Origin of the sequence: Streptomyces sp. PH10-H1, from assembly GCF_030063355.1 — a bacterium.
GTDB lineage: Bacteria > Actinomycetota > Actinomycetes > Streptomycetales > Streptomycetaceae > Actinacidiphila.
Map to the genome: position 1 here is coordinate 175,270 of NZ_JASISZ010000002.1, position 57,671 is coordinate 232,940.

At 69.4% G+C, this 57,671-nt stretch carries 49 protein-coding genes, 1 tRNA gene and 3 pseudogenes (2 of these 53 only partly in view); 32 read left to right on the forward strand and 21 right to left on the reverse strand.

All coding sequences use genetic code 11. From position 1 onward, the window contains the following. The 4 genes in view from QMK24_RS02065 to QMK24_RS02080 are tightly spaced (each overlapping or abutting the next) and all read right to left on the reverse strand, a layout consistent with a single transcriptional unit that may run on beyond the window. A protein-coding gene (locus QMK24_RS02065; protein WP_283463273.1) for a lipid II flippase MurJ crosses the window boundary here: on the reverse strand, window positions 1-1,711 show its 5' portion. The gene continues 35 nt to the left of window position 1, outside the view; only the first 1,711 of its 1,746 coding nucleotides appear in the window; it begins with the start codon at window positions 1,709-1,711; the stop codon falls past the left edge of the window. Then, on the reverse strand, window positions 1,708-3,177 hold the full coding sequence (locus QMK24_RS02070; RefSeq protein WP_502962438.1) for an O-antigen ligase family protein: 1,470 nt from the start codon (window positions 3,175-3,177) through the stop codon (window positions 1,708-1,710). Before QMK24_RS02070 ends, QMK24_RS02065 begins: the two co-directional genes overlap by 4 nt. Next, window positions 3,174-4,667 (reverse strand): sugar transferase, encoded by a 1,494-nt coding sequence (locus tag QMK24_RS02075; RefSeq protein ID WP_283463275.1) that lies wholly within the window; start codon window positions 4,665-4,667, stop codon window positions 3,174-3,176. Before QMK24_RS02075 ends, QMK24_RS02070 begins: the two co-directional genes overlap by 4 nt. After that, the gene (locus QMK24_RS02080) at window positions 4,664-5,848 is read right to left on the reverse strand and encodes a glycosyltransferase family 4 protein (RefSeq protein ID WP_283463276.1); all 1,185 of its coding nucleotides are present in this window, start codon (window positions 5,846-5,848) and stop codon (window positions 4,664-4,666) included. Before QMK24_RS02080 ends, QMK24_RS02075 begins: the two co-directional genes overlap by 4 nt. A gap of 469 nt (window positions 5,849-6,317) precedes the next feature. Between QMK24_RS02080 and QMK24_RS02085 the strand changes: the two genes are divergently transcribed. From QMK24_RS02085 to QMK24_RS02105, 5 genes are all read left to right on the forward strand, one after another. After that, window positions 6,318-6,728, forward strand: coding sequence for a rodlin (locus tag QMK24_RS02085; RefSeq protein WP_283463277.1), 411 nt, complete (start codon window positions 6,318-6,320; stop codon window positions 6,726-6,728). Window positions 6,729-7,072: 344 nt separating this feature from the next. Then, window positions 7,073-7,306 carry a chaplin gene (locus QMK24_RS02090; RefSeq protein WP_283463278.1) on the forward strand — a complete coding sequence of 78 codons (234 nt, stop codon included), beginning with the start codon at window positions 7,073-7,075 and terminating at the stop codon, window positions 7,304-7,306. Between the two features lie 147 nt (window positions 7,307-7,453). After that, window positions 7,454-8,371, forward strand: a complete 918-nt coding sequence (locus tag QMK24_RS02095; protein ID WP_349361983.1) for a chaplin — start codon at window positions 7,454-7,456, stop codon at window positions 8,369-8,371. Between the two features lie 504 nt (window positions 8,372-8,875). Further along, entirely contained in the window at window positions 8,876-9,214 is a 339-nt protein-coding gene (locus QMK24_RS02100; RefSeq protein WP_283463280.1) for a hypothetical protein, read from the forward strand. 234 nt (window positions 9,215-9,448) lie between these two features. Continuing rightward, complete coding sequence (locus QMK24_RS02105) at window positions 9,449-9,862, forward strand: rodlin (protein ID WP_283463281.1); 414 nt, start codon at window positions 9,449-9,451, stop codon at window positions 9,860-9,862. Window positions 9,863-9,931: 69 nt separating this feature from the next. Here the strand turns inward: QMK24_RS02105 and QMK24_RS02110 are convergent, their stop codons facing one another. The 7 genes and pseudogenes from QMK24_RS02110 to QMK24_RS02140 all read right to left on the reverse strand — a co-directional run. Continuing rightward, a complete protein-coding gene (locus QMK24_RS02110; RefSeq protein ID WP_283463282.1) occupies window positions 9,932-10,537 on the reverse strand; it encodes a TetR/AcrR family transcriptional regulator in 606 nt (201 codons plus the stop codon). Window positions 10,538-10,673: 136 nt separating this feature from the next. After that, window positions 10,674-12,140: a tannase/feruloyl esterase family alpha/beta hydrolase gene (locus QMK24_RS02115; protein WP_283463397.1), complete on the reverse strand. Its 1,467-nt coding sequence runs from the start codon at window positions 12,138-12,140 to the stop codon at window positions 10,674-10,676. Window positions 12,141-12,504: 364 nt separating this feature from the next. Further along, the gene (locus QMK24_RS02120; RefSeq protein WP_283463398.1) at window positions 12,505-12,777 is read right to left on the reverse strand and encodes an SUKH-3 domain-containing protein; all 273 of its coding nucleotides are present in this window, start codon (window positions 12,775-12,777) and stop codon (window positions 12,505-12,507) included. After that, entirely contained in the window at window positions 12,672-12,995 is a 324-nt protein-coding gene (locus QMK24_RS02125; protein ID WP_283463283.1) for a hypothetical protein, read from the reverse strand. The genes QMK24_RS02120 and QMK24_RS02125 overlap by 106 nt, the downstream gene beginning before the upstream one ends. Window positions 12,996-13,149: 154 nt before the next feature. After that, window positions 13,150-13,368, reverse strand: a pseudogene (locus tag QMK24_RS41645) (hypothetical protein); the annotation flags it as partial. A gap of 146 nt (window positions 13,369-13,514) precedes the next feature. Beyond that, window positions 13,515-14,174, reverse strand: a pseudogene (locus QMK24_RS02135) (helix-turn-helix transcriptional regulator); the annotation flags it as partial. A 24-nt stretch (window positions 14,175-14,198) separates the two neighbouring features. Further along, window positions 14,199-14,572, reverse strand: a pseudogene (locus QMK24_RS02140) (transposase); the annotation flags it as partial. Window positions 14,573-14,873: 301 nt separating this feature from the next. On the opposite strand from QMK24_RS02140, the gene QMK24_RS02145 reads away from it, so the two are divergent. Beyond that, window positions 14,874-16,106 carry an MFS transporter gene (locus QMK24_RS02145; RefSeq protein ID WP_283463285.1) on the forward strand — a complete coding sequence of 411 codons (1,233 nt, stop codon included), beginning with the start codon at window positions 14,874-14,876 and terminating at the stop codon, window positions 16,104-16,106. Window positions 16,107-16,747: 641 nt separating this feature from the next. Here the strand turns inward: QMK24_RS02145 and QMK24_RS02150 are convergent. The 3 genes from QMK24_RS02150 to QMK24_RS02160 all read right to left on the reverse strand — a co-directional run bounded on the left by QMK24_RS02150 (window position 16,748) and on the right by QMK24_RS02160 (window position 22,971). After that, window positions 16,748-17,707: an SUKH-3 domain-containing protein gene (locus tag QMK24_RS02150; RefSeq protein ID WP_283463286.1), complete on the reverse strand. Its 960-nt coding sequence runs from the start codon at window positions 17,705-17,707 to the stop codon at window positions 16,748-16,750. Window positions 17,708-17,709: 2 nt separating this feature from the next. After that, complete coding sequence (locus QMK24_RS02155; RefSeq protein ID WP_283463287.1) at window positions 17,710-22,317, reverse strand: DUF6531 domain-containing protein; 4,608 nt, start codon at window positions 22,315-22,317, stop codon at window positions 17,710-17,712. A 580-nt stretch (window positions 22,318-22,897) separates the two neighbouring features. Then, window positions 22,898-22,971: transfer RNA gene (locus QMK24_RS02160), tRNA-Gly, on the reverse strand. Between the two features lie 450 nt (window positions 22,972-23,421). On the opposite strand from QMK24_RS02160, the gene dcd reads away from it, so the two are divergent. Both dcd and QMK24_RS02170 read left to right on the forward strand, forming a co-directional pair. Beyond that, a complete protein-coding gene (dcd, locus tag QMK24_RS02165) occupies window positions 23,422-23,997 on the forward strand; it encodes a dCTP deaminase (RefSeq protein ID WP_283463288.1) in 576 nt (191 codons plus the stop codon). Between the two features lies 1 nt (window position 23,998). Beyond that, window positions 23,999-24,508 (forward strand): phosphoribosyltransferase, encoded by a 510-nt coding sequence (locus QMK24_RS02170; RefSeq protein WP_283463289.1) that lies wholly within the window; start codon window positions 23,999-24,001, stop codon window positions 24,506-24,508. A 1,133-nt stretch (window positions 24,509-25,641) separates the two neighbouring features. Here QMK24_RS02170 and QMK24_RS02175 read toward each other — a convergent pair. Beyond that, complete coding sequence (locus tag QMK24_RS02175; RefSeq protein WP_283463290.1) at window positions 25,642-26,379, reverse strand: GntR family transcriptional regulator; 738 nt, start codon at window positions 26,377-26,379, stop codon at window positions 25,642-25,644. A gap of 177 nt (window positions 26,380-26,556) precedes the next feature. Between QMK24_RS02175 and QMK24_RS02180 the strand changes: the two genes are divergently transcribed. Genes QMK24_RS02180 through repSA form a run of 3 tightly spaced genes read left to right on the forward strand, consistent with a single transcriptional unit; the run spans window position 26,557 to window position 28,639 of the window. Further along, window positions 26,557-26,934, forward strand: a complete 378-nt coding sequence (locus tag QMK24_RS02180) for a hypothetical protein (RefSeq protein WP_283463291.1) — start codon at window positions 26,557-26,559, stop codon at window positions 26,932-26,934. Next, the gene (locus QMK24_RS02185) at window positions 26,931-27,224 is read left to right on the forward strand and encodes a hypothetical protein (RefSeq protein ID WP_283463292.1); all 294 of its coding nucleotides are present in this window, start codon (window positions 26,931-26,933) and stop codon (window positions 27,222-27,224) included. Before QMK24_RS02180 ends, QMK24_RS02185 begins: the two co-directional genes overlap by 4 nt. A gap of 47 nt (window positions 27,225-27,271) precedes the next feature. After that, window positions 27,272-28,639: a replication initiator protein RepSA gene (repSA, locus tag QMK24_RS02190; RefSeq protein ID WP_283463400.1), complete on the forward strand. Its 1,368-nt coding sequence runs from the start codon at window positions 27,272-27,274 to the stop codon at window positions 28,637-28,639. Window positions 28,640-28,778: 139 nt separating this feature from the next. On the opposite strand, the gene QMK24_RS02195 is transcribed toward repSA, so the two are convergent. After that, the gene (locus QMK24_RS02195; RefSeq protein ID WP_283463293.1) at window positions 28,779-30,215 is read right to left on the reverse strand and encodes a recombinase family protein; all 1,437 of its coding nucleotides are present in this window, start codon (window positions 30,213-30,215) and stop codon (window positions 28,779-28,781) included. Between the two features lie 175 nt (window positions 30,216-30,390). Further along, a complete protein-coding gene (locus QMK24_RS02200) occupies window positions 30,391-31,401 on the reverse strand; it encodes a YIP1 family protein (RefSeq protein ID WP_283463294.1) in 1,011 nt (336 codons plus the stop codon). A 173-nt stretch (window positions 31,402-31,574) separates the two neighbouring features. Here QMK24_RS02200 and QMK24_RS02205 point away from each other — a divergent pair, with 173 nt between their 5' ends. Next, window positions 31,575-32,360 (forward strand): DsbA family protein, encoded by a 786-nt coding sequence (locus tag QMK24_RS02205; RefSeq protein ID WP_283463295.1) that lies wholly within the window; start codon window positions 31,575-31,577, stop codon window positions 32,358-32,360. 77 nt (window positions 32,361-32,437) lie between these two features. Here the strand turns inward: QMK24_RS02205 and QMK24_RS02210 are convergent, their stop codons facing one another. Further along, the gene (locus QMK24_RS02210; protein WP_283463296.1) at window positions 32,438-34,717 is read right to left on the reverse strand and encodes a (Fe-S)-binding protein; all 2,280 of its coding nucleotides are present in this window, start codon (window positions 34,715-34,717) and stop codon (window positions 32,438-32,440) included. A 276-nt stretch (window positions 34,718-34,993) separates the two neighbouring features. Between QMK24_RS02210 and QMK24_RS41650 the strand changes: the two genes are divergently transcribed. The 6 genes from QMK24_RS41650 to QMK24_RS02240 all read left to right on the forward strand — a co-directional run bounded on the left by QMK24_RS41650 (window position 34,994) and on the right by QMK24_RS02240 (window position 40,419). Next, the gene (locus QMK24_RS41650) at window positions 34,994-35,314 is read left to right on the forward strand and encodes an LCP family glycopolymer transferase (RefSeq protein WP_502962425.1); all 321 of its coding nucleotides are present in this window, start codon (window positions 34,994-34,996) and stop codon (window positions 35,312-35,314) included. A 240-nt stretch (window positions 35,315-35,554) separates the two neighbouring features. Then, complete coding sequence (gene dnaK, locus QMK24_RS02220; protein WP_283463297.1) at window positions 35,555-37,411, forward strand: molecular chaperone DnaK; 1,857 nt, start codon at window positions 35,555-35,557, stop codon at window positions 37,409-37,411. Then, on the forward strand, window positions 37,408-38,058 hold the full coding sequence (gene grpE, locus QMK24_RS02225; RefSeq protein ID WP_283463298.1) for a nucleotide exchange factor GrpE: 651 nt from the start codon (window positions 37,408-37,410) through the stop codon (window positions 38,056-38,058). The genes dnaK and grpE overlap by 4 nt, the downstream gene beginning before the upstream one ends. Window positions 38,059-38,088: 30 nt before the next feature. Further along, on the forward strand, window positions 38,089-39,288 hold the full coding sequence (dnaJ, locus tag QMK24_RS02230) for a molecular chaperone DnaJ (protein WP_283463299.1): 1,200 nt from the start codon (window positions 38,089-38,091) through the stop codon (window positions 39,286-39,288). 1 nt (window position 39,289) lies between these two features. Beyond that, window positions 39,290-39,760, forward strand: coding sequence for a heat shock protein transcriptional repressor HspR (locus tag QMK24_RS02235; protein ID WP_283463300.1), 471 nt, complete (start codon window positions 39,290-39,292; stop codon window positions 39,758-39,760). 131 nt (window positions 39,761-39,891) lie between these two features. Then, window positions 39,892-40,419: an FBP domain-containing protein gene (locus tag QMK24_RS02240; RefSeq protein WP_283463301.1), complete on the forward strand. Its 528-nt coding sequence runs from the start codon at window positions 39,892-39,894 to the stop codon at window positions 40,417-40,419. A 9-nt stretch (window positions 40,420-40,428) separates the two neighbouring features. On the opposite strand, the gene QMK24_RS02245 is transcribed toward QMK24_RS02240, so the two are convergent. Then, window positions 40,429-40,848, reverse strand: coding sequence for an ATP-binding protein (locus QMK24_RS02245; RefSeq protein ID WP_283463302.1), 420 nt, complete (start codon window positions 40,846-40,848; stop codon window positions 40,429-40,431). Window positions 40,849-41,085: 237 nt separating this feature from the next. Between QMK24_RS02245 and QMK24_RS02250 the strand changes: the two genes are divergently transcribed. Then, window positions 41,086-41,967, forward strand: a complete 882-nt coding sequence (locus QMK24_RS02250; RefSeq protein WP_283463303.1) for a helix-turn-helix domain-containing protein — start codon at window positions 41,086-41,088, stop codon at window positions 41,965-41,967. 11 nt (window positions 41,968-41,978) lie between these two features. Further along, complete coding sequence (locus QMK24_RS02255) at window positions 41,979-42,179, forward strand: DUF397 domain-containing protein (RefSeq protein WP_283463304.1); 201 nt, start codon at window positions 41,979-41,981, stop codon at window positions 42,177-42,179. A gap of 11 nt (window positions 42,180-42,190) precedes the next feature. Here the strand turns inward: QMK24_RS02255 and QMK24_RS02260 are convergent, their stop codons facing one another. Continuing rightward, a complete protein-coding gene (locus tag QMK24_RS02260; protein ID WP_283463305.1) occupies window positions 42,191-42,595 on the reverse strand; it encodes a pyridoxamine 5'-phosphate oxidase family protein in 405 nt (134 codons plus the stop codon). 80 nt (window positions 42,596-42,675) lie between these two features. On the opposite strand from QMK24_RS02260, the gene clpB reads away from it, so the two are divergent. Beyond that, on the forward strand, window positions 42,676-45,327 hold the full coding sequence (gene clpB, locus QMK24_RS02265; RefSeq protein WP_283463401.1) for an ATP-dependent chaperone ClpB: 2,652 nt from the start codon (window positions 42,676-42,678) through the stop codon (window positions 45,325-45,327). A gap of 128 nt (window positions 45,328-45,455) precedes the next feature. Then, a complete protein-coding gene (locus QMK24_RS02270) occupies window positions 45,456-46,025 on the forward strand; it encodes a type III secretion system chaperone family protein (RefSeq protein ID WP_283463306.1) in 570 nt (189 codons plus the stop codon). 28 nt (window positions 46,026-46,053) lie between these two features. On the opposite strand, the gene QMK24_RS02275 is transcribed toward QMK24_RS02270, so the two are convergent. Further along, window positions 46,054-47,265, reverse strand: a complete 1,212-nt coding sequence (locus QMK24_RS02275; protein WP_283463307.1) for a glycosyltransferase family 39 protein — start codon at window positions 47,263-47,265, stop codon at window positions 46,054-46,056. A gap of 306 nt (window positions 47,266-47,571) precedes the next feature. Here QMK24_RS02275 and QMK24_RS02280 point away from each other — a divergent pair, with 306 nt between their 5' ends. The 10 genes from QMK24_RS02280 to QMK24_RS02325 form a co-directional block, all read left to right on the forward strand. Next, window positions 47,572-49,149 (forward strand): ANTAR domain-containing protein, encoded by a 1,578-nt coding sequence (locus QMK24_RS02280; protein WP_283463308.1) that lies wholly within the window; start codon window positions 47,572-47,574, stop codon window positions 49,147-49,149. Window positions 49,150-49,293: 144 nt separating this feature from the next. Continuing rightward, a complete protein-coding gene (locus QMK24_RS02285) occupies window positions 49,294-50,460 on the forward strand; it encodes an aminotransferase class I/II-fold pyridoxal phosphate-dependent enzyme (RefSeq protein ID WP_283463309.1) in 1,167 nt (388 codons plus the stop codon). Between the two features lie 120 nt (window positions 50,461-50,580). Continuing rightward, window positions 50,581-50,853 carry a hypothetical protein gene (locus tag QMK24_RS02290; RefSeq protein WP_283463310.1) on the forward strand — a complete coding sequence of 91 codons (273 nt, stop codon included), beginning with the start codon at window positions 50,581-50,583 and terminating at the stop codon, window positions 50,851-50,853. Between the two features lie 271 nt (window positions 50,854-51,124). After that, window positions 51,125-51,646, forward strand: coding sequence for a DUF2617 family protein (locus QMK24_RS02295; protein ID WP_283463311.1), 522 nt, complete (start codon window positions 51,125-51,127; stop codon window positions 51,644-51,646). A 195-nt stretch (window positions 51,647-51,841) separates the two neighbouring features. Further along, window positions 51,842-53,431: a polyamine aminopropyltransferase gene (locus tag QMK24_RS02300; RefSeq protein WP_283463312.1), complete on the forward strand. Its 1,590-nt coding sequence runs from the start codon at window positions 51,842-51,844 to the stop codon at window positions 53,429-53,431. Window positions 53,432-53,717: 286 nt separating this feature from the next. Continuing rightward, the gene (locus tag QMK24_RS02305) at window positions 53,718-54,512 is read left to right on the forward strand and encodes an SRPBCC domain-containing protein (RefSeq protein WP_283463313.1); all 795 of its coding nucleotides are present in this window, start codon (window positions 53,718-53,720) and stop codon (window positions 54,510-54,512) included. Between the two features lie 298 nt (window positions 54,513-54,810). Next, window positions 54,811-55,608 carry an aldose epimerase family protein gene (locus QMK24_RS02310; protein WP_283463314.1) on the forward strand — a complete coding sequence of 266 codons (798 nt, stop codon included), beginning with the start codon at window positions 54,811-54,813 and terminating at the stop codon, window positions 55,606-55,608. A gap of 72 nt (window positions 55,609-55,680) precedes the next feature. Further along, the gene (gene pyrE, locus QMK24_RS02315; RefSeq protein WP_283463315.1) at window positions 55,681-56,220 is read left to right on the forward strand and encodes an orotate phosphoribosyltransferase; all 540 of its coding nucleotides are present in this window, start codon (window positions 55,681-55,683) and stop codon (window positions 56,218-56,220) included. 194 nt (window positions 56,221-56,414) lie between these two features. Beyond that, entirely contained in the window at window positions 56,415-57,437 is a 1,023-nt protein-coding gene (gene fbaA / locus QMK24_RS02320) for a class II fructose-bisphosphate aldolase (RefSeq protein WP_283463316.1), read from the forward strand. Between the two features lie 165 nt (window positions 57,438-57,602). Continuing rightward, window positions 57,603-57,671: the beginning of a DUF3151 domain-containing protein gene (locus QMK24_RS02325; protein ID WP_283463317.1), read on the forward strand. The gene runs 345 nt beyond the window's last position; 69 of the gene's 414 nt are visible here — the first part of the coding sequence; its start codon is at window positions 57,603-57,605; its stop codon lies beyond the right edge, outside the window.

The window sequence follows — 57,671 nt, forward strand, 5'->3', positions numbered from 1 at the left end:
CGAGCAGGTGCGGGACTTCCGGCACCTGTACGGCGGCGGCCGCCGCGGTGAAGGCGGCCGGTACGACGAGGCAGCAGACAGCGGTGCTCAGGAGCGGGTCGGGTAAGGCGGATGCGGTCGCCCAGCCGGCCGCGGTGGCGGCCGCGGCGGCCACGATGAGCCGGCCGATACCCGCCGCGACCTGGCGGGGCCTGATGGCGATCGGCTGGGCGCCGAGGCCGCGCAGCAGCAGCACGGCGGTGGTGGTGATACCGGCGGCGTTGGCGCCGGCGATGCCGTAGATGCCCCAGTACCCGACGGTGGCGGCCCCCGCGGTGATGGTGATCAGCAGTCCGACGGCCATGGCGGCGGCCGGGTACCAAGTGGGCCGGGCGGCCGAGAAGAACGGCCGGACCAGGGCTCCCACCAGGCTCTGGCCGAGCAGGCCCAGTGCGTAGACCCGCATGACGGACGCCGTCGCCGCGGTGTCCGCCGCGTCGAAGACCCCGCGCTGGAAGAGCAGTTCGATGATCTGCGGAGCGCAGGCGATGACGAAGGCGGTGCCCAGGAGCACCACGATGCCGGCCAGCGTCAGATCGCGTTCCACCCGGCGCCTGGCCTTCTCGGGTTCGCCGGCGGCCAGGGCCTGGGCCACGACCGGGAAGGTGACGGTGCAGATCATCAGCGAGAGCACCATCGGCAACTGGGCCACCTTCTGCGCGTAGTTCAGATGCGAGATGGCGCCGGCCGGAAGCGAGGCGGCGAAGAATCGCTCGATCAGGACCTGGGTCTGGCGGCTCAGGCTGAAGATGATCACGGGAGCCAGCAGCGCGAACCTCAGGGGCGCGGGGCCCGCCGCCTCGGTGACCGGCGAGATGGCGGCCGGCGAGACGGCGTGCGGCGTGACGGTATGCGGCGTGACGGCGTCCGGGGTGATGGCAGCCGGAACGACGGCTCGCGCGCTGTGCCGTCCGCGCGAGGTGCGCGGTGGCAGTTGGCGCAGGAACGAGGGCAGCTGGACGAGGACCATCAGCAGGCCGCCCATCGCGACGCCCGCGGCGGCGGCACGTACCCCCCAGCGGGCGTGGAGCAGCAGCAGGGTGGCGATGATGCCGACGTTGTAGGCGACGTAGATGGCCGCCGGGGGGATGAACCGGCGGTGGGCGCGCAGCGCGGCGCTGAAGTATCCGGTGAGGCCGAACGTCAGGACGGTGGCGGCGGTCAGCCGGGTGCAGTCCACCGCGAGCTGAGGCGCGGTCAGGCCGGGCGCCATGATGTGGACCAGAGCGGGCGCGCCCAGTTCGATCAGCGCCATCGCCGCGGCCAGGGCCAGCAGCAGCCGGGGCAGCGTGGTCGCCAGCAGCACCCGGACCGGGTCGGGTCGCCGCCCGGCGGCGCGCCGGGCCAGCGCCAGGCTGAAGGCCGGGATCAGCAGGAGGGCCATCCCGTCCTCGATGAGAACGGTCGAGGACAGTTCCGGCACCGTCCACGCCACCAGGAAGGCGTCGGTGGCGGGACCGGCGCCGAACAGATGGGCGATCGTCTGGTCGCGGATCAGGCCCAGGAGGGAGCCGGCGGCGGTGAGCGCGGCGGTGAGGGCCGCGGCCCGGGCCAGCACCCGGCCCAGGCCCGAGGGACGGGGCGACTCCGTACCCGGGCCGGCGACGACGGCCGGTTCGCCGAGGGGGGCAGGCCCGGCCTGCGGCTCGGCCTGCGCCGCGGTGTCCGTCATCGGGCGGCCACCGGGTCGCCCGCGTCGCCCGAGGTGACTGAGGTGACCGAGGTGCCCTCGTCGTCCGCCGCGGGCTGCAGTGCCCAGGCGGCGGCCAGGCCGAACAGCAGGGCGGTCAGGACGGTGGAGGGGCCGCCGATGTCGGAGTACAGGAAGTCGACGCACTGCCAGAGCAGGAGTGCGGTCGCGATCAGCCCGCGGTCGGTACCGTGGCCGGTGCGGTGGGCGGCCGTCAGCCGGCGCACTCCGCCGACCAGCAGGGCCGCCCAGCTGCCGACGATCAGGGTGACGCCGACCAGCCCCTGCTCGCTGAGGATGAGCAGATACATGTTGTGCGGCGACAGCAGGGGTTCGAGCTTGAACTGCTGGCCAGCACCCGCGGTGTCACTGCCGGACGACAGATTGAGCGCGGCATGCCCGTCGCGGTGGGCGGGGAAGCCCTTCAGACCGACGCCGGTGAACGGCTGCTCGCGCCACATGCCGGTGGCGGCGGCCCACAGGCTGTACCGGTCGGTCACCGACGCGTCGGGAGCGTCGGTCACCCGCGTGATGCTGGCGACCCGGTCGGTGATCAGCTGGGACCCCACGCCCGCGCCCCCGACCAGAACCACGCCCGCGGCGGCCGTCACCGCGAAGATCCGTACCGCCCGGCGCCATCCGGCCAGCACGGTCATCACGGTGCACGCCAGCACGGTGGCGATCCACGTGCCGCGGCTGAAGGACACCACCAGCGGGACGACGAGCGCGGCGGCGCAGCCCAGCGCGGCCGGCCGGAGCCAGCGCGGCGCGCCGGCCGTGGCCGGGGCGAGGGCCAGGCCGACGGCGATCATCAGCCCGTAGGCGACCACCGTGGCCATGCCCATCACGTCCGAAGGACCGAAGGTCCCCACAGCGCGGATGTTCTCGCCCACGTACGAGGCACCCGTACCCGTCGCGTACTGGTAGACGCCGATCGCGCCCTGCACCAGGGCGAGCAGGACGACGGAGCCGGCCACCACCAGGAAGTCACGGCGGTCGCGCAGCAGGAGCACCAGCGCGGTGGGCACGAGGACGAAGACCTGCAGGTACCGCACGAATCCGTCGAGGCTCGCCGCCGGGTCACCGGAGGTGATGGTGGCGATGGCGACCGCGACGACGGGTGCGCCAAGGATGACGGCGGCCGCGCGTGTCAGGGGCCGGGCCCGGTCGCGAAGGGCCCGGACGGCGCAGAAGGCCACCAGCACCGCCGAGGCCGCGTCGGCGGGGGTGATCTTGCCCGACGCGGTCACGTCCCCCGTCTCGATGGGGGCCGCGAGCAGCAGCACGGTCGCCAGCGCGGGCAACAGCGGCCCCAGCCATGCCCATTGACGCCATACACATTGACGCCGAGCCCATTGACGAAGGACATGGCCGATCGCGAGGCTGACCGCGCGCGGGCGCCGGCCGGGGTGGGAGAGGGTGCCCGGGATACCGGCGGCCATGCTCAGCTCCCCCCGAATCGGAAGAGCGCCGTCGCGGTGAGCAACAGGATCCGGATGTCCTGCCACAGCGACCAGCTCTCGATGTAGTGGTTGTCGAAGCGGGCCCGGTCCTCGATGGAGGTGTCGCCGCGCAGACCGTGGATCTGCGCGAGCCCGGTGATGCCCACGGGCATCCGGTGCCGGTCCTGGTATCCGGGATACGACCGGCTGAACTGGCGGACGAAATACGGGCGTTCCGGTCGCGGCCCGACCAGGCTCATGTCGCCCCGCAGGACGTTCCACAGCTGCGGCAGCTCGTCGAGGGAGGTGCGGCGCAGAATGTGGCCGACCGTGCTCATCCGCCGGTCGTCGGAGACGTTCCACCGGGTGGCTGATTCGCGTTCGTCGCTCGGTCGCAGGGTGCGGAACTTCAGGAGGGTGAACGGCCGTCCGGCCAGGCCGATCCGTTCCTGGCGGAAGAGGACCCCCGGGCCGTCGGACAGCCGGACGGCGAGGGCACAGGCCGCCAGGATCGGCGCGGCGGGGACCAGGGCCACGGAGGCGAGGACGGCGTCCAGGACGCGCTTGGACATCAAGGCGGCACCGGGGCGCGGATAGGGGTCGAGCCGGGAGCAGGCGAAACCCCACAGATGACCGGACGAGGAACGCACGCCGGTGCTGGACCCGGGCCCCGACCTGACCTGCCACAGACAACAGCCACGGGCGGCGAGCAGCCGGACCAGTCCGGGGGTGTCACGGTCGCCCGCAGCGGCTCCGGTGAACACGGCGTAGCGCACCGAGTTCTGGATGATCGCCCGGTTCACACCCCCCGCGGACGTGAGCACGGGCAGCGACGATTCGGTGGTGGTGCCGGTGTCGGCGTGCACCACGCCGACCGCCCGCATGCCGTACTCGGGGTGCGCGAACAGCGCGTCGGCGATCTGGTGGACGGCCGGCCCCGTCCCCACGATCAGGGTCGAGCGCGGATGACGGCACGCCGACCAGCGCTGGACGCGGTAGATCACCGCGCGGGCGGCGCAGGCCAGCAGGCTGGTCGCGGCTACGGCGGCGAGCAGCACACCCCAGCCGGGGGACCGCTCCGGGCGGACGGCGGTGAGGGCGGTGGCCGCGGCGCACCAGGCCAGGGCCGCGCACCCCGCCAGCGCGGGCAGTTCGTCGAGGGCCGCCGGGTCGAGACCCGTGCGGTACAGCCCGGCGTGGGTGTGCAGCAGCGTCAGGAACATCAGGAGCGGGCCGAGCAGCAGTACCGGAGTGGCCGGGTGGCAGGCCAGGACGCAGGCGGCGGCCGCACAGTCGGTGGCGATGAGCGGGCCGGTCGCACGGTGGCGGAAGGGGATCGGCTGGTGAAGTGGCGGGGTGGAGAGGTCGGTCGGCCGTCGCGGTGGCGAGATCGGGGCGGTCTGGGGTGGCGGGATCGGGGCGGTCGTGGCGGGCGCGACCGGGGGCTGCGTCACGTGCCGGGCCGGGTGGTGGGTGCTTGCGCTCTCCGTCGTCATCGCGTGATGCGTTCCCTGCACTCGGGGTGCGACAGATCGAGCACGTCGCGGTAGAGGTCGGCGACCGACGTCGTCGTCCGCCGCACGTCGTAGGTCGTGCGCACATGGGTGAGGGCCCGGCCGGCAACCGTGGTGCGCAGGCCGGGGTCGGTCAGCAGACCGAGCAGCGCCTGGACGAGGGCGCCCCGATCGCCGGGCGGCACGAGGCAGTGGCGTTCCTGACCGGGCGGCAGGCTCTCCCGGGCGCCGTTGACATCCGTCATCACCACGGGCCGGCCGCAGGCCATCGCCTCCAGCGGGGACAGCGCCATCCCCTCCCACCGGGACGGCTGGACCACCACATCGGCGGCCCGGTACCAGGGGACGGAGTCCCGCGTGGCCCCGGCGAACAACACCCCTTCGGGCGCGGTCCGGTGCAGCCGGTCCCGGTCGGGACCGTCGCCGACCAGCACCAGCCGCGCGTCGGGAAGCCGGGCGGTGATCTCCGGCCAGGCCCGCAGGAGCAGATCCTGGCCCTTCTGCGGACACAGCCGGCCCACACAGACCACCAGGGGGGCGGCCGGGGGCAGACCGGAGAGGGCGGGGAGCGACGTGCGGAGATCGCGGGCCCGGTCCTCCGTTCCGCTCCGGGGAGTGAACCGGTCGAGGTCGACGCCGTTGGGGATGACCGCCCAGCGGGCGCGTACCCCGGCGCTCTCCCCCGTCCGCCGTTCGCTCTCGCTCACACAGAGCACCCTGGTGGCCCAGCCCGCGGCCCATCGCTCCCAGCGCAGGGCCGCGTGCGCGGTCGCTCCGCCGACCGCCTCGAAGGACCAGGCGTGGGGCTGGAACACCGTAGGAAGGCGGCCGCGTACCGCCAGCCGTCCCGCCAGGCCCGCCTTGGCACTGTGGGCGTGGACCAGGTCCGGCCGGATCTGGCGGATCAGCCGGCCGGCGTGCCGGATCTCCTGGGGAAGCCGGGGACCGGGAGAACGGCCGGCCGCCCAGGGCACGACCTCGGCGCCCACGGCGGCCGCGTCGGCGGCCAGACCGCCGACGGGAGGGCAGGCCACGACCGCGCGGACCCCGTCACGTACCTGGGCACGCACCAGGTCGGTGACGACGCGCGCGACCCCGCCGTCGACAGGCTGAACCAGGTGGAGCACCGTCAGCCGACCGGGGTCCTGCTGGTGTTGCGGCATCGCGCGCCGTTCCCTCTCTCCGCGACATGAAGAATCGGTTGTGTGCTGCCTGTCCCGGCCGCGAAAACAGCGGCCTGTCGCGGTATCAACGAAGGGGATGCCAGACAGGTAATCCTTGTCCGAGCGCCGGCGCGAATTGGGGCTCGGAGCTGCAGGAATGCACGGTGACAGACTGCGGGCTGAAAATCACGTGAGACGCGCCGACCTTGCGTTCCAGCACATTGTTATGACCAACTGATCAACCTCTGTTCCCTGTTGGGGACGCGTTCGCCTTTCGAATGAGTTCGCGAAGAAACGGCAGGAAACGGTGAGATGCGGCGAGATACGGCGGAATACCGAACACGCGGCACGCTCGTCCCCCGATCGGGTGCCCGTCACCATTTGGGTGAAGGGCCATAACCAAACCTGCGATGGACGGTTGATCAGTCCGACCCGGTACCAGGGCAATCTCGCATAAGAAGGACTAATCGTGATCAAGAAGTTCCTCGCCACGGCTGCGGTGGCTGTCTCCGTCGTGGGCGTCTCGGCAGCGGTGGCCTCGCCGGCGATGGCCATCGGCAACGACGGCGGCACCAGCACCACCAACGGCAACGGTTCCGAGCAGAACTACGGCAACACCTACACCAGCGGCTACATGAGCCCGTCGTTCGCGCTCGTCCAGGGCTCCCTGAACAAGCCGTGCCTCGCGGTGCCGCTGAAGGGCAATGTCGGCTCGCTCGTCGGCGTGGTTCCGATCACGGTCCAGGACATCAACGTCCTGTCGTCGCCGCAGAACCAGCAGTGCACCGAGAACTCCTCCCAGATCAAGGGCGACGAGCCGCTGTCGCACATCCTGGACCAGATCCCGGTGCTGTCCGGCAACGGCGTCGGCAACAAGTGATCCGCACCGTCTGAAGGCCCTGGCCGCCGGTGACCACCGGCGGCCAGGGCTTTTTTGCGTTGTGCGGGATGCTGTGCGGATGCTGTGCGGGAGCGGCGCGCGGGCTGTTTTCTTCACGCCTTTTTCGATTTCGCGAGAAGATATCAGCGACGACAATTCGTGAACCTTGACAGCGCAGTTACGTCATTAGAGTGGATGATCACCGGAGCGCAGTGCGAAGGGTTTCTCCTGTCATCGGCAGTCGTTACCCCGGAAGGTAGCGGTGTCACGGGTGGCATGAAATTCGCCCGGGCAGCACGACGGTCGTGACTGCGATGGACGCCCCTATGGAAAGGGAGCTCAACGTGAAGTACTCGAAGGTTGCTGCGATCGCCGCCGGAACGCTGATGGCCCTGGGAGCCGCTGCACCCGCGTTCGCCGACGCCGAGGCCAACGGTGTGGCCAAGGACTCCCCGGGCGTGCTGTCCGGCAACGTCGTCCAGGTCCCGGTCCACGTGCCGATCAACGTCTGCGGCAACACGGTCAGCGTCATCGGCCTGCTCAACCCCGCCTTCGGCAACAGCTGCACCAACAAGTGACGTTGGTCATCAGCCCGTGAGGGCGACCCGTAGCGGCCCCGGAGCGCTGGCTTGTGCTCCGGGGCCGCTGCGGCTCCGGCGCGCGGGAGAGCTTCCCGCGCGCATTCCGAACAACCCAAGGCAGGAAGAGAGTCGATGCGACAGGCCTTGAGCAGGAGCTTGATCACCGTCGCGGCCGCGAGCAGCGTGCTCGCCGTGACCGGCGGCTACGCACATGCCGACAGCGAATCCCACTCGACCACGTCGAACTCGCCGGGTGTGGTGGCCGGCAACAGCGTCGCGGCCCCGGTGGACGTATCGGTGAACCTGTGCGGCAACTCGGTGGACGGCGCCGCGATGCTGAACCCGGCATTCGGCAACAACTGCGCCAACGAGTCGGCCCAGGCGCACGATCACCGCGGGGGATCATCCGGCACGGACGACAACCGGGGCGGCGGCCATGCCGACAGCCACGCCGGTGACCAGTACGGAGGGCAGCACGGAGACCAGTACGGCGAGCAGTACTGGGAGCATTACGGAGACCAGGGCGGAGACGAATACGGAGACCAGCGCGGCACGCGGCACGGCGGTCACGACAGCACTGCGGACTCACCCGGTGTTGCCTCGGGGAACAATGCCCGGGTTCCGGTCGAGGCCCCGGTCAACCTGTGCGGCAATTCGGCCGACGTCGTCGCGCTGCTGAACCCGGCATTCGGCAACAACTGCGCGAGCGAGGAGACCGGCGGGAACGAAAGGACGTCTCCCCCCGGCAATGGATGGACGCCTCCACCCGTTGTCAACCACCCGCCCGGGAAAGCCGGTTGGCAGACGCCGCCGGCGCACCAGACCCCGCCGTTGTCCTCGGGGCACCACACCCCGCCGCCCCTGGCAGAGCACCACATCCCGCCGCCCCGGGCAGAGCACCATGCCGCGCCCGGGCCCGTCGTCCCGGTGCACCAGGAGCTGAGGCGCGCGCAGCTCGCCCACACGGGTGCGGAGGACCTCGGCACGGCAGGAGCCGTCAGTGCCGGACTGCTGCTGAGTGGAGCAATGCTGTACCGCCGGTCGCGCGCCCTGCGGGCCTGACCCTGCGGGCCTGACCCTTCGGTCGGTAAACCGGCAGCCGCGTCGACGCGGTGGGGAACGGCCTGCCCCGGTGCCTCGCGACAGGAGATTCGCGAGGTGCCCGAACGGCGAATTCGCCGGCGGCTGGGGGCCCACCGCGGGCAGGCCGTGCGCAGGAATCTGCGGACTCCTCGTGCGTCTCCGATAGTACGGGCCGGGGGCTGCGGTCTCCTCGGCAGAACCGCGACTTCACGCGAACGAGAATATGTCATTTCGCTTGTTGCAAATGCGTTCGCCTGTATCCGGCGCAGCGTCCGCAACGTCCTGAAAATCAGGAACGGTAACTGATACTAGAATTGCATGAGTTCCTCACTTTCGAGTGATTGCCAAGAATGATGATTCTTCATGGTTGCTGTTGCGAAGCGCGATCGTTAGCCATGGCGACTACGGCGTCGTGAGCCACTCGTCGCTCACGCGGCACAACGTCTGTGACCGTTGCCGGCGCCGCTACTGAAAGGGTTGAACGTGAAGTACTCCAAGGTTGCTGTGGTCGTCGCTGGTTCCGTGATGGCCATGGGTGCCGCCGCGCCGGCGTTCGCTGATGACGCGGCCCCGATGCCGATGAGCATCAACGGCGGCCTCGACCAGGCCTTCGCGGCGCAGCCGGTCCAGAAGGCGGCCGACCGTGCCCACGTCGACTCCACGGTGGGCTCGGTCACCTCCACCACCGACAAGCTGAGGTCGGACACTTCCACCGACGCCCTCCTGGGCCAGGCGACCGAGGCCGCGCAGGGCGCGACGTCGTCGCTGGGCACCACCACCAAGGCCACCTCCCTGCTCGGCGGCCTGCCCCTCGGCGGCTGATCCACCTCCCTTCCGCGCGAAGCGCGGTGCGGTGCGGTGCGGTGCGGTGTGGAACGATCGCGGGTCCGGCCAATGGCATGTCCAGGTCCTGACCGGCCCATGGGCAGGCGATTGGCCCGTTTTCGGGGCCCTTTCCGCCATTGGGGTGACGCGCCGGAACCAATCCCCTCGGGATCGGTTGATCTCTTCGCCCCAACCACGGGCATTTTCGGATAAAAAGGACTAAGACCAACCATGATCAAGAAGCTTCTCGCGGGCGCTGCCCTGGCCGCCTCCGTCGTGGCCGCCGGTGCCGCCTCTGCCCCGCAGGCGATGGCCATCGGCAACGACGGCGGCACCAGCACCGTCAACGGCAACGGATCCGAGCAGAACTACGGCAACACCCACACCGGCGGCAAGATGAGCCCGCAGATGGGTCTCGCGCAGGGCTCGCTCAACAAGCTGTGTGTCGGCCTCCCGGCCAAGGCCAACGTCGGCTCGCTCGTCGGTATCCTCGTGCCGATCACCGCCCAGGACATCAACGTGCTGTCCTCGCCGCAGAACCAGCAGTGCGCCGAGAACTCCTCCCAGATCAAGGGCGACGAGGCCGCCTCGCACATCCTGGACCAGATCCCGGTCCTGTCCGGCAACGGCGCCCAGAACGGCTGACTCCCACTGCACGGCCCCCGGGTCGCCGGCCACCCCCCGGCGACCCGGCCCCTCGTGCCTCCGATGTGCTCAGCGGCCGAGGCCGAGGCCGTTCCAGAGGGCGTGTACGCCGTCGAGGTAGACGCCTTCCCAGTCCGACGCGATCGACCAGCCGGGCAGCTCGGTGCGGTCCCGGTGGGTCAGCTCGATGCTGACCATGCCGTGCATGGCCGCCCACATCAGATACGCGTTCCGGTCGGCGGCATCCGGATCGGCGGCCGGATCGGCGGCCCGTGCGACCGCTGCGGCCAGCACCCCGAAGGTGCTCTCCAGGGCTCGCGCGCGAAGGTCGGGGCCGGGATCGAAGGTGGGCACCGCCCGTTCGAACATGAACGCGTAGCGAGTGGGGCTCCGGAGCGCGAAGAGCCGGTACGCCTGCGCCAGGCCACGCACGTCCGTCAGGGCTTCTCCGGTGGCCGGCACCGTGGCGAAGGCGTCCCGCAGCATGACGAACGCCCGCTCGTAGAGGGCTTCGAGCATGCCCGTACGGCTTCCGAAGCGGCTGTAGACGCCCATGGTGGACGAGCCGGCCGCCTCGGCGACCCGCCGCACCGTGAGGCCGGCCGGACCGTGCTCGGCGATCACCCGCAACGCGGCCTCGATGAACTGGTCGCGCAGGTCTTCGCCGTCCGCCACCGCACCTGTCCCCTCTGAAAAAGTCCTTCCGAAGCATCGCAGACCTGGCGGCCTGTTCCTCGCCGTCGGTCGGCGGGGAACAGGCCGCCAGCGTTCATCGGAGTCGGCCGGGCGGAGTCGGATTACCGGAGTCGGTTCAGTGGAAGTGGCCGATCCAGCGGTATCCGTTGTTGTAGCCGTGTCCGCCGACGGTGAGGTACGGGTTGTACGGCTGCACGGTGAGGGCCGCAGGCTGTCCGGCCGTGGGCTTGAAAGTCGGGAAGGTCTCGGCCCCGGGGGCCTGGCCGCCCTGCACCCACGACATCAGCGGAGTGAGCAGGTCGCCGGTCGCCTGCGGGTTTCCCCCGGCCAGGCAGTGGTACTGACCGGGAATCATGTAGAGCCGGGAGAAGGCGGTGTAGTCCTTCGTGGTGTCGGCGAGCGCCCGGTAGTAGGCGGCAGTGCCGAACGGCGGGATGGCCTGGTCTGCCCAGCCGTGGTAGAGGATGATCTTCCCGCCGTGCCGGCTGAAGGCGGTGAGATCGGGGTTGGTGGCGTTGTAGAGCTTGGCGCCCTGCTGAAGCCTGGCGTAGGACTCGTCGGTGAAGCGGAAGTCCCGCAGGGTGGAGGAGTCCGCCGGGCTCTTGGTGTAGTCCAGGTACTTGAGGTAGTTGAGGGCCAGCTGCGCGGCATTGGTCGCCGACGCGTCGCCCGCCGGGTTGATGTTCCAGCCGGCCCAGGCGAGCTCGGATCCGTAGGGCAGTCCGCCCGGGTAGAGGTTGCGCCCCCGCTGGTCGGCCGGGCCGCTGTAGAACGCGCGGGCCACGCCGGCCTCGGCGGGAGTGAGGCAGGACGCGGAGTCGGTCCCCGCCGGGCACTGGAGGCTCGCCGGCTCGAAGCCGCAAGTGCGCGGGTCGTCGATCAGTCCGTCAGGTCCGGCGCAGGCCTTCAGCACGGCCGCGTGCAGGGCCGGCAGCTTGCTCGTTCCCAGGATCTGGCGTCCGGTGCCGTCGGTGTTGGATCGGTGGATCCAGGTTTCGAGGATCCCCGAGAAGTCGGTGGCGTCGAGGGCGGGAGCTCCGGCCAGGATGCCGTCGAAGTCGGCCGGGTAGCGCTGGGCCTCCATCAGCGCCTCACGTCCGCCGTCGGAGCAGCCGTCGAAGAAGGAGTGGGCCGCGGGCTGTCCGTAGTAGCGGGCGATGACCGCCTTGGAGACCTGGGCGAGGCTGTGCTCGGAGCTGTAGCCGAAGACGGCGCGCAGCTGGGGGTCGTCCTTCCCCCACAGGCCGTCGAACCGGTTGCTGCCGACATGGCCCTCGTTGTCGGAAGCGATGGCCAGCTCCCCGTTGTTGACGGGGGCGCACCCCGAGGAGAGCTGCGGCGCGATGTTGGCGTCGGCGGTGGGTACGGCGCCGCAGTAGCCGCCGCAGCCGACCTGTACGTACTGCCCGCGCCAGGTCGCGACGGGCAGTTTGAGGTCGAACTGGGTCTGCGGGGCGATATAGCCCTTGACGTCGCAGTAGGCGATCCCGCCGAGCGTGACCGGCGCCGCGGACAGCACCCGGCTGGGGGCGTCGGGTACGGCGGTGAGGTCGAGCGTGCTCAGCGTCGCGCAGTCCAGCATGGGTGTCACCGCGTCAGCCGCGCCTGAACGGACTGACGTTGTCGTGGTCCCGGACGCCGACCACGCGGTCGGCGCCGCCGGTACCAGGGCGAGCCCGCCCACCAGTGCCGCGCCCGCCAACAGCGGCGCGAGCCGCCGAGGCCGCCGGAGCTGCCACCGGCGCCCGGGGCTATGAGGGATGGCGGATTGGTTCGGGTTCATCGAGGAGTCCCTCCCGTATAACGAATGTTATATCTCTTGTTATAGGGGAGCGGGAGGTTGTCGCGGTAGGACTCGGGTTGGCGCGTAAGACGTCCGTAAGGAGTCGTCGGCCCGATGGCTCGACCTGGACAGACTTCGAGTCTGAACCCGGATGCCTTCCCGGCTACCGGAGTCCGACGATGAGCTTCTCCAGTGCCTCGTCGGCGGTGTCCGCCAGCAGGTTGACGTAGTCCATGCCGACGTACACCGCGCCGTTCGGGGCCATGCCCAGGTACTGGTTGCGGCGGTCGGCCATACCGATGGGATAGACGTATGCCCTGGCTCCCTCGCTCAGCTCTTCGAAGATCTCGTGGTCCCGGCCGCGTCGTAGGCGAAGGTGACGGTTCTGCCCGCCGTCCGTAGCAGCACCGGCCGGTCGCGGCCGTCGTACTCCCAGACACTCTCGGCGTCCGACGGCGTTACCCGGTGGGTGCGTCTGCCGAGCACGTCGTACGTGGAGCGCACGGTGGCGCCGTTGCACGTCTCGGCGAGGATCCGGCCGAGAGCGTCGCGCTCGTAGCTCAGCTCGGCGTGGCTGCCGCGCACGTGGCGGACGTTGCCGACCAGGTCGTAGACGTAGGCCGTGACCTCCTCGGAGGTCCGCTGCTCCACCACCTTGCTGACCTGCGGTGTCCATGTGCTCGACGCGGTTGCCGTCGCCGTCGTAGACCCGTCGCTCGGTGGTGCCGTCGGGCAGGGTGCGCCGGCTCAGCCTGCCCTCGGTCGTCCAGCCGAACCGGGTGCGCGCTCCGTCCGGAGCGATTTGCGCGATGAGCCGGCCGAAGGCGTCGCGCTCGTACTGCGTCGTCGAGCCCTCGGCGTCGGTGGTCGCGACGGGCATGCCCGTCGGGTCGGTCTCGATCAGGACCGTGCGGCCGGCGGCGTCGGTGATCGCGGTGACTGCGCCGATGTCGTTGTACCGGTAGGAGACTTGGGCGCCGGTGGGGTCGGTTTCGGCGGTCAGGGCGCCGTAGGAGTCGTACTCCATGCGCCAGACATGCCCGTCGGGCTGGGTGACGGCCACGGGCCAGCCGTGCTCGCCGTTCTCCGCTACGGTCCGGCTGCCGTCCGGCCGGATGACACTTCATGACGAAGGCATCCACGGTCGTCTCGGTCGGCCAGGGAGGTGTCGGTCTAGCCGTCCGCCGCCCGAGCCGAACCGTTCCTCCGCCCGGCAGGTCCCGCTCGTAGGGCCCGGTAACGACCGGGGGAGAGTGCGTATTCGCGCTTGAAGGCCTTGGCGAAAGCGAACTCGCTGACATAGCCGGCCTGTCCGGCGACCACGCGCAGCGGAGCGTCCGACTCCCGCAGTAGGCGGCCGGCCGTGGTCATTCGCCACCAGGTGAGGTAGGCGAGTGGCGGCTGGCCGACCAGGGTGGTGAAGCGGCGGGCGAAGGCGGCGCGGGAGAGGCCGGCCCGGGCGCCGAGTTCCTCGACCGTCCAGGGGTGGGCGGGGCCGGTGTGGATGACGCTCAGGGCCGCGCCGATCGCCTGGTCCTGGAGGGCGGCGGCCCAACCGCCCTTGGTGCGGGTGCACTGGTCCTCGAACCAGGCGCGCAGCAGGTAGAGCAGCAGCGTGTCGAGGAGGGCGGGAACCACCGCGTCGGCGCCGGGGTGACAGTTCGTCACTTCGCTGTCGAGCAGGTCGATGACGGCACGCAGGGCGTGGTGGCGTCCGTCCCGGGTGGACAGCTGGAGCACTGGCGGCAGGTCGGCGAGCAACGGGTGCAGGCGGGCCTGGTTGAGCAGGTAGGCGCAGCAGGCTTGACTGCAACCAGGAGACGGCGAAGGTCCCGACCGCAGTGCGATCGGGACCGTCTTTGCCCTGGCGCGAATCTTGGTGCCCTTGTGCGCGGACAGGTTGTCCGTGATCACGTAGATGGAGGCGCCGTCCGGGCGGGGGCCGCGCGGATCGACTTCAGCGCGGCCAGGGACTGTGCGGCACCCTTGTGGCGGTGGTTGATGCCTCACAACATGTCGTCGCCGAGCGAGTAACAGCCGTGGAAGTACGTCACGCCGTGGGTGCGGTGATACATCGCCGGATTCCGGTTGGGCTTGCCCTGTGCGGCCCAGCAGGATCCTGCGGTGGGACGGATGCCGAGCGGGCCGAACTCGTCGAAGGCGAAAACCCGGTCGGGTAAGTGCTCCAGGACGTATTCGATGCGGTCGAGCTTGGCGTCCCGCTGGGGGTCGCAGCAGGGTCAGGGCCGGTCAACAACGCCGGTCCTGACCCTGCGGCGTCGCGCAGCGTCGGGAGCGCGTCGCGAGCGGGAGACGCATGGTGGTCACGCCATGGCGGTAAGCCTTCGACCCGGCTCCAAGGTCAAGGGAGGATGAACGCCTTCACTGATGACGTCCGCTACAGCCTGGGCAGGATCACCGAAGACCCAGGGCCCTCTTACGGGAGCCCGTAGAAAGCACCGGTTCGCCGCCCATGTGGTCGTCTGATCATCCACTGCCGTACGGTACGGCTGCTCGGGCAGACTGCCCTGCATGCCCGAAACCGCACCGCCCGCAGACCAGCCCACCGCCGCAGCTGAACGGTGGCTGACCCCGGGCGTCCGCGGGATCGGCACCGCGAGCTTCATGGCCGACGTCGGCCACGAGATCCCCACCGCGCTCCTGCCGTCCCTGCTGACGTTCACCCTCGGCGCCCCGGCCGCCGCCCTCGGCGTGATCGAGGGCATCTCCGATGCCGTCGCCGGGGCCGCCCGCTTTGGCGGCGGCGTTCTGGCTGACGACCCGGCCCGGCGACGGAAGGTCGCGGTCGGCGGCTACGCGACCACCGCAGTCCTCGGCGCAGCGACCGCCGGCGCGACCGCTGTGTGGCAAGTCGGCCTGCTGCGGGCGGCTGCCTGGACTGCCCGCGGTCTACGCGTCCCGGCGCGCAACGCACTGCTGGCCGACATCGTCCCCGCGAACGCGTACGGCCGCGCGTACGGCTTCGAGCGGATGATGGACAACCTGGGCGCCGTCTTCGGCCCGCTTCTCGCGCTGGGCCTGGTGGCCTGGCTCGGTGTCACCTGGGCGATCGGCCTGTCGGTGATCCCGGGCTTGCTGGCCGCCGTCGCGATCGTCTACGCGATCCGCCACACCCCGAAATCCACGAGCCGGGACAAGGTGCCGCTGAAAATCCGCATCCGTCCGGTGCTGAGTGGCGACCTCGGCCGACTGATGGGCGCGGTCGCGGCATTCGAGGTCGGCAACGTCGCCGCGACGCTGCTGATCCTGCGGGCCTCCGATCTGCTCACCCCCGAGCACGGCACGAAGACCGCAACGACGATCGCGTTGGGGCTCTACGCCGCTTACAACGTCGCGGCCACCATCGCCTCGGTTCCCGCCGGACGGCTCGCCGACCGCCTCGGTGCCCGTGGGCCGATCCTGGTCCTGGCGGGCGGCGTCGCCGCGTTCGCCGCCGCGTACGGAATTTTCGCGGTCACCGGAGCGGCCGTCGCAGTCCTCGCGGTTCCCTTCGTTCTGGCCGGCGTCGGCATCGGCGCGGTCGAGACCGCCCAGCACTCCGCCGTCGCGACCCTGGCACCGAAGGACCTGCGCGGCTCCGCCTTCGGGATGCTCGCTACCGTTCAGTCGCTCGGCAACCTCGCTGCCTCGGCCGTCGCGGGCATCCTGTGGACTGTCGTCTCCCCGACGGCCGCCTTCACCTACCTGACGGCCTGGATGGTCCTTGCTCTGGCCGGACTTCTCGTCGCCGGACGCCGCCGTTGACCCGGCCGCGGGCGGCGGCCGGGCCCTCGCGCGCCCCCGAGGCAGGATGCGCTTTGCACCCGCAATCTCGCCGCCCCACACTTGTATGACCCAGCTCACGGAAATTACGTCTCGCCACTCGAGACAGTCGATCCCCAAGTCCATTGAATTGGCGCGGGAGTTCGCCCAACGCGCACGTGTTCGAGCAGATAGGGCTGGCGGAGGGCTGGCCGTCCCGAAAGTGGTCTAGACAACAAGGAAGGCCCCGGTCGCTGACCTGGGCCTTTTGTGTGGAGCGAGTGACGGGAATCGAACCCGCGCTCTGAGCTTGGAATCCACGGCGCCTCGGGGTTTCGCGTGGCCCTTGACCTGGTCTTATGTCAGCGTGGATGGAGTGATTGAGGGCGTGAGTTGAGCCGCCATACCGCCCCGAAGGGCTGGCCTGGGGCCGGCCTGCGTCGAAGCATGGGAAGGGGGTGCCGCGCCTGGCGTGAGTGGGGCTGATGAGGGGTCGGCGGGCAACCATCGGCCCCGCGTCGGACCAGCCAAGCCGAGGTCGCCTCGCCGTCCGTGCTGGTTGCGGGCGTTCGCTTGTCCAGCCGACACAGAGCACTCCTGCGATCACCAACGTCCCGTCCGAACGCCGGATAGCGCCGTCCTGGTTACCGGATTCCCACGATGAGCTTCTCCAGCGCTTCGTCGGCGGTGTCCGCCAGCAGGTTGACGTAGTCCAGGCCCATGTAGACGGCCCCGTTCGCGGCCATGGTCAGGTAGAAGTTGCCGTTGCTGCTGTCACCGAGGGGGTAGAGGTAGGTCCCGACCTCTTCGCTTTGGAGGTCGATGAGCTCGAAATCCCACTTGGCCACGAGGGGATCGAGGCGAAACGGCGAGCGGTGCATCGTCCTGCCCGGCCCCTTCTGGTTGATCTCCAGACCGCCGAACTCGGTGAGGAATCGCCGTGCTGCCTCGTGGATCGTGAAGTCCTCGTCGCTCTCGTGCAGAACGCGCTCCCACTCCTCGGTGGACACCGAACGGCCGGGGCGCCAGCCGGCCATCCGCAGCACACGGTCGGTCTCTGCGGACCACCGGGTCCCGATCTCCGCGCTCAGCTCGTGGTCGGGGCTATGAGGCAGCACCAGGTGGTCACCTGCCGGCACGAACGGCAGAGGAGCGTCGGTTCGCCGTTCCATGACGAGCTTTTCCATCGCCTCGTAGGCGGTGTCCGCCAGCAGTTCTACGCTCTCCTTGCCGATGTAGACCGCCCCGTTCGCAGCCATGCCCAGGTAACTGTCACCGCTGTCGGCCTGGCCAATGGGGTACAGGTAGGTACCGGCCTCCGCGCTGAGCCGGGCGAACGTCTCGCTCTCGCCCGCGGCTGTGCTGGGATCGAAACGGAACGGCGACTGCGGCATCATCGGACCCGGCGTCCACTCGTCGGTCCTCAACCCTCCGAACTCGGCAAGGAACCGACGTGCGGCCTCGTGCATCTCGAAGCCGCCCCGCGCGCGCAGAAGGTCCTCCCACTTCGCAACGGGCACTGAACGCCCTTTGGACCACGCGGCATAGCGCAACACGCGGAAGGTCAAATCGGACCAACCTACAGGCCGAAGCTCATCAGTCATCGCTAAGTCACCGCCGTGATTCCAAGATTGTCAAGGACATGTTTACATGATGGGCAGGGAGGCTTCGGTACGCCGTGCATCGGATTGCCCGGCGCGCGTACATTCACGGCGGCCATCACACCACCTCGTGGATTCACGCCGGCCCGCACGGCGTTCGACAGCGCTTCCGGCTCGCCGCAACGCCCGTGCTGTCCCTTCATTTCATCCTTGATCGCCTGCGGCACGTCGTCATAGGCCGCCTGGATGTCCGGATGCAGGTCGTGGTCTCCGCCGCCCTTGATGCTCGCGCCGTCGAAGGTCTTCGGGTGTCCCGGCACCGAAAGCCCGGCCGAACTCGTCGGCCTGGTGTTCTTGCTCGCCCCCGGCCGCCCCTGTTCGAGGTCAGCCCGGGCGCGCGCGGCCTGTCGGGCGGCGGCTTCGCAGTCGGGTGCGAGGCCGAGCGGGTCCACAGCGGTGAACGGGTTCGCCACGTAGGTGCGCGGGTTCGGGCCGGGTGCGAGGCCGAGTGGGTCCAGCGACGCGTACTGGCCCGTCTCCGGGTCGTAATGCCGGTAGTAGTTGTAGTTGAGTGCCGTCTCGGGGTCGTGGTACTGGCCCGGGAACCGCAGTGGGCAGTACGCGCGATCGGGTCCCGGCTCGCTGAGCCCGGCGCCCCACGCAGTCGTCCGCGCCCGCCAGGCCAATTCGCCTTCCTCGTCAACCAGTTCGGCGGGCGTGCCGACGAGGTCGGTCACGATCGAGTAGAACTGCTCGTCGATCCACTCCTGCGGCCGGTCCGACGCTGGGGCGCGGTCCGGCGCGGCGACGCGGTCGACCTGGGTGACGGGGCTGAACCGGTCCCGCTCCCAGTTCCACACCGTGCACCTGGGTGCGTCGTCGCCCGACCGCGTGACCTGCTCGGCCAGCACGAACCCGTCCCAGGCGAACAGCACCTGCTCCACCACGGTCTGGCCGTCCGGGCCGAATCGCTCCTTGGCGATGCGGCGGCCGAACGGGTCGTACCGGTAGGCCCACCGGGCACCGTCCGGGGTGGTCACGCCGACCAGCCGGTCCTGGCTGTCCCAGGTGTACTGCCAGACGTCCGGCTTCCTGGACAGCCGCTTCTTGCGCCGCTGTACCACCCGGCCCTGGGCATCGTGGTCGTAGCGCACGTCTCCCGAGCTGCGCCCCGGTCCGTTCCCGCCGGGAACCGGTCCGCCCCCGGTGGGCTGCGCGGGCTGGTTTTCCTGCCAGTGCCCCTGCGTGAGGTTGCCCGCCGCGTCGTACGCGTAGCGTTCCGACCAGGTCGCCGCCTGCACCCCCGTGACGCGCCCGGTGCTGTCGACATCGATGACCCGGTCGCCGTGGAGGAGGTCGTCGATCGCGCCGACCGTTCCGTCCGGCCGGTAGCGATATGCCCGCTGCTGCACCCGCCGCGGTTCCAGACCGCTGGAGAGGTCGCGCGCGGTCAGGGTCTGCGTACTCAGTCTGCCGTCCGGGTCCCAGTCCTGGGTGAGCACGGCGGCGCCCGCCTGGCGTTCGATCTCACGCCCGGCCGCGTCGTAGGCGAAGGTGACGGTTCTGCCCGCCGTCCGCAGCAGCACCGGCCGGTCGCGGCCGTCGTACTCCCAGACGCTCTCGGCGTCCGAGGGCGTCACCCGGTGGGTGCGTCTGCCGAGCACGTCGTACGTGGAGCGCACGGTGGCGCCGTTGCACGTCTCGGCGAGGATCCGGCCGAGAGCGTCGCGCTCGTAGCTCAGCTCGGCGTGGCTGCCGTGCACGTGGCGGACGTTGCCGACCGGGTCGTAGACGTAGGTCGTGACCTCCTCGGAGGTCCGCTGCTCCACCACCTTGCCGAGCAGGTCCCGTACGTACACGGTGGATTCGCCCGCACCGTTGATCTGCTCGACCAGCCGGCCTGCCGCGTCGTGGCGGTAGCTCTGTGTGCGTCCGGTGAAGTCCTCCTCATGGGCCAGCCTGCCGGCCTCGTCGTAGAAGTACCGCCAGGAGGCACCGAGCTGATTGGTCACCGAGGTCACCCGGAGCTCACCGTCGTACGTGAACTCCAGCCGGGATCCGTCCGGGTCGATCCGAGCCGCGGGCCGGTCGAATCCGGAGTACTCGAAGCGGGTCACCTGACCTGCGGGGTCCATGTGCTCGACGCGGTTGCCCTCGCCGTCGTAGACCCGTCGCTCGGTGGTGCCGTCGGGCAGGGTGCGCCGGCTCAGCCTGCCCTCGGTCGTCCAGCCGAACGTGGTGCGGGCGCCGTCCGGAGCGATTTGCGCGATGAGCCGGCCGAAGGCGTCGCGCTCGTACTGCGTCGTCGAGCCCTCGGCGTCGGTGGTCGCGACGGGCATGCCCGTCGGGTCGGTCTCGATCAGGACCGTGCGGCCGGCGGCGTCGGTGATCGCGGTGACTGCGCCGATGTCGTTGTACCGGTAGGAGACTTGGGCGCCGGTGGGGTCGGTTTCGGCGGTCAGGGCGCCGTAGGAGTCGTACTCCATGCGCCAGACATGCCCGTCGGGCTGGGTGACGGCCACGGGCCAGCCGTGCTCGCCGTTCTCCGCTACGGTCCGGCTGCCGTCCGGCCGGATGACAGCCACCGGGTCGCCGTGCTCGTCGTAGGCATAGCGGGTGGTGTGGCCCAGGGGGTCTGTGACGGCTTGGACGCGGTCGTAGCGGTCCCACTCCCGGGTGGTGGTGTGACCCAGGGGATCGGTTTCGGCGACGAGCTGGAAGTGGTCGTTGAACTGGTAGACCGTCGTGTGGCCCAGGGAGTCGGTAGCCGTGGTGCGATGGTTGGCGTCGTCGTATCGGTAGGAGTACTCCAGCAGTCGGTCGGTGCCGGTGGTGAACACGCACCGGCCTTCCGCGTCGTACTCGTAGCGGTACCAGGTGCCGTTGCGGTCCTCCCAGGAAGTGATCCGGCTGCTGTCGTCGTAGCCGAACCTCAGGGGCGCGCCCGAGGAGTTGATGATCTCCGCGAGATTCCCGCCGGCGTCGTAGCCGTAGGACAGCAGGACAGGCCGGTCCGGATGGCTGAGCAGGCGCAGGGCGGTGATGCGGTGCGCGTCGCTGTCGATGCCCACCCGGTAGCCGCCGCTGTGGGCGACCTCCGCCGGGACACCTTCGGCGTCGTAGCCGACCGTGATGCGGTTGTCGTTGCGGTCGTTGATCGCGGCGAGTACCAGGTGCGCCGGACTGCGGCCGGGCAGCGCGCTGAAGTGCAGCGTCCGCCCGGTGTCCGGCTGGCTGACGGATATGTCTCCGGCAGGCAGCCCATCCCACGTCAACGGCCAGCGGGGGCCTTCGACCGGCATGACAGGTACGCCCGACTGCGGTACCGGGTAGTAGAGCACCATGCCGTCCGCGGAGGTGAACCGCACCCCCTGGTCGTCCGCCCACAGCCGCTGGTCGAGGGTGGAGGACCACGACTTCCCGAACCACCGGCCGGCCCGGTACGAGGAGCGGTGGTGGCGCTCCAGAATCAGCGGGAGCACACCGGGCAGTTCGACGTCGGTGGCGGACATGACCAACTCGCCGGTCGCCATATCGACCGGGTCACCGCAGGTGACCAGCTTCTTGATGTCCCGACCGGTCTCGCGTATCGCACTCGCGCCCTTGCGGACGCCGTTGGCGAGGTTCTCCAGCGCCTTGCCGCTCTTGAGGAGGGCGGGGAGACTCTTGGCCATCTTGGCGAGGCCGCCGAGGGTGGTCAGACCCTTGAACATCGGGATGCAGTCGAGGGCGGCGAACAGCACGTCCCAGAGGGATGCTTTGCCCTCGGCGTATTTGATGAGGGTGTCGGCGAGGACGACCAGGGCTGCGGCCAGCACGATCCAGGCCAGCGGGCCGCCGATGATCATCACGACGATGCCCAGCACGGCCACGATGACCTTGCAGACCGTGACGATGTCGTCCCAGTGGTCGGCGACCCAGTCGACCGCCTTCTCCCACCAGTGCTTGTTCTTGATCCCGGCGTCGGAGGCTTCGTGCAGCGCGTGTTCGGCGGTGCTCGCGGCGGTGTCGCGCAGGTGGGCGGCCTGGGCCGCGAGTTCCTTGGCCGCGTCCAGGCGCTGCTGGGCGTCGTGCACGGCGGAGTTCGCGGACTTCTGCGCGTTGGAGGCGTCCAGCGCGTTCCGGGTCGCGGTGCGGACCTCTTCGGCCGACGGCGGCGCCACGCCCGGTTTCGGGTTGTCTTGGTACTCCTTGGACTTATCGTCGGCCCGCTTCACCCAGTCGGTGGTGTTCGTCTGGGTGGTCTTGGCCGCGTCCAGATCCTGCCGGGCGGTGCGGCCCTGGGCCAGCGCGCGGTCGGCGTCGGCCTGCGCCGTCTCCAGCTTCGGCCAGTACGTCTCCAACGCCCCTGACGCCAGCCGGTAGGACTTCTCCAGCTTGCCCAGTTCGCCCGGCAGATCCCCGAACTGCTTGCGGTACTCATCCCCCGCCAGACCCGCCCAGTCCTGAACAGCGGTGTCCCCGCTCAGCCCCCGCACCGACCGCAGCGCCGACGAGACATCATCCGCGAAGTCCCCCAGCTTGCGGGCGAGTTCCTTCACCTCGAAGGGGTCGCCGGGGACCGGATCGCGGTCCAGGTCAAGTATGTGCCAGTCCGCCGGACGGTTCCCCACTGCCGCACCCCCGTGCATCGCCCGCTGCGTCTTGCCGTAGTCACTACCTGCACATCTGACCCTACTGAAACGGGACGGGATGAGGCTATCGCGCCTGGTGCGGCAGGTGCATGACCACGCGGTGCGGGGAGATCCAGACGATCAACCGCTGATCTCTGAGCACGCGGCTCGAGCACTGCGCACGTTGTCAGTGGTGAGAGTCGCCGGGTCACTACCACGGTGACGGGCACCAGGTCGGGTTGACCGCTGACAGAGCCCCTCGAGCCCTCTAAACGGGGTGGCGCGTCGCATGCAGCCATTCCTCGGCGTTCCACATCACGGGCATCGCCCCGACGGGTTCGAATCGAATGTCCGGGTCTCCGCTGTGAACCAGACACATCATGCGATGGCCGATCAGCGCTGCGCTTCGTGCCTGATCCGCGAAGATGGCCAGGGCGATTTGGGAAGCCCGTAGCTGGCGACGCGCGAATCTGTCGTAGACCGTGCGTTTTGCGGGAGTTAGGGCACGCGGAGGGCACGGCAAGGCGAAAATGGTCTAGACAATAGTGCAGCCCCAGGTCGCTGACCTGGGGCTTTCATGTGGAGCGAGTGACGGGAATCGAACCCGCGCTCTGAGCTTGGGAAGCTCATGTTCTACCATTAAACTACACTCGCGCGGCACGCCGATTGAGGCGTGGCACCGTCGCATACTGTACCGCATGGCTGGCCCTGGGCGTGTTTGGCTCGGGGCCTTTGTGCTGTTCGGGGGTGAGGATGCGGCTGCGGGGGGCGGGGGTTGGGGCGTAGCGTTGGGGTCGGAGCGGCGTGTGGAAGTTGGCCCGTCTGATCCCCTAATGTGGCTTTTGTCGTCCACGAAGTTGGGGAAGGGAAACGATGGAGCGCACCGTCGTTCGTTGTGCCGAGGGGCACGTATTCAGCACCGCGACGTTCCCGATGCAGAATCTGGGTGTCGGCCGGCTGGGTCCCGGGCGGTTGTTGAGGTGTCCGCGCTGTGCGCGATTGCGGCACGCGGTGCCGGTGGAGAACGGGAAGTAGCGGAAGTGCTGGCGCGCGGCTCCGGTCAGGATTGGGCCGGGGCCGCTTCGTCCGCGTAACCTTCGGGGCGTGCTTCTCTCAGACAAGGACATCAGGGCCGAGATCGACAGCGGGCGGGTGCGCGTGGACCCCTTCGACGAGTCGATGGTGCAGCCGTCGAGTATTGACGTCCGACTGGACCGGCTCTTCCGGGTGTTCGAGAACCACCGGTACCCGCATATCGATCCGGCGGTGGAGCAGAGCGATCTGACGCGGCTGGTCGAGCCGGAGGGTGATGAGCCGTTCATCCTGCATCCGGGTGAGTTCGTGCTCGCGTCCACGTATGAGGTCATCTCGCTGCCTGACGACCTCGCGTCGCGCCTGGAGGGGAAGAGCTCGCTGGGCCGGCTGGGTCTGGTGACCCACTCGACGGCCGGGTTCATCGATCCGGGGTTCTCTGGGCATGTGACGCTGGAGCTGTCGAATCTGGCGACGCTGCCGATCAAGCTGTGGCCGGGGATGAAGATCGGCCAGCTGTGCCTGTTCCGGCTGAGCTCGCCCGCCGAGCACCCGTACGGCTCCGAGCGCTACGGATCGCGCTACCAGGGGCAGCGCGGGCCGACGGCCTCGCGGTCGTTCCTGAACTTCCACCGGACGCAGGTCTGACGTGGGAGCGGTGCGGGAGAACCTGACGTACGAGGGGTTCGGGCGCGCCGTGCGGGAGCTGGCGCAGACGATCGCGGACGACGGCTACGAGCCGGACATCGTGCTGTCGATCGCGCGCGGCGGCGTCATCGTGGCGGGCGGGCTGGCCTACGCGCTGGACTGCAAGAACATCCACCTCGTGAACGTCGAGTTCTACACCGGGGTGGGGACCACCCTGGCGATGCCCGTGATGCTGGCGCCGGTGCCGAACACGATCGACTTCTCCGCGAAGAAGGTGCTGATCGCCGACGATGTGGCGGACACCGGCAAGACGCTGAAGCTGGTGCACGACTTCTGCGTGGGGCATGTCGCGGAGGTCCGCAGCGCGGTGATCTACGAGAAGGCGCAGTCGCTCGTGAAGTGCGAGTACGTGTGGAAGCGCACGGACGACTGGATCAACTTTCCGTGGAGTGTCTTGCCTCCAGTACATAGGTCGGGCGAGGCGGCCAAGCTGAACAAGGAGGCCCTTTAGGGGGGTTGAGTGATCGGCGCCGTACCCGGCGGACACCTGGGTGTAAGTGCCGAGCGATATGCTTCTGCCGTCCGCTTCCGATCCATCCCGAGCTTCGGACCAAAGGGCCGAGGACCCCGCAAGCCTGGGGGTAGTACGACCGGATCGGAAGTCGGCATGGCAGATCTGCGGAAGCCGGATGATCAAGAAGAGCAGCAGCGCGGACCGAGGCGAAGCCCCACAAGGGCGGAGATCTGGATCGCCCTCCTCTCCGCGATCGCGGCACTCGCAGGCTGTGTGGAGCAGCTGGCGCGATAGCAGCGCCAAACGTTAGGTGGTGAGCCGGACGATGTGCCAGGGCAGCAAAACGGGCCCGGCCGTTACGTAGTCGGCCGGACCCGCTTAACGACTCCATGCGATGAGCCCGGCCTCGGTCTTTCCCACCGGGGCTGGGCTCCTAGCTTGGAGCCGGTCCGTGTGACCTGCGCAAACTCTGGCAGATTGAATGAGAACTCGTGCCAACATAGTTTGCGTGTCTGTAGCCCAGACTACAGCCCGCTGGTCCTAGCTGGTCCCACCTGGTCCTCGCAGGTCCTCCGTCGCCCCAGCCCAAGAGCTCTTCGCCACGACGCTCCCGGCTGCCATCCCGTCTGCCGTCGTCCCACACAACGTGGAGCGGGCTTGGGCCCTGGTGTCCAGGTGGAGCGCCCCACTGTACGAACGACCTGGACACCAGGGCCCAAGGCTGCTCGGCTCTGCCTGGGACGTCGGCAGGCGGGATGGCAGCTCCCTACTCCGACCAGGTACGGTCCGCGGTCGCCGTCCGGGTTTCCGCCATCCCAGAGTCGGAGCGCCCCCGCCGGAGGCTGTCTGTGCCGTTTCGGCTGGCAATCCGCGCAACCGCCCCTGACCTGGCCCGGACCTGTGTTTCCCCCACCTTGTGGGCGCGGACGGCGACCGGCGCGGTCCGCCGGTGGCGCAGACATGGAGGCGAGGCCGCGCCGGGCGACGGCCGGCGCCGCCGCGCTGTGCGCGGCCTATCGATCTCTGAGAGAAGACTGCTTTACAGACCCTGAGAGGCCCGAGGCTACGGGCCAGCGGCGAGCGCAGCGAGTCGCCTTGATGAGGTAGAGATATCTGTAACAGCTCGGCCGCTACTCAAGGTCATAGTCGGCGGCAAGCTCCCGACCTGCGCCAAGGAAGTCGCGTGCGAACTCGGTAACTTGACCGTGTTGGTCCCAGTAGTGGTTGGCCATGGACAGGGCCAAGGACCCTGATTGGACTTCCAGAAGGGGAGCTACATCCTCCGGTACAGGACGGATGCTCACCACGTCGCGGCGCTTGACCGCCCGTCGCCCTGTGCGATCTTCGATGAGTCCGAACGTCATCTTCGGGAGCGGGCCGGTGGAGATCAATTCTGGAGCGCTGTGGGCGAACTCGCCGGGGAGCCACGACGTCGATAGAGCGATCACTCCGTCGTCATCCACGTACTTGCGCCGTCGCTGAACTACCGGACTGCCTTCGTCAACTTCCAGCGCGTCAGCGACTTCTTCGGGGGCTGGCACGACTTCGGCGCTGACAATCTCGACGCGTTCACCCGGCCGAAATCCACTGCCAGTGGCGCGCTGCAACTGGAGCCGGTCCGGCCCGGTTGTGACCTTGTGAGGCAGTCGGGCCACGGTGCCGATGCCTTGGATCGTCTCGGCGTAGCCCTCCGCTCGCAGCACGGCAGCCACACGGGTTGCGGTACCGACTGATACGCCCTCGTCGCGAATGATCTCGCGAACGGACGGAATGCGGTCGCCTGGCTGGAGCTCGCCGCGCTCGATCATGCCCTTGATCTGCGCGGCAATACGCCGGTAGGGGGGCAGTGCTGGCGAGTCAGCAACCATGATCAAAGCTCCTGTTCTAAAGCACTTCGATACACCTCTTGACTGAGGTGCAGCTCTAGAACACTATAGAGCTGTACTCGCCGGACGAACAGGTGAGAACAGCCACAAGAGGACGCGGCGCCCTACCGCCAAGCAAGTCGCCGCGTCCCTGAGTCCCCTTGAGAGGGAGCTTCCATCATGCCTGCAACTCTCCTCGCTCCGCACGCTGTGACTCTGTCTTCGGCCATCGTCGCCGAGTTACCCGACGCGGCCTTGGTAATAGCGCTGTACGCCTCGGACTACGTTGCCGAGGTTCGTCCGGACCTGGCGAAGGTTGCAGCGTTCATGGTCGACGGTGCCAACCGGTGGGGTCTGTCGAAGGTCGTGGAACAGACGGGCCTTCTGGTCACCTTCTGGGGGCACTGCGAGCGCGACACGGCCTCGCTGGAGATCTGGGCCGAGCACCGGGCCCGGTTCGACAACTACCGGATCATTCACTGCTCGTTCGACCCGGTCAGGCTGCGGACGATCCGCAAGCACCTGCGCGCGATGACTGTCGGGTCGGTGGCCGCATGAGCGTGCCTATGGTTCCGGCCAATGAGCGGCTGGATGGGGCCCTGGTCGTTGCTCCGGAGTCTGCCGCCCACTCGGCGGTGCTCCGCAGCCTGAGCGCCTGGTCCGCCTTCGGGCGTCCGGTCTGCCCCGGTTGCAAGGGCCGGTTCGCCTCCTGGACCTGGGTCGAGATTGACGGCCTGCGGGTCCTCACCCACGACGGTGACCTGATCTGCCCGCGTGATCGGTCCTTCGGCTACCCGACCAGTCCGGAGATTGTCCCGGCCCCGGTTTGTTCGGCGGTGGCCGCGTGAGCGCCTCCTCGGTCGCCCCGGCGGCCTTCGCGGACATGGCTGCGGCCATGGGTACTGATCCCCTGACCTTGTCGGACCTGCTGCGCGTCGCGAACGATCCCGGCTTCGAGCGGTGGCGGGAGCAGGTCAAGCGGACCGGTGGCTGTGCGCACCCGATCCACCTGCGAGGCGGCACGACGACCAAGAGCGCGGCTACCGGCGAGATCCTGTACGCGTACTCGACCGAGGATGAGCCTGGGGGACGCCTGCGGATCGCCTGCGGCAACCGCCGTGCCTCCCGGTGCCCTTCATGCGCCTGGACGTACGCGGGCGACGTCTACCACCTGATCCGTGCCGGACTGGTGGGCGATGAGCGGATGGGCGTTCCCGCGGCGGTACGGACGCACCCGCGCGTGTTCCTGACGTTGACGGCTCCGAGCTTCGGCCCCGTGCACAACCGTCCGCAGACATGGCGCTGCCGCTGCGGTGCGGAGCATGAGGAGTCGGCTGCCGTGCTGGGCACGCCACTTGATCCTGACCGGTACGACTACGCGGGCGCGGTGCTGTGGAACAACCATGCCGGGCAGCTCTGGCAGCGCTTCACGGTCTACCTCCGGCGGGAGATCGCCTCGCGTGCTGGGCTGTCGAACCGGGAGCTGGGCGATTACGTGCGCTTGTCGTTCGCCAAGGTCGCCGAGTTCCAGAAGCGCGGCGCGGTCCACTTCCACGCCATCGTGCGGCTCGACGGTCCGGAAGGCTCCACCCAGGAGGCTCCTGTCTGGGCGACGGCTGGGCTGTTGGATGAGGCGATTCGTGCGGCGGTGGGTCGGGTCTCGCTGGTGGTGCCCGCGGCCGGTGCGCACCTGGAACGCGTGATGGCGTGGGGTGGGCAGGTGGATGTCCGTCCGATCGGCGTCGGTGACGGGCATGACCTGGACGACGACGCGGTTTCGTCCTACGTCGCGAAGTACGCCACCAAGGCAGCTGAGACCACCGGCGCGGTCGATCGCCGGGTGGGGGAGCTGTCCGAGCTGGACAAGCAGCCGGACATCCCGGCCCACACCCGGCGCCTGATCGAAGCGTGCTGGGCACTCGATGAGGACTACCCGGAACGCAAGCTCGCGCACTGGTCCCACATGCTCGGCTTCCGGGGCCACTTCTCCACCAAATCCCGCCGCTACTCCACCACTATGGGCGCCCGTCGTCAGGTCCGCGCGGACTTCCGCGCCCGCCAGGAACGCCAAGAACGCGGCCTGCCCGACCCCGGCGACTCGGAAGGCACGACGCTGATCGTCGCGCACTGGGAGTACGCGGGTCAGGGACACACCCCCGGCGAATCCTGGCTCGCCGCCTCCATCGCACAAGACGTCGCCTTTAACCGCGCGACCGCCCGCGAGGAGCGAGCCGGGGGTGGGCTGGATGTCTCGGAGTACTGATGCAAAGCGACGCAGCGAAACGGCACGACCCAAGGTCATGTCTCGCGAAGAGTGGCTGCAGAAGCACCTTCGACGCGCGCCTGCTCGGGATGAGGAATGGGTTCGCCGCGCGTGCCTGCTGCACGGCCGACCGGTATGGCTATCGCCAAATGGGATCGATCAACTCGGGGTCGAAGATCCGGCACCCGCGTCCCGCCGGATGGATGATCACGGCTGAGAGGCTGTGCAACACGATCTCTTGCTGACGCTCGACGGGGAGATCGAAGAATTCGGCCACCGACAGCTCTCCTGCGCGCACTTGGGCCTCTGCCTGTTTTTGATCCTTGTAGAAGCGCGCACGACTCAGCTTGAGTTCGTCGCGCTCCCTCTCCTTCGTGGGAAGGAGCTGGAGCAGTGTGGATACGGTGATCTGCTTGGCCTTCTCGGCTTCGAGGAGCTGGGTGATGTCCGCTTGGACCGCCTCCAACTCGCTTGCGAGAGGCCACTGCTGCTGGATCGGGACTCCGAGCGCGGCCGACTTCTCGCGTTGCTCTTCGAGTACGAGTTCCGCGATCAACTTGTCGACGGGCTCGCCCACGCGCCCGACCTTGCCGCATCCTCCGTTGACCACCGAGCACTGATACGTATACCTGGTCGCCTTTGAGCCCGGCTTCCAGCGCTGGTTGATCTGACCCCGGATCTTGGTCTTGCAGAGCCCGCATCGTGCGATGCCTGAAAGCAGGTACTTGCGGGCCAGGAGCTTCCCCGGCCGTTGTTGCAGCTTCCGTTCGGTGACGGCGGCACACACCGCCTCCCACTCGGGGACCGTGTTGATGGGTTCCCACTCGCCCTTGACGGGTTCGCCGTTGGCCCCGGTCAGGATCTCGCCGTGATACGTCCGGTACCCGACCAAACGAGGGTTGGTCAGGATGTGCTCAACGTGGTGGTGTGCCATGCGCTTGGTGCCGGCGCGCGGGTTCCCGAGACCCTGTTCCCACCAGCGCGTACGGATGGTGCCGATGCGGACACCGGCAAGGATCTCCTGTTGCGCTTCGCGGATCGCGCGCGCGGCGTCGGGATCGACTTTCGTCCGATCGTCCTTACGCCACCCGTACGGGGCCGGCCCGCCGCTGTCCTTGCCCTGCTGGGCCAACTCCAAGTGCTTGCGCTTGATCCGGCGTGAGGCGTCGTGTGAGGACTTGTTGGCGAACGCGACCATGATGCGGGCCATCGTCCGGCCGTCCGACGCTCCAAGGTTCACGTCGTTGGTGACCGTCGCGAACTCCGACTTCGGGCGTTCGTCGAAGATCTCGATGAGCCGTTCCAGGTCGCGGGGCTGCCGGGCCAGGCGGTCCAGGTCGTAGGCAACGATGCCTTCGATGAGACCGGCGCGGAGATCCTTCAACATCAACTCGAACTCGGCGCGCACCACGTTGCGTTTGAACGCTGAGACGTCGTTGTCCTCGTAGACCTTCACGGCTTGCCACGACCGGAGATCGGCTAAGCGCTCGCAGTCCTGCTGTTGTCGGGCCACGCCCATGGCGTCGCCCTCGTCGTCCCGCGAGATTCGGGTGTAGATCCCCACCTTGCGCGCCACGATGAACGGGCCTCCCCTGCTCTCAGAGCAGAGCCAGAGTACTACCGTCATACAGTCAAGTCAGCCTGGAGCGTGGACGAGCCGGTCGTGAAGCGCGCGGGGCAGGTACGCGACGCCTGAGCGATCGTAGTAGCGGTAGTAAGGGGCGCCTCCTTGCAGAGGCGCCCCTTACTACTTAGATGAGCGGGAGCTTGAAGAGGACCAGCAGGGCGATCAGCTGGATCGAGGCGGCGCCGAGGGCCTTGGGCCACGGGAGGTCGTGGGACTTGCTGACCATGGAGGTGAGCAGGGCCGCGCAGGCGAGCCAGGTGACCCAGCCGAGGATCTGGACGAGTCCGTTGGCGCTGCCGAGGAAGAGCGCGAAGAGCAGCCGGGGCGCGTCGGTGAGCGAGGTGACGAGCATCGCCAGACCGATGGTGGGGGCCCAGGAGCCGTCGCCGCCGAGCTGGCGGGCCAGGGCGTGCGTAACGGCGCCGAGCATCAGGCCGCTGAGGGTGACGGCGACACCGGTGCTGATCACCCACGGGACGCTGGTGGCCACGGTCGCGTTGAGGATGTCCTTGCGGGCCGCGTCGAAGCCGAAGACGGCGAGCAGCCCGTAGAGGAAGGTGACGATCAGGGCCGGGCCCCACACCGGGTAGTCGCGCATCTGCCAGAAGGTGTGGCCGGGGCGCAGGACGATGCCGCGGATCAGCTGCTTCCAGTGCAGCCGAGGACCGGAGGGCGGGGCGGTGGCCTGGCCCGCGCGGTACGTGGCGATGTTGTCGTTGCCGGGGCCGTCCTGGTCGGGGCCGGAGTAGGGAGCGAACTGGTCGGCGGCCCCGCCGAGGGTGAAGGCACGGGTGTGGCCCGGGTTGTCGTCGTACGCCGGGGCCGGGGCGGGGGCCGGTTCGCCGAAGTACTCGGGCTCGCCGGACGGGGCGCCGCCGTAGCCCTGCGGACGGCCCTGCGGCTGCCCGTAGCCGGGCCGGCCGTACTCCGGCTGCCCGCCGGACGGCCCCGGCCGGCCGTATTGCTGCTGCCCGCCCTCCTGGGGCGCCTGCTGTCCGTACTCCGGCGGTTGCCCGCTGTGGTCCCGCCCGCGTCGATTCCTGAATCCAGCCACGTCATCGAACGTACCGGTTCCCGCTGGGCGCTGGGCCTGGAGCCCGGTTGTACGGGGGGCTTTGCGGCCAACCTGTGACACGTGGCGGCGGGACCTTTGGCACTGATTCGGGTGACTTCTGCCGGGGCGTGTGTGGCTGCTGGGAACTTAGCGTCGTTATAAGAGGGGATATCTCCGAATATCCGGGTCAGAGCAGGCAGAAAAGCCAGCGAAGCCAGAACAGTCAGATGAGTCAGAGCAGAAGGAGCCGTTCCATGGCTGTACCTACCGTCCGCAACGTCAAAGCCGCAGGAGTCGCGGCCGTCGCCGCCGCGGTGCTCGCGATGACTGCGGCCGGGTGCGGGTCCTCGGGATCCGGTTCCGGGTCCGGCTCAGGGTCCGATTCGGCCGCGTCGTCGAAGGCCGGGGCCGGTGCCGGCGCCGCCAAGAGCGGCAGCGCCAAGGGCGCGGCCGACGCGGCGACGCTGTCCCAACTCCCCGCGCGGATGGCGGCGGACGGTACGTCGATCGTCGTCGGCGACGCGAAGGCGCCGAACACGGTGAAGGTCTACGAGGACCCGCGCTGCCCCTACTGCAAGCACTTCGAACAGGCCAGCGGCCCGGTGCTCGCGCAGCTGGTGAAGGACGGGAAGGTCAAGGTCGAGTACACGATCGCGTCCTTCCTCGACGCGAACTTCGGCGGCAGCAGCTCGGTGAGGGCGGCGAACGCGATGCGTGCGGCGGTCGAGGCCGGGAAGTTCGCCGAGTTCCACTCCGCGGTCTTCGCGAACCAGCCCGAGGAGCCGGCGGACGGTCTCACCGACGCCTTCCTGCTCAAGATCGCCGACACGGTGAAGGGCCTGAACACCACCGCCTTCCAGAAGGCGGTCAAGGACGAGACCCACAAGGACTGGGTGACCAGGTCCGAGAAGGTCTTCGCGGCCTCCGGATCGCAGGGCACGCCGACGGTCCTGGTGAACGGCAAGAAGGTCACCCCGGAAAACGCCAAGTACGACGCGGCCGCGTTCGCGAAGGCGCTCAAGGGGCTCGGCGTCAACTGAGGCCCGACAACATCAACAGAGCGACGGCGCGCCCTCAGGGCATGCCGTCGCTCTGTTTGTCCCAGCCGCGCCTGGCGTCAGGAAGTGTTGGCCGCACCCGCGGACTCGGCGGACTCCGCAGAATCGCCGGAGTCGTCCGCCACCGCGTCCGCCGGCGTCTTGACCGACTGCAGCAGCAGCTGCGAGACGTCCACGACCTGCAGTGTTTCCTTCGCCTTGCCGTCGTTCTTCTTGCCGTTGATCGAGTCGGAGAGCATCACCAGGCAGAACGGGCAGGCGGTGGAGACGATGTCCGGGTTGAGGGACAGCGCCTCGTCCACGCGCTCGTTGTTGATGCGCTTGCCGATCCGCTCCTCCATCCACATGCGCGCGCCGCCGGCGCCGCAGCAGAAGCCGCGCTCCTTGTGCCGGTGCATCTCCTCGTTACGGAGCCCCGGCACCGCCTTGATGATGTCGCGCGGCGGTGTGTAGACCTTGTTGTGCCGACCCAGGTAGCAGGGGTCGTGGTACGTGATCAGGCCCTCGACCGGGGTGACGGGGACGAGCTTGCCCTCGTCGACCAGGTGCTGCAGCAGCTGCGTGTGGTGGATGACCTCGTACTCGCCGCCGAGCTGCGGGTACTCGTTCGCGATGGTGTTGAAGCAGTGCGGGCAGGTCGCGACGATCTTCTTCTTGGCCTTCTCGACGACGATGCCCTCCTCGGCATCCTCACCGAAGGCCATGTTGAGCATCTCGACGTTCTGCTGGCCGAGCTGCTGGAAGAGGAACTCGTTGCCGAGGCGGCGGGCGGAGTCGCCCGTGCAGTTCTCCTCGCCGCCCATGATGGCGAAGGAGACACCGGCGATGTGGAGAAGTTCGGCGAAGGCCTTGGTGGTCTTCTTGGCGCGGTCCTCCAGGGAGCCCGCGCAGCCGACCCAGTAGAGGTACTCGGTCTCGGAGAGATCCTCGATGTCCTGGCCCACGACCGGGACCTCGAAGTCGACTTCCTTGACCCAGGCCAGCCGCTGCTTCTTCGCCAGGCCCCAGGGGTTGCCCTTCTTCTCCAGGTTCTTGAGCATCGTCCCGGCCTCGCTCGGGAACGCGGACTCGATCATCACCTGGTAGCGGCGCATGTCGACGATGTGGTCGATGTGCTCGATGTCGACCGGGCACTGCTCGACGCAGGCGCCGCAGGTGGTGCACGACCAGAGGACGTCCGGGTCGATGACGCCGTTCTCCTCGGCGGTGCCGATCAGCGGGCGCTCGGCCTCGGCCAGGGCGGCGGCGGGTACGTTCGCCAGCTGCTCGGCGGTCGCGATCTCGTTGCCCTCGGCGTCCTTGCCGCCACCCGCGAGCAGGTACGGCGCCTTGGCGTGCGCGTGGTCGCGCAGCGACATGATGAGGAGCTTGGGGGAGAGCGGCTTGCCGGTGTTCCAGGCGGGGCACTGCGACTGGCAGCGGCCGCACTCCGTACACGTGGAGAAGTCGAGCAGGCCCTTCCAGGAGAAGTGCTCCACCTGCGAGACGCCGAACTGGTCGTCCTCGCCCGGGTCCTCGAAGTTGATCGGTACACCGGCCGACGCCATCGGCTGGAGCGCGCCGAGCGCGACCGCGCCGTCGGCGTTGCGCTTGAACCAGATGTTCGGGAAGCCGAGGAAGCGGTGCCAGGCGACACCCATGTTGGTGTTGAGCGAGACCGTGATCACCCAGATCAGCGACACGCCGATCTTGATCATCGCGGTGAGGTAGATCAGGTTCTGGAGCGTGGCGGTGCTCAGGCCCTTGAAGGCGAGGACGAGCGGATACGAGACGAAGTACGACGCCTCGTAGTGCTCGACGTGGTGAATGGCCCCTTCGAGGCCGCGCAGGGTCAGGATCGCCAGGCCGATGGTGAGGATGACGTACTCGACGAAGTACGCCTGCCACGCCTTGGAGCCCGCGAAGCGGGACTTGCGGCCCGCGCGGGAGGGCAGGCTGAGGAGCCGGATCGCCATCAGGACGAGGATGCCGAGGACCGTCATCAGGCCGATGAACTCGATGTACAGCTCGAACGGCAGGAAGGTACCGATCAACGGCAGCGTCCAGTCCGCCTGGAACAGCTGCCCGTACGCCTGCGCCAGGGTCGGCGGCAGCGTCAGGAAGCCGATCGCGACGAACCAGTGCGCGAAGCCGACGATGCCCCAGCGGTTCATGCGTGTGTGGCCCAGGAATTCCCTGGCCAGCGTGATCGAGCGCTGCTTGGGGTCGTCGGTGCGGCTGCCGGCCGGGACGGGCTGGCCGAGCTTCACGTACCGGTAGATCTGCGCGACGGCGCGGCTGATGAGCGCAACGCCGACCGCGGTGAGGACCAGCGACACAATGATCGCGGCGAGTTGCATGGAGGGCTCCTCGGGCCTGCGCGGGCGTACTGGGCGAACCGGGCGTACTGCGTGGCTCGGAACGGGACCCGAGCCTGGATTACTACGCGGTAACTTAAGTGGTCTTCGCTGAGATTACCCGGGATCGATGGCCCCATACAGCCGCCCAGCCGGTGATCTGTGTCGCTGGCCGCACGACTGATCCGCATCTGTTCGTAGGAAATAAGACTATAGACGCGCAAAACGTCAGCAATACGGCAATGACTGTCTCGCGATAAGAGGTTCGGGCCCGACCTGATGGTGAGGATCCCCAGCTGCCGGCGGCCGGACGGCAGTACGAGTCCGGCGCGGTACCAGCAGTTCCACCGGGCCTTCAGGGCCGGCGGAACGGGCTGCACGATCCGCACCTTCGAGGCGCTCACCGGCATCCGGGTCGACCATCACTTGGTGCTGGACTCGAAGGGCTTCAAGGGCTTCGCGGACTTCAAGGACTTCAAGGACTTCAAGGACTTCAAGGACTTCAAGGGGTCGGCCGGCGTGCGGCGGCACGAGGTCCTGGGCTCGCTGGTTCCCAGGCATGCGCTTTCTGACCGTGCCGCGCCATCTGTCCCCGGCTGACGCGTCTCCGGGCCGACGCGCTGTTCCGCGCATTGCGCGAGGATCGATATTGACGCAGATGTTGACGCAGATATTGACGACCGCCCTCCCCTATCGGCGCAGGTCACAGCGTTTCCGTCGACGCTGTGAGTGATCGAACGGCCGAAGAGTTGAGTCCCCTCCACTCAGCTCTGTTGACAGGTTTCGCCCTCGTGATGCACGCTTGAGCCAGTTCCACTCAAGTCAGCAGGAGGATTCACCATGGCACGTGCGGTCGGCATCGACCTGGGCACGACTAATTCCGTCGTCAGCGTTCTCGAAGGCGGCGAGCCCACCGTCATCACCAACGCAGAGGGCGCCAGGACCACGCCGTCCGTCGTCGCCTTCGCGAAGAACGGCGAGGTGCTCGTCGGCGAGGTCGCCAAGCGCCAGGCAGTCACGAACGTCGACAGGACCGTCCGGTCGGTCAAGCGCCACATGGGCACCGACTGGAAGATCAATGTTGACGGCAAGGACTTCAACCCGCAGCAGATGAGCGCCTTCATCCTGCAGAAGCTGAAGCGTGACGCCGAGGCATACCTGGGCGAGAAGGTGCAGGACGCGGTCATCACCGTCCCGGCGTACTTCAACGACTCCGAGCGTCAGGCCACCAAGGAGGCCGGCGAGATCGCGGGTCTCAACGTCCTGCGTATTGTCAATGAGCCGACGGCCGCCGCCCTGGCCTACGGTCTCGACAAGGACGACCAGACCATCCTCGTCTTCGACCTCGGTGGCGGCACCTTCGACGTCTCGCTGCTCGAGATCGGCGACGGCGTCGTCGAGGTCAAGGCCACCAACGGTGACAACCACCTCGGTGGTGACGACTGGGACCAGCGCGTCATGGACTACCTGGTGAAGCAGTTCGCCAACGGCCACGGCGTGGACCTGTCCAAGGACAAGATGGCCCTCCAGCGCCTCCGTGAGGCCGCTGAGAAGGCGAAGATCGAGCTGTCCTCGTCCACCGAGACCTCGATCAACCTGCCGTACATCACGGCGTCCGCCGAGGGCCCGCTGCATCTGGACGAGAAGCTCACCCGCGCCCAGTTCCAGCAGCTCACCGCGGACCTGCTGGACCGCTGCAAGAACCCGTTCCACAACGTCATCAAGGACGCGGGTATCAACCTGTCCGAGATCGACCACGTGGTCCTGGTCGGCGGCTCGACCCGTATGCCGGCCGTCGCCGAGCTCGTCAAGGAGATGACCGGCGGTCAGGACGCCAACAAGGGTGTGAACCCGGACGAGGTCGTCGCCATCGGCGCCGCACTGCAGGCCGGTGTCCTGAAGGGCGAGGTCAAGGACGTCCTGCTGCTCGATGTCACCCCGCTGTCCCTGGGTATTGAGACCAAGGGCGGCATCATGACGAAGCTCATCGAGCGCAACACCACGATCCCGACGAAGCGCTCCGAGATCTTCACGACGGCCGAGGACAACCAGCCGTCCGTCCAGATCCAGGTCTACCAGGGCGAGCGCGAGATCGCGGCGTACAACAAGAAGCTCGGGATGTTCGAGCTGACCGGTCTGCCGCCGGCTCCGCGCGGGATGCCGCAGATCGAGGTCACCTTCGACATCGACGCGAACGGCATCATGCACGTCGGCGCCAAGGACCTCGGCACCGGCAAGGAGCAGCGCATGACCGTCACCGGTGGCTCCGCGCTGCCGAAGGACGACATCGACCGCATGATGCGCGAGTCCGAGCAGTACGCGGAAGAGGACCACAAGCGCCGCGAGGCCGCCGAGACCCGTAACCAGGCAGAACAGCTCGTCTACCAGACCGAGAAGTTCATCGCCGACAACACGGACAAGCTCCCGGCGGACGTGAAGGAAGAGGTCGAGACGACCGTCGCGGACCTCAAGGAGAAGCTCAAGGGCGAGGACATCGCCGCGATCCGTGAGGCCACCGAGAAGGTCGCCGCCACCAGCCAGAAGCTCGGCACGGCCCTCTACGCCAACGCCCAGGCCGACGGCGCCGGTGCCGCCGGTCCCGGTGACGCCGCGGGTGCCGGCCAGGCCCAGGCCGACGACGATGTCGTCGACGCCGAGATCGTGGACGAGGACAAGCCGAAGGACGGTGCCGCGTGACGGAGGAGTCGAAGGGCTTCGACAAGGAGCCCGACGTCCCCTCCGAAGCCGCGGAGCCCGACAACGATGCGGCGAAGGCCGCCGGTTCCGCCGATGAGGCGGAGCCGGCGGCCCCGGCCGGGGACGCGAATCAGATCACAGCGCTGACAGCGCAGCTGGACCAGGCCCGTAGCGCGCTCAGCGAGCGCACCGCGGACCTCCAGCGGCTCCAGGCGGAGTACCAGAACTACCGTCGCCGGGTGGACCGGGACCGCATCGCGGTCAGGGAGATCGCCATCGCGAACCTCCTGACCGAGCTGCTCCCGGTACTCGACGACATCGGCCGGGCACGGGATCATGGCGAACTGGTCGGCGGCTTCAAGTCCGTCGGCGAATCGCTGGAGACCGTGGTCGCCAAGATGGGCCTGCAGCAGTTCGGCAAGGAGGGCGAGCCCTTCGACCCGCTGGTGCACGAAGCCCTGATGCACAGCTACTCGCCGGATGTCATGCAGACCACCTGCGTGCAGATCCTGCAGCCCGGGTACCGGATCGGTGAGCGGACCATCCGCCCGGCGCGGGTCGCCGTGGCCGAGCCTCAGCCGGGAGCGGCCGGCAAGGGCGAGGAAGAGGCATCTGACGAGGAGAGCGGTGGCCCGGAAGAGGGCTGACGCGACACACGGGAAGGAGGGACGTCGAGGATGAGCATCAGCAGGGACTTGTACGAGAAGGACCTCTACAAGGTTCTCGGCGTTCCGAAGGACGCCACCGAGGCGGAGATCAAGAAGGCGTACCGGAAGCTCGCCCGCGAGTTCCACCCGGACGCCAACAAGGGCGACGCCAAGGCCGAGGAGCGCTTCAAGGAGATTTCCGAGGCCAACGACGTCCTGTCCGACCCCAAGCGGCGCAAGGAGTATGACGAGGGCCGCGCGCTGTTCGGCAACGGCGGACTGCGCAGCCCCGGTGGCGGCGCGGCGGGCCAGGGCGGCTTCGGCTTCGACCTGGGCGACCTCTTCGGCGGCGCCCAGGGCGGCGGCGGGCAGAGCGGCCAGGCCGGCGGCTTCGGCGGCGGCCTCGGTGATGTCTTCGGTGGCCTGTTCAACCGGGGCGCCGGCGGCACCGGCACCCGCGTCCAGCCGCGCCGCGGCCAGGACATCGAGTCCGAGGTGACGCTCAGCTTCACCGAGGCGGTGGACGGGGCCACGGTCCCGCTCCGGATGTCCAGCCAGGCGCCGTGCAAGGTCTGTTCCGGCACCGGCGACAAGAACGGCACCCCCCGGGTCTGCCCGACCTGCGTCGGCACCGGCCAGGTGTCGCGCGGTGGCGGTGGCGGCTTCTCCCTCACCGACCCTTGCGTGGACTGCAAGGGCCGCGGGCTCATCGCCCAGGACCCCTGCGACGTCTGCAAGGGCAGCGGGCGCGCCCGCAGCTCCCGGACCATGCAGGTCAGGATTCCGGCGGGTGTCACCGACAACCAGCGGATCCGGCTGCGCGGCAAGGGAGCGCCGGGCGAGCGCGGCGGTCCGGCCGGCGATCTCTATGTCGTCGTCCATGTCGACAAGCACCCCGTGTTCGGACGCAAGGACGACAACCTCACCGTCACCGTGCCGGTCTCCTACCCGGAGGCGGCGCTCGGCGGCGAGATCAAGGTACCGACGCTCGGCGGCCCGCCCGTCACCCTCAAGCTGCCCCCGGGCACGCCGAACGGGCGTACGCTGCGGGCCCGCGGCAAGGGCGCGCTCCGCAAGGACGGCAGCCACGGTGACCTGCTGGTCACCGTAGAGGTCGCAGTACCGGAGAAGATCGAGGGCAAGGCGCTCGACGCGCTCGAGTCCTACCGGGAGGCCACAGCGGATTTCGATCCGCGGGCAGAGCTCTTCAAGGCCGCGAAGGGAGCATGAGATGGACGGCGTGCGCGGCAGTGGCCGGATGCGCCCCCATAATTCTGTGGGGCCGTTCCAGCTGACCGAGGAATCCCCGGTCTACGTCATCTCGGTGGCGGCTCAGCTCTCCGGGCTGCACCCGCAGACGCTGCGCCAGTACGACCGTCTCGGCCTGGTCTCCCCCGACCGCACCGCCGGCCGCGGCCGCCGCTACTCGGCCCGCGACATCGAGCTGCTCCGCGAGGTGCAGCGGCTGTCGCAGGACGAAGGCATCAACCTCGCCGGCATCAAGCGCATCATCGAGCTGGAGAACCAGGTGGCAGCGCTGCAGGCGCGCGTCGCCGAACTGGCGGCTGCCGCCGAAGGCATGTCGGCCGTCATCCAGCAGCGCGAGGCGGCCGTCCACGCCTCGTACCGCCGCGACCTGGTCCCGTACCAGGAGCACCAGACCACCGCCCTGGTCGTCTGGCGCCCGAAGCGGGACGGCTGAGCGCCGCGGCTGAGCGGTAACTGCTTACGCGTACGGGCCCGGCACCCTCCAGGGGTGCCGGGCCTTCGTGCGCCCCGGCCGCCGGAAAAATCGGACGACACGTCCGGACCCGGCTGTTAGCTTCAGACACCATGGAACCGCTCGTCGAACAGCAGATCCGTGCCTCCTTCGTGAACTGTTCCAAGGGAGAAGCACGCCGCCTCAACCTGCCCAGGAACTTCGCCGACCTGCCCTGGGCAGACCTCGATTTCCTGGGCTGGCGCGATCCCGGAGCCCCCGACCGCGGCTACCTGGTGGCGCCCTCGCGGGGGGAGCTCACCGGCATCACCCTGCGCATCGCCCCGGGCGCGCGCCGGAATCTGCTGCGCACCAGCCTGTGCTCGATCTGTGTCACCTCGCACGCCAGCGGTGGCGTCGACCTCCTCGTCGCCCCGAAGGCCGGCCCTGCGGGCCGCAACGGGAACACGATCGGCACGTATATGTGCGCGGATCTCGGGTGTTCGCTCTACGTCCGGGGCAAGAAGAAGACGGCGCTCGCCCAGCGGTTCGAGGAGTCCCTCACCCTGGAGGAGCAGATCGCCAGGGCGGTGCGGAACCTCGATGTGTTCCTCGGCAAGGTCATCGCGGACGACGACGCGGAAGCCGGCGTGGCGCTGTAGCGCGCGGGTTCATACGGTGGCCGGAGGGCCGCCCAGCTCGAACCACACCGACTTCCCAGGCCTGGGCCCGTGCCGGCACACTCCCCACGCTGTCGCGCACAGGCTGAGCAGCGGCAGTCCACGGCCGTGTTCCTCGTCCGCCCCGGGCCGCGGATGCACGCTGGGCACCCCCGGCGCGTCATCGCTCACCAGCACACGCAGAGCGCCGGGCCGTTCGCACGCGGCGAAGAGGGTCAGCCGGGAGTGGGTGCCGGCCCGATGGCAGGCGTTCACGGCGTTCGTGACCACTTCGGACGTCAGCAGTAACGCGGTATCTGCGAGCGCGCCACCGCCGGTAGCGGTGAGCAGCGTACGGACGCCCTCGCGGGCGGAGCGGACCCATACGGGGTCGGGCGGGAAGACGAGCGAGAAGTCGGTTCCTGTCGTCATGAGTTCGCGCCTCCATGGGCGGCGGCTCGCTGATACGCAGTGGCAATGCCGGTCCGACTCCGTCGGCTCCGGTGCGCTTCCGCTTCCAGCGCGGTGGATGGGTGCCTACGACGGTAGGGAACGGTCTTTTGTTGTTGCAACCGTTTCCGCATATTCCGACCCGCATGGGTGACGGGTGAACAAGTATGTGGACCACGGGAGTTGATCGCGGCAGACTCCGGGACAAGGAGGTCCCACATGCCGCCCAGAAGTGAGCCCAGCGAACGGCAGCGCCGACTCGGCGCCGAGCTGCGCAAACTGCGGAACCGCGCCGGGCTGTCCGGAGACCGGGCCGGGGCCCTGCTCGATGCCGACCGCACCCGGATCAGCAACATCGAGGCGGGGCGCGTGGACGTATCCCGCAATCGCCTCTACATGCTGTTGCGCGAGTACGGATGCCCGCCCGGCCCCCTGTTCGACGCGCTGATGGAGATGGCCCAGGAGCGGGGAAAGGGCTGGTGGGATGAGTACCGGGATGTGATGGGACGCAACGCCCTCGACCTGGCCGAGCTGGAGTCGCGTTCCAGGGTGGTGCGGATCCACGAGCCGCTCTTCATTCCCGGCATGCTGCAAACTGCCGACTACGCACGCGAGGTGATCGCGGCGACGGAGCCCGACCCGGAACGGGTCGAGCGCTACGCGCAGTTCAGGCTCGCCAGGCAGCAGATCCTCACGGGCGGCTCCCCGCCCGCCTATCACGCGGTGATCTACGAGGCGGCCCTGCGTGTCGAGGTCGGCGGCACCCGGATCATGCGCAAGCAGTTGCTCCGGCTGATGGAGATCGCACGACTGCCTCACGTCACGCTGCAGGTCTTCCCCTTCGCGAGAGGGGCCTACGCCGGATTCGCCCGCCCGTTCATCCTCTTCGAGGGCTCCGTGCCGGAGCTGGGAACCGTCTATCGGGAGAACCCGATGAGCGCCGCGTTCGTTGGAGTTGGCGAACAACTCGACGATTACGCCAAGATGTTCGAACGACTGACCGAGTTGGCGCTGGCGCCGGTGGACCCGCAAGCCGCGCCCGAGTCCCATGAGGGCCGGGACTCCCTCAGCCTCATTCAGCACATCATGTACAACCTGTGAGAAGGAGCCAGATGTCCCAGCTCGTGTGGCAGAAGTCCTCGTTCAGCAGCGGCGGTCAGGGCGAATGCGTCGAGGTGGCCACCGGGTCGGCCGGGCTCGTCCACCTCCGTGAAAGCGACGACCCCGTCGTCATCGTGACCACCACCCCCGCCGCGCTCCGCGCACTGCTGCGCGCGACGAAGGCGGGGGCGTTCGACCGGCTCGGTCGCTGAGGACGGCAACCTCAGGCGTTGCCCATGGCATGGGTGAGCGTGATCTCGATGACGACGCGGTCGGGGTTGGGGGCGGGTGTGCGCCCGTAGCGCTCCGCGTAGCGGCGGACGGCCTCGGCGACCGCCCCGGGGTCGGAGCTGACGGTCGCGACGCCTTCCAGGGTGGCCCAGCGGCGTCTGTCGACCTGGCAGACGGCCACGCGGGCGCCGTCCGGGCCGGCGGCCACGACGTTTGCGATCTTGCGGCTCGCCTTGTTGGCGATGACGCGGGCGAGGCCGGCCTCGGGGTCGTACGTAACACCCACCGCCACGACGTGCGGGGTGCCGTCGGCGCGTGGTGTCGTGAGGGAGCACACGTGGTTCTCGCGCCAGAAGGACAGGTACCCGGGTTCCGGGTTGCGTAGGTCTCGGGCCATGGGAATGCACGCTACCGTTCCAGGGTTGAGTGCCATAGACTCAACTTGACTGAGTGATCGGATAGGAGGTTCAGGTGGCCGTGGAAGCGGAGCTGACCAACAAGAGCCGGGAAGCGCTGAACACCGCCAATACGCACGCGGTGTCCGCGGGAAACCCGGACCTCACCCCCGCGCACCTGCTGCTCGCGCTGCTGGGGAGCGCGGACAACGAGAACATCGTGGATCTGCTGGCGGCGGTCGGAGCCGACGCGGACGCGCTGCGCGCGGGCGCCGAGCGGCTGGTAGCCGGCCTGCCTGTCGTCCAGGGCGCCACGGTCGCGCCGCCGCAGGCCAACCGGGACCTGCTGGCCGTCGTCGCCGACGCCTCACAGCGCGCGAAGGAGCTCGGTGACGACTACATCTCGACCGAGCATCTGCTCATCGGCATCGCCGTCAAGGGCGGCCAGGCCGGCGAGCTGCTCAAGCAGCAGGGCGCCACGGCCAAGAAGCTGCTGGACGTCTTCGAGTCCGCCCGGGGAGGACAGCGCGTGACCAGCCAGGATCCCGAGGGCACGTACAAGGCGCTCGAAAAGTACGGCACCGACTTCACCGCCGCCGCCCGCGAGGGCAAGCTCGACCCGGTGATCGGCCGGGACCAGGAGATCCGCCGGGTCGTCCAGGTGCTGTCCCGCCGCACCAAGAACAACCCGGTGCTGATCGGCGAGCCCGGCGTCGGCAAGACCGCCGTCGTCGAGGGACTCGCCCAGCGCATCGTCAAGGGTGACGTACCCGAGTCGCTGCGCAACAAGCGGCTGGTCTCGCTCGACCTCGGCGCGATGGTCGCGGGCGCGAAGTACCGCGGTGAGTTCGAGGAACGGCTCAAGGCGGTGCTCTCCGAGATCAAGGAGAGCGACGGCCGCGTCATCACCTTCATCGACGAGCTGCACACGGTCGTCGGCGCGGGCGCCGGCGGCGACTCCGCCATGGACGCGGGCAACATGCTCAAGCCGATGCTGGCCCGCGGCGAGCTGCGCATGGTCGGCGCGACCACGCTCGACGAGTACCGCGAGCGGATCGAGAAGGACCCGGCGCTGGAGCGCCGTTTCCAGCAGGTGATGGTCGCCGAGCCGTCCGTCGAGGACACCATCGCGATCCTGCGCGGCCTCAAGGGCCGGTACGAGGCGCATCACAAGGTGCAGATCGCCGACTCCGCGCTGGTGGCCGCCGCCACCCTGTCCAACCGGTACATCACGGCCCGCTTCCTCCCCGACAAGGCCATCGACCTCGTCGACGAGGCCGCGTCCCGGCTCCGGATGGAGATCGACTCCTCGCCGCTCGAGATCGACGAGCTGCAGCGCGCCGTCGACCGGCTGCGCATGGAGGAGATGGCGCTCAAGAACGAGACCGACCCCGCCTCCGTCCAGCGGCTGGAGAAGCTGCGCAAGGACCTGGCCGACAAGGAGGAGGAGCTGCGCGGTCTCACCGCACGCTGGGAGAAGGAGAAGCAGGGTCTCAACCGCGTCGGTGCGCTCAAGGAGCGGCTCGACGAGGTGAACACGGACATCGAGCGCGCCCAGCGGGACGGCGACTTCGAGGCCGCGTCCAAACTGCTCTACGGCGAGAAGCCGCGGCTGGAGGCCGAGCTGGCCGAGGCCACCGAGGCCGAGGCGGCCGCCGCCAAGGACACCATGGTCAAGGAGGAGGTCGGCCCGGACGACATCGCGGACGTGGTCGGAGCCTGGACCGGCATCCCGGCGGGACGGCTGCTGGAGGGCGAGACGCAGAAGTTGCTGCGCATGGAGGAGGAGCTGGGCCGCCGGCTCATCGGCCAGACCGAGGCCGTCCGCTCCGTCTCCGACGCGGTACGCCGCTCGCGCTCGGGCATCTCCGACCCGGACCGGCCGACCGGATCGTTTCTCTTCCTCGGCCCCACCGGCGTCGGCAAGACCGAGCTGGCCAAGGCGCTGGCGGACTTCCTCTTCGACGACGAGCGCGCCATGGTCCGGATCGACATGAGCGAGTACGGCGAGAAGCACTCCGTCGCCCGGCTCGTCGGAGCCCCGCCCGGCTACGTCGGCTACGAGGAGGGCGGCCAGCTCACCGAGGCCGTCCGGCGGCACCCGTACAGCGTCGTGCTCCTGGACGAGGTCGAGAAGGCGCACCATGACGTCTTCGACGTGCTGCTGCAGGTGCTCGACGACGGCCGGCTCACGGACGGCCAGGGCCGCACCGTGGACTTCAGGAACGCGATCCTGATCCTCACGTCGAACCTCGGCAGCCAGTACCTGGTCGACCCGGTGCTCGGTGACGCGGAGAAGAAGCAGAGCGTCCTGGAGACCGTCCGGATGTCCTTCAAGCCGGAGTTCCTGAACCGGCTCGACGACATCGTGGTCTTCAGCGCGCTGTCCAAGGAGGAGCTGCGGCACATCGCCCGGCTCCAGACCGACCGCCTCGCCGACCGGCTGCGCGACCGGCGCCTCACCCTCGACGTCACCGATGCCGCGCTCGACTGGCTCGCCGACGAGGGCAACGATCCGGCCTACGGCGCACGGCCGCTGCGCCGCCTCGTCCAGACCGCGATCGGCGACCCGCTCGCCCGCGAGATCCTCTCCGGCGAGGTCGTCGACGGCGACACGGTCCGGGTCGACCGGGCGGAGGGCGGGCTGATCGTCGGCCGGGCGACCTCCGGTCCGGAACGCGGGCCGGAGCCCGGGTCCCAGCCCGGGTCCCAGGCGGCGCCGAAGTCGCTCTGACGTGGAGCCCCCGGCGGACCCGACGTCCGCCGGGGATCGGGCCGGGATCCGCCCGGGATCCGGCGGGGTTGCCAGACCCCTCCGCGGATGGGGGAGGATGGAAGAAACCGTATGAAGGGAAGTCCACGGTGAGCATCGATCCGTCCTCGATTCCTAATTTCGGGGGCCAGCCGGACCCCAAGCAGCCCGGCCCCGCTGCCAGCGCGGTCATCCCCGACCAGGACCTGGTCAAGCAGCTGCTCGAACAGATGGAGCTGAAGTACGTCATCGACGACGAGGGCGACCTCGCGGCGCCGTGGGAGGAATTCCGCGCGTACTTCATGTTCCGCGGGGAGGAGGACCAGCAGATCTTCGCGGTCCGCACCTTCTACGACCGGCCGTACACGGTCGATGACAAGCCGCAGCTGCACGAGGTCATCGACGACTGGAACCGCCGCACCCTGTGGCCGAAGGTCTACACCCACACGCATGACGACGGCTCAGTACGCCTCATCGGCGAGGCGCAGATGCTCATCGGCCTGGGCGTCAATCTGGAGCACTTCGTCTCCAGCACGGTCAGCTGGGTGCGCGCCTCGATCGAGTTCGACAAGTGGGTCGTGGAGACCCTCGGGCTCGAGAAGGACCTGGACGCCGAGGGCGGCCCCAAGGACGACGGCAACGGCGACACCAACGGCGACACCTCCGGCGACCAGGCCTGACGTCGGCTGGATCAGACCGCCAGCCGGATCAGATCGGCGCGGAGACGACCGTCAGCAGGTACGTCCCGTAGAAGAACGAGAGCCCGGCCAGCGCGGCCACCGCTACGGCGGCGGTGCGCGGCCGGGCTTTCGCCAGTGCCAGCGCGGCCGGGATCAGCAGCGGGAAGGCGGGGAGCAGGAAGCGCGGCTTGGATGCGAAGTAGTGCGAGCCGCCGAGGGCGATGACGACGAGCACCACCGCGTAGACCGCCAGCGGCAGCGGGATCCGCTGCAGCAGTGCCAGCACGAGCAGCAGGAGCGCGGCGGCGGCGATCAGGACGACCATGTAGTTCGCGAGCTGGCTGCTGCCGAGGATCAGACGCCTGACGTAGTCCAGGGCGTTGCGGCCGAAGTCGAAGTCCGAGCCCCAGCGGCTCTGGACGCCGAAGTAGCCCCGCGGCCCGCCGGTCTGCAGGCCCACCCAGCCGACGTACCCGGACCAGCCCAGCGGGGCCACGACCGCGCCCGCCCAGGCCGTCAGGTCCTGCGGCCGCCCCTCGCGGCGGCGCCGCCAGGCGTCGGCGACGACGGTGACGCATACGGCGACCGCCACCGCGATGCCGTTCGGGCGGGCCAGGCCGGCGAGTGACGCGAGCAGGCCTGCGGCGAGCCACCGGCGGGTGAGCAGCGCGTAGAGCGCCCAGGCGGCGCAGGCGGTCAGCACCGGCTCGGTGTACGCCATCGTCAGCACGATCGAGTGCGGCAGCAGCCCCCACAGCAGCACCAGGGCGATCCCGGCCCGCCGCCCGTACAGCCGCTCGCCGATCGCGTGGATCCCCCACGCGGCCAGGGCGGCCGCGAACCAGGCGATCAGCAGCGCCGAGTTGACCGGGCCGATGGGCAGCAGGGCGGAGAGGGCCCTGATCAGGGCCGGGTAGAGCGGGAAGAAGGCCAGATCGCTGAAGCTCCAGCCCTGCGTCGAGACGGAGGGGATGAACGTTCCGTAGCCCCATTCGGCGATGCGCTCGTACCACCGCGCGTCCCAGCTCTGGCCGAGCAGACTGCGCGGGTGCAGTCCCGCATGCAGCCCCCACACCGTGAGCAGTGCGGCTCCGGCCAGCCGGGCGGCGGCGAAGAGGATCAGTGCGGGGACGGCCCGGCGCAGGGAGCCGCGCCAGCCGCGGCCGCGGGCGCCGCCGGGCGGTGCGGCGGGCGCCTCGGTGGTTCGGGTGCTGGACGAGACCGGCTCGGCGGTGTGCACCGTACCGCTCCTTTCGGGCCCGGTCGGGCTCGGTCGGGTCCACCCGGTCGCTCGGATCTGCTGGGACCGTCTGGGATCCGGTCCGATCCGCTGGGAACTCCGGGAATGACGGTATGACTATGCGTGGATCGCCCGCGCGGATCGTGCCCCGGGCGTGCGCCGCGTCGCATTCCACCCGCTTGGCGGACGCCCTTGCCCGGGTCGCGGGCCAGGGGCATGCTGCATGGGAATAGCGTCGCAAAGGGGGCGCCGGGGCAGCTTCGTTGGGCGCGGGTGTGAGGCGCCGGTCGGTCGCGGGAAGCTCGCATGACGGATTCCAAGGTCACGGAACTGATCCGGGTGCTGGTTCTGAGCGGTGGTCAGGGACCGCCGCCGGGATGGACCGGACTCTGTGCGGACGTGCTCGGAGTCGACGGCATCGCCATCTCGGTGGCGATGGACGGCACAGAGCTGCTGTGGTTCAGCGACGAGCGGAGCGCGCAACTGGACGACCTCCAGTTCACCCTCGGCGAGGGCCCGAGTGTGGAGGCCACCCGCGACGGGTCGCTGAATCTGGAGACCAACCTGGACCGCCCGCTCGGGGAGCGCTGGCCGGCCTTCATCCCCGCCGCGGTGGAGGCAGGAGTGCTCGCCGTCTTCGCGTTCCCGCTGCGGCTCGGGGCGATCTGCTTCGGCGGGATGACCGGCCACCGCCGCCGGCCGGGGCCGCTGGGTGAGCAGGCGGTCTCCGACGCCCTGACGATCGCCGACGCCATGGCGGTCCATCTGTTGACGCTGGGGCCCCGGGAACCGGGGGCCACGACCGGGTACGGCGGCGGCCTCGCCGGCGGGTACGGCAATGTCGCCCGACACGGATACGGCAACGTCACCGGACACGGGTACGGCAACGTCGCCGGACCGGGATACTGGGGCGGATTCGCGGACCTGCACCGCGCGGAGGTGCACCAGGCGGCCGGAATCCTCAGCGTACGGCTCGATGTGCCGCTCCCTGAGGCCCTGGTGCGGCTGCGCGCCCACGCGTACACCTCGGACCGGCCGATCCTCGACGTCGCCCGGGCGTCGACAACCGTCTGCACCTGCCCCGCGACCCGGCGCCGTCATGACCGGCGTGACGGGCGGGGGACAGTACCTTCCGGAACATCCACGACAGCAGAGAGGAGGGCGGTCATGGAACGTGAACAGCGCCTGGCCGACACCTTCGTCGAGTTGGCGGACACGCTGATCGACGACTTCGACGTCATTGACTTCCTGCATCAACTGGCCACCCGGTGCGTGGAGTTACTGGAGGTGTCCGCCGCCGCGATCATGCTCGCCCTGCCCGGCGCCGACCTGCAGCCCGCCGCCGCCTCCGACCAGCGCGCAGAACTGTCCGATCTGCTGGCGCTGAACCGGCAGGAGGGCCCCGCACTCGACTGCTACCGCAGCGGGGCCCCGGTCGGACCGTTCGACATCTCCCGCACGACGCCGCAGTGGCCCGCCTTCGCCGGCCAGGCCCAGCAGGCCGGATACGGCATGGTCTGCGCACTGCCCCTGCGGCTGCGGCACGACGTGATCGGCTCACTGCTCCTGCTGCGCACCGATCCCACCCCGCTCAGCCATTCCGAGGTCCGGCTGGCACAGGCCCTGGCCGACGCCGCCACGATCGGCATCCTGCACCAGCAGACGCTGCGCAGGCACGCCGCGCTCACCGCCCAGCTGCACACCGCCCTGCACAGCCGTATCGCGATCGAGCAGGCCAAAGGCATCCTGGCCGCCCGCTGGGAGACCACCGTGGACGAGGCCTTCAAGGCGATGCGCCGCCATGCCCGCGCCGAGCGCCGACTGCTCAGCGATGTCGCCCGCGACGTCGTCAACGGCGGACTCCAGCCGGAACGGGTCAGGTAGTCCGGCCAACAGGTCGGGTAGTCCGACCGCACGCCACGCCCCTGCCGCCTCGCCTATCGTGAGCCGCCTGTCGGGCTCCGGCTCTGTGAAGAGCCCCGCTCCGGCTGTGAAGAGCCCCGGGAAGCTCAGGGAAGTGGGAGACGCATGAGTGAGTGGAGTCCGGCCGCGCGGGTGCGAGGCGTCGGAACGTCGATCTTCACCGAGATGACGGAGCTGGCCAGACGCACCGGGTCCGTCAATCTGGGGCAGGGGGTACCGGAACTGGCCAGCCCGGGAACGCTGCTGAAGGACGTGGCGGACGCCGTGCTCGCCGGCAGCAACCAGTACCCGCCCGCCGTCGGCTTCCCGGCGCTGCGCACGGCCGTCGCGGAGCACCAGCTGCGGCGCTACGGGCTCGACTACCGGCCGGACGGCGAGGTCCTGGTCACTACGGGCGCCACCGAGGCCATCGCGGCGGCGCTGCTCGCGCTGTGCGACCCCGGCGACGAGATCCTGGCCTTCGACCCCTGCTACGACGCCTATCCCGCCGCCGCCCGGCTCAGCGGCGCCAAGCTGGTCGGAGTCCCGCTGGAGGCCGACGGGGACGGCTTCGTCATGGACGCCGACGCGCTGCGCGCCGCCGTGACGCCGCGCACCCGCGTCCTGATGCTGAACACCCCGCACAACCCCACGGGCAAGGTGTTCACGGCCGCAGAACTGGATGTGATCGCCGACGTGTGCCGGGAGCACTCGCTCACCGTGGTGACCGACGAGGTGTACGAGCACCTGGTCTACGACAGTTCCCCGCATCTGACGATCGCGGCGCTGCCCGGCATGCGGGAGCGGACGCTCGTCATCTCCTCGGCGGGCAAGACGTTCAACGTCACCGGCTGGAAGGTCGGCTGGATCTGCGGACCCGCCCCCCTCGTCGCGGCCGCCGGCTCCGTCAAGCAGTTCCTCACCTACGCCTCCGGCACGCCGTACCAGGAGGCGCTGGCCCGGATGCTCGGCTCCGTCGAGGAGTGGGCGGCGGAGCTGCGCGGCATCCTGCGCGGCAACCGCGACCTGCTGAGCGACGGCCTGACGCGGGCCGGCCTGCGCCCGTACCGCGCGGAGGCCGGGTACTTCCTGCAGGCGGACGTACGGCCCTGGGGCTACCCGGACGGCGTCCGGTTCTGCCGGGAGCTGCCGGAGCGCGCGGGTGTCGTCGCCATTCCGACCTCGGCCTTCTACCAGGGGCAGGGCGCCCCGCCCTGGCTGGTCCGATTTTCCTTCTGCAAGCGCGAGGAATCGGTACGCACCGCCGTCGGCCAGCTGGTGCGGGCGCGCTGAGAACCACTGATCAGGCGCTGAAGCTCTGGACTTCCTCAACTCCGCTTTCGAGTCGATTCGGCGGGGGCATCACCGTCGCACAAAAGAAAGAAGCGCACGGACGAAGGTGAGGCGGGGGAAATGAGCGGAGTCATCGTTGGCATCATCATCGCGGTCGTGCTGGTGGCCCTGATCGTCCGACGGGCCGGCGGACGGTCGGGCAAGCGGTCGTCGTGCCGGCACGCGAGCGGCAGCTCGGGCGCCGTGGCCGGCTCCTGGTGGGCGGGCAGCTCGGACGGCGGGAGCCACCACGGCGGCGGCAGTCACCACTCGTGCGGCGGCGGGCATTCGTCCTGCGGCGGCGGCGGCTCCTCCTGCGGAGGTGGTGGAGGCTGCGGCGGCGGTGGCAGCTGACCAGGAGAATTGCATGCGGCTCATGCCAATTCGCATATGCGCCCGGTGGAAGTGTCACCCGCCGGGCGCAGTTTTGGTGAACACCTGAACCGATACGCGCTCCTGGGGATGTAAAGCGCGTGCAGATGGGTAAAAAGGCTGAAGGCGCCCCGCGTTTCATGATTCCGTATCTACCGGACCCCACGTGGGCACGAGCAGACACACGTTCCCATCAGTCCACCAACTGGTGCGGGTCGGCCCATCATCCACTGCGTGCTTGCGGAGCCGACCCATGCTCACCACTCTCCAGACCGCTTACACCGATACCCGTGCCGGAGACCTGGCCTGGTGCCTGGGCAAGGAAGCGCTGCCCGCGCTCGCCGTGCTCGACCTCACGCTCAGCGGCGCGGGCCAGCCCCTCGTGCAGGTGCAGATGCGCCTGCTCGGTGCCTCCCATCAGGTCCTCGTCGAGTCCGAGGCCGGCGGTTGCTCGGAGACCGTCGCCTGCATCCCCGGAAGTCAGACTCCGCTCCCTTTTGGCGTCGCCAAGCGGATCGGCACATGGGACTACGAATTCGCGGCACGCGTGGAGACGCTCTCGCGCGGTTCCTTCGCGGGCCGGGCGCAGGAACTGCTCGCGCTCGTCGCGGATCATCCCCATGGGCTCGCGGGAACGTTTCCCGGTGATCCGCACGCGTTCACCGCGATGCTCGTCCAGCACAGCGAGGGCAGCGTTCGCTGGCGCACGTGGCACGCCTATCCCCAGGAAGGGCGATTGGTGGCGACGAGGTCGCGCGTCAGCGCGCTACCGTAGTCGTCAACGCGCTTCCGCAGTTGTCAACGCGCTTCTGCAATCGGCAGCGTGCTTCCGCAGTTGTCAACGCGCTTGCGAAGTGCGCCTCCGCGAGCCGCATCGGTGCCCAAAGCGCCGTCTTACGCCGTCAAGTGCCCTCAAAATGCACCCCTGTGGGTGACAAATGCGGCAGCAAGCCTGGCATAGCGTTCATTCATGATCGACCAGTCGCGCCGCCGGCCCGCCGTGCGGCTTCCCGTACCGGTCGGCCCGGCCCGTGCACTGGTCCTCGCCGCCGTCTTCGTCTGTGCCGCCTGCGGGCTGGTCTACGAGCTCGAACTCGTCGCCCTCGCCTCGTATCTGGTCGGCGACTCCGTCACCCAGGCATCCGTCATCCTGTCGGTGATGGTCTTCGCCATGGGCGTCGGCTCGCTGCTCGTCAAGAAGATACGGTGCGTCGCGGCGGTCGGCTTCGCATCCGTGGAGGCGGCTCTCGCGCTCGTCGGCGGGCTCTCGGTGATGGCACTGTACGCGTGCTTCGCCTGGTTCGGGATGGCGCGCCCGGCGATGATCGCCTGCGCGTTCGCCATCGGGGTGCTGGTCGGCGCCGAGATCCCGCTGCTCATGACGCTCATCCAGCGGATCCGCCGGCAGGACGCGAGCCGTGCCGTCTCCGACCTCTTCGCCGCGGACTATGTCGGCGCGCTGGCCGGCGGGCTCGCCTTCCCGTTCATCCTGCTGCCGGCGTTCGGTCAGCTCACCGGCGCGCTCGTCACCGGCGCCGTCAACGCGGCGGCGGGCGGCGCGATGGTGCTGTGGCTGTTCCGCGGCGACCTCACCGCGCGCGCCCGCAACTGGCTGCTGGTGGCCAACCTCGGGGTGCTGGCGGTGCTCGCCACCGCCGCCGTCACGGCCGGACCGTTCGAAACGGCCGCGCGGCGCGCCGTGTACGGAGGCGATGTACGCGTCGCCGAGCAGACCGACGTACAGGAAATCGTCCTCACCGGGGGCGCCGGCGCCCCGGTGCAGCTCTTCTTCGACGGGCGGCTGCGAGTCTGCGGCGCCGACGAATACCGCTATCACGAGGCGCTGGTCCACCCCGCGATGACCGGCCCGCACGCCCGAGTCCTCGTCCTCGGCGGCGGGGACGGCCTGGCCGTGCGCGAGGTCCTCCGCTACCCGGACGTCTCCTCGGTGACCGTCGTCGACCTCGACGGCGAACTCGTCCGGCTCGCCAGCACTGATCCGGAACTCGTCGCGCTCAACCACCGCGCCTACCGCGACCCGAGAGTCCACTCCATCACCGCCGATGCCTTCGACTGGCTCAGGGCCGGCCGCCCGGGTCCTTACGACGTGATCCTCGCCGACCTGCCCGACCCCGGGATCTCGCGCAGCGCGAAGCTGTACTCCGAGGAGTTCTACGGTCTGGCCGGCCGGGCGCTGGCCCGGGACGGGCGGCTCGCCGTCCACGCGGGCTCGCCGAGCGCGGCGCGGCACACGTACTGGACGATCGACGCCACGCTGCGCGCCACGGGGCTGCTCACGGGGCCGTACCTGACCGGCGGCCGGGACTGCGGCCCCCCGTCGGGCCCCGACCGCTGGTCGGGCCGGGCGGGTGACGGCCCCACCGACTGGGGCTTCGTCCTGGCCGCCCGCACCCAGCCCGACCTGCGCCTGCCCCCGAACGGCCCCCCACTGCGCTCACTGTCCCCCGCGGCCCTGCGATCGCGGCGGCAGGCGGCCTGGGCCTCCCGCGAGCCCGGGCTGCAGCCCTCGACGCTGATGCGGCCGCGGGTGGGGGGCTGACCGGGCTGCCGGCGGCGGGGCTGCGGGCAGCGGGCTCTCAGGGGTGCGGGCTCCGAGCCTCGGACTCTGGCTCAGGGGGACGGGCTCCAGGCCTCGGGCTCCGGGCTGCGGGCCCGGGGCGCGCGCGTGGGGCTGGGTGCGGGGCGGGTGGGGGCGGCCGGTGGCGGGCGATTCGGGACGCCGGCCCCTTTCCCGGCTGCCTTTCCCGGCTACCTGTCCGGCCGCCGCACCGGCTTGGCGGCGCAACCCGATGACCTGGGCAGCCGACGGTCGGTAGGCTCCCGGCATGGAGCATGAGGTGTTCGTTCCGGTCCTGACGGAAACCATTCGGCAGGCGCTCGCCGACCCGGCCCGCGTCGCCGCGAGCCTGCCCGGGTGGCAGTCCGATCCCGGTGAGGACGTCCTCACCGGGCGGCTGCGGCTGCGGGTCGGCGGTTCGACGATCACGTACCGCGGCTCCTTCCGCGTTACCCCGCGCGACGACGGGTTCGCCGTCGAGGGCGAGGGCACGGAGGCGCGCGGCACCAGCACCGTGAAATTCGCGCTCGGCATCCTCGTCGAGGACGTCGACCAGGCCGTACCCGGCACGATGCTGTCCTTCAACGGCAGCGTGTCGGCCGAGGGGCGGCTCGCCTCGTTCGACGACGGGACCAGGGCGGCCGCTGCCCGGCGGCTGTTCGACCGTTTCACCGCCGAACTGGCGGCCGGGCTCCCGGGAGTGCCGGAGGAACCCGACGTCGTCGACGGCATCGACGGGATCGACGGCGAGCAGGAACCCGAGCTGGCCGACGAGATCGCGCTGATCGAGGTCGATCTGAACGACGTCGAGGTCGAGGTCCCCGAGACCGCGGCCGAGCTCGACGACCTCGAGCCTCCCGCCGAGGCCGCCCACGCCCGCCGTACCATGATCGGTCGCAGCGCGGAGGAGGTCGACCACGCCCCGCCCCGCGGCCGCTACGCCCCCGCGCCCTCGGCGGCGACCACGTCGACCACCGCGACCCTGCGCTGGGCCGCGCCCGCCGCCGCCGTACTCCTGGCCTCCGCCGTCGTCGTCGGCCGCGTCCTGCGCCGCCGCCGCTAGTGCCTGCCCGGCGGATCACGAACGCCCTTTCGCCGTCTGGCACGGCGTCCCGCTGCACTCCGCTTCGTTCGGCTTCGTTCCGTCTTTTCGGGACATGCCTTCGGAGAAAAGCTGCCGAAACACCCGAATACCACCGCGTATGCGGGTGTTCCGACTCCTTGCGATCCACCGCACCAGACAGGGGGCACCACCCAGCGGTAGCTGGGGGAGCCTGGACCGCCGATGATCCGCCGGACAGGCGGGAGGCGTCCGTCGGCCGGTCCGCCCATGATCGGCGAGCAGGCCCTAGGCTCATAGGGTGACGACTGGGAAGAAACTGACGGCGGGCGACGCCGAACTGACCGTGGTGCCGCAGGACGGCTGCCGGATCGCGTCGCTGACGGTCGGGGGGACCGAACTGCTGCGCCAGGGCGACCGATACGGCTCGTTCACGATGGTGCCGTGGTGCGGCAGGACCGAGAACGGCCGGTTCCGCAACGGCGGAGAGGTCCACCAACTGCCGGTGGACGCGGCACCGCACGCGATCCACGGCACGGGCCGGCACACGACATGGCGCGAGGCGCCGGTCGGCACGGACGCGTCGGCGGCCTTCTACTTCGACCTCGCCGACCCGTGGCCGTATCCGGGACGGGTCACGCAGTCCTTCGAGCTGGCGGAGGGGGAGCTGCGGATGACGCTGCTGGTGGAGGCGTCCGGTGACTCCTTCCCGGCCCAGGCCGGCTGGCACCCCTGGTTCCTGCGCAACCTCGGGCAGGGCGGCCGCGACGCCGAGGTGGACTTCAGCCCCGCCTGGCAGGAGGAGCGCGGCGACGACCACCTCCCGACCGGCCTGCGGATCGACCCGAAGCCCGGACCGTGGGACGACTGCTTCGGCATGCCGGACGGCGTGGACGTGTCGGTGACGTGGCCCGGCGAGCTGCGGGTGCGGGTGACCAGCCCGGCCGAATGGGTCGTGGTCTACGACGAGCAGCCCGAGGCCGTCTGTGTGGAACCGCAGTCCGGGCCGCCGAACGGCCTCAACACGCTGCCGCGCCTCGTCACCCCGATCGATCCGCTGGAGATCACGACGGTCTGGTCCTGGGAACGGCTGGGCTGACGGGCGGGGTGGCCCGACGGCGGGCATGGGCTGATTCCGCCCGGGCTGATCGCGGCGGTTAATCTCGACGGTATGAGCGATGCGCGCGAGGCCCTGCTGCAGCAGATCAAGGACAAGGCCGTGGTCCACGGCAAGGTGACTCTCTCCTCCGGTCTGGAGGCCGACTTCTACGTCGACCTGCGCCGGATCACCCTGGACGGCGAGGCCGCGCCGCTGACCGGCCAGGTGATGCTCGACCTCACCAAGGACCTCGACTTCGACGCCGTCGGCGGTCTGACACTGGGCGCCGACCCGGTGGCCACGTCGATGCTGCACGCGGCCGCCGCGCGCGGCCGGCGGCTCGACGCCTTCGTCGTCCGCAAGGCGACCAAGGCGCACGGCATGCAGCGCCGGATCGAGGGCACCGAGGTCAAGGGCCGCCGCGTCCTGGTCGTCGAGGACACCTCGACCACCGGCGGCTCGCCGCTGACCGCCGTCGAGGCGGTGCGCGAGGCCGGCGGCGAGGTCGTGGCCGTCGCCGTCATCGTGGAGCGCGGTGCCGCCCCGGCGATCGAAGCGGCCGGGCTGCCGTATCTCGCGGCCTACTCGCTGGCGGACCTCGACCTCGGCTGAACCTGGCTGAACCCGGCCGCACCCGGTTGACCTGCGGATTTACGGGCCCCCGGAAGGTTCCACGTGGAACCTTCCGGGGGCCGTCGCAGGTGAGGCGTGCACCGAGGTGGTGTTCGAGCAGGTCTCTGGGAGGATGGTGCCGACAACGACGTCGCACCGCAGTTTTGAACCCGCACATCCCGAGGAGCGGACAGATGCCCATCGCAACCCCCGAGGTCTACAACGAGATGCTCGACCGGGCGAAGGCAGGCAAGTTCGCCTACCCGGCCATCAACGTGACCTCCTCGCAGACGCTGCATGCCGCGCTGCGCGGCCTGGCCGAGGCGGAGAGCGACGGCATCATCCAGATCTCCACCGGCGGTGCGGAGTTCCTCGGCGGTCAGTACAGCAAGGACATGGTCACCGGCGCGGTCGCGCTGGCGGAGTTCGCGCACATCGTGGCCGAGAAGTACCCGGTCACCGTCGCGCTGCACACCGACCACTGCCCCAAGGACAAGCTGGACGCGTATGTCCGTCCGCTGATCAAGATCTCGCAGGACCGCGTCGCCGCGGGCCGCCTCCCGCTCTTCCAGTCCCACATGTGGGACGGCTCGGCGGAGAACCTCAACGACAACCTCGCCATCGCGCAGGAGCTGCTCGCTGAGGCCGTGAAGGCCCACATCATCCTCGAGGTGGAGATCACCCCGACCGGTGGCGAGGAGGACGGTGTCTCGCACGAGATCAACGACTCCCTCTACACCACCCCCGACGACGCGTTCCGTACCGTCGAGGCGCTCGGCCTGGGTGAGAAGGGCCGCTACCTGCTGGCCGCCTCCTTCGGAAACGTGCACGGCGTCTACAAGCCGGGCAACGTCGTCCTGCGCCCGGAGATCCTCAAGGAGCTCCAGCTCGCGGTCGCCGAGAAGCACGGCAAGGCCAACGCCTTCGACTTCGTCTTCCACGGCGGCTCGGGCTCGACGATCGAGGAGATCAACGAGGCTCTGGAGAACGGCGTCGTCAAGATGAACATCGACACCGACCTGCAGTACGCCTTCACCCGCCCGGTCGCCGATCACATGTTCCGCAACTACGACGGTGTGCTGAAGGTCGACGGCGAGGTCGGCAACAAGAAGGTCTACGACCCGCGCGTGTGGGGCAAGGCCGCCGAGGCGGGCATGGCCGCGCGTGTCGTCGTCGCCGCCGAGAACCTGCGGTCCGCGGGCAACAAGCTCAAGTAAGCCCGCGCCAGTCGCGTACGCGGCGCACGTCGCGTAAGCCGCGCCAGTCGCGTAAGCCGCGTAGAGCCGCCACCCGCTGATGAGTGGGTCGCAGCGCAGCCCTCCAGGCCGGTCGTTCCGGCCTGGAGGGCTGCTTGCTGCCCGGGACAGGGCAGACTGGAACCCATGGCCATTCACAAAGACCTCCTCGGGGGACCGCCCCCGACCCATCTGCCCGACGACCCGGAGCCGCGC

Bases quoted from the DNA above. Each gene is read 5' to 3' on its own strand.
- QMK24_RS02075 (WP_283463275.1), bottom strand. From the start codon at position 4,667: ATGACGACGGAGAGCGCAAGCACCCACCACCCGGCCCGGCACGTGACG.
- QMK24_RS02080 (WP_283463276.1), bottom strand. From the start codon at position 5,848: ATGCCGCAACACCAGCAGGACCCCGGTCGGCTGACGGTGCTCCACCTG.
- QMK24_RS02105 (WP_283463281.1), top strand. From the start codon at position 9,449: ATGATCAAGAAGCTTCTCGCGGGCGCTGCCCTGGCCGCCTCCGTCGTG.
- QMK24_RS02115 (WP_283463397.1), bottom strand. From the start codon at position 12,140: ATGCTGGACTGCGCGACGCTGAGCACGCTCGACCTCACCGCCGTACCC.
- QMK24_RS02145 (WP_283463285.1), top strand. From the start codon at position 14,874: ATGCCCGAAACCGCACCGCCCGCAGACCAGCCCACCGCCGCAGCTGAA.
- QMK24_RS02150 (WP_283463286.1), bottom strand. From the start codon at position 17,707: ATGACTGATGAGCTTCGGCCTGTAGGTTGGTCCGATTTGACCTTCCGC.
- QMK24_RS02175 (WP_283463290.1), bottom strand. From the start codon at position 26,379: ATGGTTGCTGACTCGCCAGCACTGCCCCCCTACCGGCGTATTGCCGCG.
- QMK24_RS02180 (WP_283463291.1), top strand. From the start codon at position 26,557: ATGCCTGCAACTCTCCTCGCTCCGCACGCTGTGACTCTGTCTTCGGCC.
- QMK24_RS02185 (WP_283463292.1), top strand. From the start codon at position 26,931: ATGAGCGTGCCTATGGTTCCGGCCAATGAGCGGCTGGATGGGGCCCTG.
- repSA (WP_283463400.1), top strand. From the start codon at position 27,272: ATGGGTACTGATCCCCTGACCTTGTCGGACCTGCTGCGCGTCGCGAAC.
- QMK24_RS02205 (WP_283463295.1), top strand. From the start codon at position 31,575: ATGGCTGTACCTACCGTCCGCAACGTCAAAGCCGCAGGAGTCGCGGCC.
- QMK24_RS02210 (WP_283463296.1), bottom strand. From the start codon at position 34,717: ATGCAACTCGCCGCGATCATTGTGTCGCTGGTCCTCACCGCGGTCGGC.
- QMK24_RS41650 (WP_502962425.1), top strand. From the start codon at position 34,994: ATGGTGAGGATCCCCAGCTGCCGGCGGCCGGACGGCAGTACGAGTCCG.
- dnaK (WP_283463297.1), top strand. From the start codon at position 35,555: ATGGCACGTGCGGTCGGCATCGACCTGGGCACGACTAATTCCGTCGTC.
- dnaJ (WP_283463299.1), top strand. From the start codon at position 38,089: ATGAGCATCAGCAGGGACTTGTACGAGAAGGACCTCTACAAGGTTCTC.
- QMK24_RS02235 (WP_283463300.1), top strand. From the start codon at position 39,290: ATGGACGGCGTGCGCGGCAGTGGCCGGATGCGCCCCCATAATTCTGTG.
- QMK24_RS02240 (WP_283463301.1), top strand. From the start codon at position 39,892: ATGGAACCGCTCGTCGAACAGCAGATCCGTGCCTCCTTCGTGAACTGT.
- QMK24_RS02245 (WP_283463302.1), bottom strand. From the start codon at position 40,848: ATGACGACAGGAACCGACTTCTCGCTCGTCTTCCCGCCCGACCCCGTA.
- QMK24_RS02250 (WP_283463303.1), top strand. From the start codon at position 41,086: ATGCCGCCCAGAAGTGAGCCCAGCGAACGGCAGCGCCGACTCGGCGCC.
- QMK24_RS02255 (WP_283463304.1), top strand. From the start codon at position 41,979: ATGTCCCAGCTCGTGTGGCAGAAGTCCTCGTTCAGCAGCGGCGGTCAG.
- QMK24_RS02260 (WP_283463305.1), bottom strand. From the start codon at position 42,595: ATGGCCCGAGACCTACGCAACCCGGAACCCGGGTACCTGTCCTTCTGG.
- QMK24_RS02280 (WP_283463308.1), top strand. From the start codon at position 47,572: ATGACGGATTCCAAGGTCACGGAACTGATCCGGGTGCTGGTTCTGAGC.
- QMK24_RS02285 (WP_283463309.1), top strand. From the start codon at position 49,294: ATGAGTGAGTGGAGTCCGGCCGCGCGGGTGCGAGGCGTCGGAACGTCG.
- QMK24_RS02290 (WP_283463310.1), top strand. From the start codon at position 50,581: ATGAGCGGAGTCATCGTTGGCATCATCATCGCGGTCGTGCTGGTGGCC.
- QMK24_RS02295 (WP_283463311.1), top strand. From the start codon at position 51,125: ATGCTCACCACTCTCCAGACCGCTTACACCGATACCCGTGCCGGAGAC.
- QMK24_RS02300 (WP_283463312.1), top strand. From the start codon at position 51,842: ATGATCGACCAGTCGCGCCGCCGGCCCGCCGTGCGGCTTCCCGTACCG.
- QMK24_RS02305 (WP_283463313.1), top strand. From the start codon at position 53,718: ATGGAGCATGAGGTGTTCGTTCCGGTCCTGACGGAAACCATTCGGCAG.
- pyrE (WP_283463315.1), top strand. From the start codon at position 55,681: ATGAGCGATGCGCGCGAGGCCCTGCTGCAGCAGATCAAGGACAAGGCC.
- fbaA (WP_283463316.1), top strand. From the start codon at position 56,415: ATGCCCATCGCAACCCCCGAGGTCTACAACGAGATGCTCGACCGGGCG.